Annotated in this window: 53 protein-coding genes and 1 tRNA gene (1 of these 54 only partly in view); 25 read left to right on the top strand and 29 right to left on the bottom strand. The window is 67.9% G+C overall.

The window, feature by feature from the left end; all coding sequences use genetic code 11:
* Positions 1-55 precede the first annotated feature (55 nt).
* Positions 56-1,243, top strand: a complete 1,188-nt coding sequence (locus RBB46_RS12160) for a glycosyltransferase family 4 protein (RefSeq protein WP_306029270.1) — start codon at positions 56-58, stop codon at positions 1,241-1,243.
* Positions 1,244-1,252: 9 nt separating this feature from the next.
* Here the strand turns inward: RBB46_RS12160 and RBB46_RS12155 are convergent, their stop codons facing one another.
* Positions 1,253-3,241 carry a methyl-accepting chemotaxis protein gene (locus RBB46_RS12155; protein ID WP_306029246.1) on the bottom strand — a complete coding sequence of 663 codons (1,989 nt, stop codon included), beginning with the start codon at positions 3,239-3,241 and terminating at the stop codon, positions 1,253-1,255.
* Between the two features lie 504 nt (positions 3,242-3,745).
* Here RBB46_RS12155 and infC point away from each other — a divergent pair.
* The 3 genes from infC to rplT all read left to right on the top strand — a co-directional run bounded on the left by infC (position 3,746) and on the right by rplT (position 5,232).
* Entirely contained in the window at positions 3,746-4,288 is a 543-nt protein-coding gene (gene infC, locus RBB46_RS12150; RefSeq protein ID WP_306029269.1) for a translation initiation factor IF-3, read from the top strand.
* A gap of 348 nt (positions 4,289-4,636) precedes the next feature.
* Positions 4,637-4,834, top strand: coding sequence for a 50S ribosomal protein L35 (gene rpmI / locus RBB46_RS12145; protein WP_029058693.1), 198 nt, complete (start codon positions 4,637-4,639; stop codon positions 4,832-4,834).
* A gap of 38 nt (positions 4,835-4,872) precedes the next feature.
* Positions 4,873-5,232, top strand: coding sequence for a 50S ribosomal protein L20 (rplT, locus tag RBB46_RS12140; protein ID WP_306029245.1), 360 nt, complete (start codon positions 4,873-4,875; stop codon positions 5,230-5,232).
* Positions 5,233-5,323: 91 nt separating this feature from the next.
* Here the strand turns inward: rplT and RBB46_RS12135 are convergent, their stop codons facing one another.
* Together RBB46_RS12135 and RBB46_RS12130 are read right to left on the bottom strand one after the other, a co-directional pair.
* A complete protein-coding gene (locus RBB46_RS12135; RefSeq protein WP_306029244.1) occupies positions 5,324-6,205 on the bottom strand; it encodes an NAD(P)-dependent oxidoreductase in 882 nt (293 codons plus the stop codon).
* Complete coding sequence (locus RBB46_RS12130) at positions 6,202-6,792, bottom strand: carboxymuconolactone decarboxylase family protein (protein ID WP_306029243.1); 591 nt, start codon at positions 6,790-6,792, stop codon at positions 6,202-6,204. The genes RBB46_RS12135 and RBB46_RS12130 overlap by 4 nt, the downstream gene beginning before the upstream one ends.
* 116 nt (positions 6,793-6,908) lie before the next feature.
* Between RBB46_RS12130 and RBB46_RS12125 the strand changes: the two genes are divergently transcribed.
* Both RBB46_RS12125 and RBB46_RS12120 read left to right on the top strand, forming a co-directional pair.
* Positions 6,909-7,811, top strand: a complete 903-nt coding sequence (locus tag RBB46_RS12125) for a LysR family transcriptional regulator (protein ID WP_306029242.1) — start codon at positions 6,909-6,911, stop codon at positions 7,809-7,811.
* A 129-nt stretch (positions 7,812-7,940) separates the two neighbouring features.
* Positions 7,941-8,999: an aromatic ring-hydroxylating dioxygenase subunit alpha gene (locus tag RBB46_RS12120; RefSeq protein WP_306029241.1), complete on the top strand. Its 1,059-nt coding sequence runs from the start codon at positions 7,941-7,943 to the stop codon at positions 8,997-8,999.
* Here the strand turns inward: RBB46_RS12120 and RBB46_RS12115 are convergent.
* Positions 8,968-9,912 (bottom strand): LysR family transcriptional regulator, encoded by a 945-nt coding sequence (locus RBB46_RS12115; RefSeq protein ID WP_306029240.1) that lies wholly within the window; start codon positions 9,910-9,912, stop codon positions 8,968-8,970. The two genes, RBB46_RS12120 and RBB46_RS12115, sit on opposite strands and share 32 nt — an antisense overlap.
* Positions 9,913-10,047: 135 nt before the next feature.
* Here RBB46_RS12115 and RBB46_RS12110 point away from each other — a divergent pair, with 135 nt between their 5' ends.
* Entirely contained in the window at positions 10,048-10,674 is a 627-nt protein-coding gene (locus RBB46_RS12110; protein WP_306029239.1) for a class I SAM-dependent methyltransferase, read from the top strand.
* 108 nt (positions 10,675-10,782) lie between these two features.
* Here RBB46_RS12110 and RBB46_RS12105 read toward each other — a convergent pair whose 3' ends face one another.
* The 3 genes from RBB46_RS12105 to RBB46_RS12095 are packed head-to-tail and all read right to left on the bottom strand — an operon-like array spanning position 10,783 to position 13,204.
* Positions 10,783-12,219 carry a HAMP domain-containing sensor histidine kinase gene (locus RBB46_RS12105; RefSeq protein WP_306029238.1) on the bottom strand — a complete coding sequence of 479 codons (1,437 nt, stop codon included), beginning with the start codon at positions 12,217-12,219 and terminating at the stop codon, positions 10,783-10,785.
* Positions 12,216-12,881, bottom strand: coding sequence for a response regulator transcription factor (locus RBB46_RS12100; RefSeq protein WP_306029237.1), 666 nt, complete (start codon positions 12,879-12,881; stop codon positions 12,216-12,218). The genes RBB46_RS12105 and RBB46_RS12100 overlap by 4 nt, the downstream gene beginning before the upstream one ends.
* Positions 12,881-13,204, bottom strand: coding sequence for a PepSY domain-containing protein (locus RBB46_RS12095; RefSeq protein WP_306029236.1), 324 nt, complete (start codon positions 13,202-13,204; stop codon positions 12,881-12,883). The genes RBB46_RS12100 and RBB46_RS12095 overlap by 1 nt, the downstream gene beginning before the upstream one ends.
* Before the next feature lie 136 nt (positions 13,205-13,340).
* On the opposite strand from RBB46_RS12095, the gene RBB46_RS12090 reads away from it, so the two are divergent.
* Both RBB46_RS12090 and RBB46_RS12085 read left to right on the top strand, forming a co-directional pair.
* On the top strand, positions 13,341-13,634 hold the full coding sequence (locus RBB46_RS12090; RefSeq protein WP_306029235.1) for a PepSY domain-containing protein: 294 nt from the start codon (positions 13,341-13,343) through the stop codon (positions 13,632-13,634).
* A 38-nt stretch (positions 13,635-13,672) separates the two neighbouring features.
* Complete coding sequence (locus RBB46_RS12085) at positions 13,673-14,230, top strand: cytochrome b/b6 domain-containing protein (protein WP_306029268.1); 558 nt, start codon at positions 13,673-13,675, stop codon at positions 14,228-14,230.
* A 15-nt stretch (positions 14,231-14,245) separates the two neighbouring features.
* Here RBB46_RS12085 and RBB46_RS12080 read toward each other — a convergent pair whose 3' ends face one another.
* The gene (locus tag RBB46_RS12080) at positions 14,246-14,857 is read right to left on the bottom strand and encodes a TetR/AcrR family transcriptional regulator (RefSeq protein ID WP_306029234.1); all 612 of its coding nucleotides are present in this window, start codon (positions 14,855-14,857) and stop codon (positions 14,246-14,248) included.
* An 88-nt stretch (positions 14,858-14,945) separates the two neighbouring features.
* Here RBB46_RS12080 and RBB46_RS12075 point away from each other — a divergent pair, with 88 nt between their 5' ends.
* Entirely contained in the window at positions 14,946-15,407 is a 462-nt protein-coding gene (locus RBB46_RS12075; RefSeq protein WP_306029233.1) for a cupin domain-containing protein, read from the top strand.
* A gap of 15 nt (positions 15,408-15,422) precedes the next feature.
* On the opposite strand, the gene RBB46_RS12070 is transcribed toward RBB46_RS12075, so the two are convergent.
* Positions 15,423-17,300 (bottom strand): SLC13 family permease, encoded by a 1,878-nt coding sequence (locus tag RBB46_RS12070; RefSeq protein ID WP_306029232.1) that lies wholly within the window; start codon positions 17,298-17,300, stop codon positions 15,423-15,425.
* Positions 17,301-17,459: 159 nt separating this feature from the next.
* Here RBB46_RS12070 and RBB46_RS12065 point away from each other — a divergent pair, with 159 nt between their 5' ends.
* Positions 17,460-18,458, top strand: coding sequence for a bifunctional 2-polyprenyl-6-hydroxyphenol methylase/3-demethylubiquinol 3-O-methyltransferase UbiG (locus tag RBB46_RS12065; RefSeq protein WP_306029231.1), 999 nt, complete (start codon positions 17,460-17,462; stop codon positions 18,456-18,458).
* Positions 18,459-18,831: 373 nt separating this feature from the next.
* Positions 18,832-20,667 carry an aminodeoxychorismate synthase component I gene (pabB, locus tag RBB46_RS12060; RefSeq protein ID WP_306029230.1) on the top strand — a complete coding sequence of 612 codons (1,836 nt, stop codon included), beginning with the start codon at positions 18,832-18,834 and terminating at the stop codon, positions 20,665-20,667.
* Here the strand turns inward: pabB and RBB46_RS12055 are convergent.
* From RBB46_RS12055 to hemP, 5 genes are all read right to left on the bottom strand, one after another.
* Positions 20,595-21,443, bottom strand: a complete 849-nt coding sequence (locus tag RBB46_RS12055; protein ID WP_336623159.1) for a nucleotidyltransferase family protein — start codon at positions 21,441-21,443, stop codon at positions 20,595-20,597. The genes pabB and RBB46_RS12055 overlap by 73 nt on opposite strands.
* Positions 21,444-22,191: 748 nt before the next feature.
* Positions 22,192-24,612, bottom strand: a complete 2,421-nt coding sequence (pheT, locus tag RBB46_RS12050; protein ID WP_306029229.1) for a phenylalanine--tRNA ligase subunit beta — start codon at positions 24,610-24,612, stop codon at positions 22,192-22,194.
* Positions 24,613-24,670: 58 nt separating this feature from the next.
* Positions 24,671-25,339 (bottom strand): phenylalanyl-tRNA synthetase subunit alpha, encoded by a 669-nt coding sequence (locus RBB46_RS12045; RefSeq protein ID WP_306029228.1) that lies wholly within the window; start codon positions 25,337-25,339, stop codon positions 24,671-24,673.
* A complete protein-coding gene (gene pheS / locus RBB46_RS12040) occupies positions 25,336-26,418 on the bottom strand; it encodes a phenylalanine--tRNA ligase subunit alpha (RefSeq protein WP_306029227.1) in 1,083 nt (360 codons plus the stop codon). Before pheS ends, RBB46_RS12045 begins: the two co-directional genes overlap by 4 nt.
* Positions 26,419-26,913: 495 nt before the next feature.
* The gene (gene hemP / locus RBB46_RS12035) at positions 26,914-27,135 is read right to left on the bottom strand and encodes a hemin uptake protein HemP (protein WP_306029226.1); all 222 of its coding nucleotides are present in this window, start codon (positions 27,133-27,135) and stop codon (positions 26,914-26,916) included.
* Between the two features lie 328 nt (positions 27,136-27,463).
* Between hemP and RBB46_RS12030 the strand changes: the two genes are divergently transcribed.
* From RBB46_RS12030 to argS, 4 genes are all read left to right on the top strand, one after another.
* Complete coding sequence (locus tag RBB46_RS12030) at positions 27,464-28,756, top strand: DUF2325 domain-containing protein (protein ID WP_306029225.1); 1,293 nt, start codon at positions 27,464-27,466, stop codon at positions 28,754-28,756.
* The gene (locus tag RBB46_RS12025; protein ID WP_306029224.1) at positions 28,756-29,070 is read left to right on the top strand and encodes an antibiotic biosynthesis monooxygenase; all 315 of its coding nucleotides are present in this window, start codon (positions 28,756-28,758) and stop codon (positions 29,068-29,070) included. Before RBB46_RS12030 ends, RBB46_RS12025 begins: the two co-directional genes overlap by 1 nt.
* 149 nt (positions 29,071-29,219) lie before the next feature.
* Positions 29,220-30,323, top strand: a complete 1,104-nt coding sequence (gene mtnA, locus RBB46_RS12020; protein WP_306029223.1) for an S-methyl-5-thioribose-1-phosphate isomerase — start codon at positions 29,220-29,222, stop codon at positions 30,321-30,323.
* Between the two features lie 90 nt (positions 30,324-30,413).
* On the top strand, positions 30,414-32,297 hold the full coding sequence (gene argS / locus RBB46_RS12015) for an arginine--tRNA ligase (protein ID WP_306029222.1): 1,884 nt from the start codon (positions 30,414-30,416) through the stop codon (positions 32,295-32,297).
* A 178-nt stretch (positions 32,298-32,475) separates the two neighbouring features.
* Here the strand turns inward: argS and RBB46_RS12010 are convergent, their stop codons facing one another.
* The 6 genes from RBB46_RS12010 to RBB46_RS11985 form a co-directional block, all read right to left on the bottom strand.
* Positions 32,476-32,817, bottom strand: a complete 342-nt coding sequence (locus RBB46_RS12010; protein WP_306029221.1) for a hypothetical protein — start codon at positions 32,815-32,817, stop codon at positions 32,476-32,478.
* Positions 32,818-32,952: 135 nt separating this feature from the next.
* Positions 32,953-33,140, bottom strand: a tRNA-Pro gene (locus RBB46_RS12005).
* A 20-nt stretch (positions 33,141-33,160) separates the two neighbouring features.
* Positions 33,161-33,919, bottom strand: coding sequence for a class I SAM-dependent methyltransferase (locus RBB46_RS12000; protein ID WP_306029220.1), 759 nt, complete (start codon positions 33,917-33,919; stop codon positions 33,161-33,163).
* Positions 33,916-35,082 carry a saccharopine dehydrogenase NADP-binding domain-containing protein gene (locus RBB46_RS11995; RefSeq protein WP_306029219.1) on the bottom strand — a complete coding sequence of 389 codons (1,167 nt, stop codon included), beginning with the start codon at positions 35,080-35,082 and terminating at the stop codon, positions 33,916-33,918. Before RBB46_RS11995 ends, RBB46_RS12000 begins: the two co-directional genes overlap by 4 nt.
* The gene (locus RBB46_RS11990; protein ID WP_306029218.1) at positions 35,076-36,098 is read right to left on the bottom strand and encodes a TIGR01459 family HAD-type hydrolase; all 1,023 of its coding nucleotides are present in this window, start codon (positions 36,096-36,098) and stop codon (positions 35,076-35,078) included. The genes RBB46_RS11995 and RBB46_RS11990 overlap by 7 nt, the downstream gene beginning before the upstream one ends.
* Entirely contained in the window at positions 36,095-37,585 is a 1,491-nt protein-coding gene (locus RBB46_RS11985; protein ID WP_306029217.1) for an aminotransferase class I/II-fold pyridoxal phosphate-dependent enzyme, read from the bottom strand. Before RBB46_RS11985 ends, RBB46_RS11990 begins: the two co-directional genes overlap by 4 nt.
* A 252-nt stretch (positions 37,586-37,837) precedes the next feature.
* On the opposite strand from RBB46_RS11985, the gene RBB46_RS11980 reads away from it, so the two are divergent.
* A complete protein-coding gene (locus RBB46_RS11980; RefSeq protein WP_306029216.1) occupies positions 37,838-38,893 on the top strand; it encodes a dipeptidase in 1,056 nt (351 codons plus the stop codon).
* 78 nt (positions 38,894-38,971) lie between these two features.
* Here the strand turns inward: RBB46_RS11980 and RBB46_RS11975 are convergent, their stop codons facing one another.
* Entirely contained in the window at positions 38,972-39,268 is a 297-nt protein-coding gene (locus RBB46_RS11975; protein ID WP_306029215.1) for a hypothetical protein, read from the bottom strand.
* Positions 39,269-39,424: 156 nt separating this feature from the next.
* On the opposite strand from RBB46_RS11975, the gene RBB46_RS11970 reads away from it, so the two are divergent.
* The 5 genes from RBB46_RS11970 (at position 39,425) to RBB46_RS11950 (ending at position 44,109) form a co-directional block, all read left to right on the top strand.
* Positions 39,425-40,264 carry a potassium channel family protein gene (locus RBB46_RS11970; protein WP_306029214.1) on the top strand — a complete coding sequence of 280 codons (840 nt, stop codon included), beginning with the start codon at positions 39,425-39,427 and terminating at the stop codon, positions 40,262-40,264.
* Between the two features lie 248 nt (positions 40,265-40,512).
* The gene (locus RBB46_RS11965) at positions 40,513-41,937 is read left to right on the top strand and encodes a cytochrome ubiquinol oxidase subunit I (protein WP_306029213.1); all 1,425 of its coding nucleotides are present in this window, start codon (positions 40,513-40,515) and stop codon (positions 41,935-41,937) included.
* A 4-nt stretch (positions 41,938-41,941) separates the two neighbouring features.
* Positions 41,942-42,949, top strand: coding sequence for a cytochrome d ubiquinol oxidase subunit II (gene cydB, locus RBB46_RS11960; RefSeq protein ID WP_306029212.1), 1,008 nt, complete (start codon positions 41,942-41,944; stop codon positions 42,947-42,949).
* Complete coding sequence (locus RBB46_RS11955) at positions 42,949-43,122, top strand: hypothetical protein (RefSeq protein WP_306029211.1); 174 nt, start codon at positions 42,949-42,951, stop codon at positions 43,120-43,122. The genes cydB and RBB46_RS11955 overlap by 1 nt, the downstream gene beginning before the upstream one ends.
* Before the next feature lie 114 nt (positions 43,123-43,236).
* The gene (locus RBB46_RS11950) at positions 43,237-44,109 is read left to right on the top strand and encodes a PHB depolymerase family esterase (protein WP_306029210.1); all 873 of its coding nucleotides are present in this window, start codon (positions 43,237-43,239) and stop codon (positions 44,107-44,109) included.
* Between the two features lie 22 nt (positions 44,110-44,131).
* On the opposite strand, the gene RBB46_RS11945 is transcribed toward RBB46_RS11950, so the two are convergent.
* The gene (locus RBB46_RS11945) at positions 44,132-45,460 is read right to left on the bottom strand and encodes an OpgC family protein (RefSeq protein WP_306029209.1); all 1,329 of its coding nucleotides are present in this window, start codon (positions 45,458-45,460) and stop codon (positions 44,132-44,134) included.
* Positions 45,461-45,584: 124 nt separating this feature from the next.
* A complete protein-coding gene (locus RBB46_RS11940; protein ID WP_306029208.1) occupies positions 45,585-46,967 on the bottom strand; it encodes a tetratricopeptide repeat protein in 1,383 nt (460 codons plus the stop codon).
* Between the two features lie 295 nt (positions 46,968-47,262).
* On the opposite strand from RBB46_RS11940, the gene RBB46_RS11935 reads away from it, so the two are divergent.
* Together RBB46_RS11935 and RBB46_RS11930 are read left to right on the top strand one after the other, a co-directional pair.
* Positions 47,263-48,435 (top strand): YeeE/YedE family protein, encoded by a 1,173-nt coding sequence (locus tag RBB46_RS11935; RefSeq protein ID WP_306029207.1) that lies wholly within the window; start codon positions 47,263-47,265, stop codon positions 48,433-48,435.
* A 131-nt stretch (positions 48,436-48,566) separates the two neighbouring features.
* A complete protein-coding gene (locus RBB46_RS11930) occupies positions 48,567-49,052 on the top strand; it encodes a DUF302 domain-containing protein (protein ID WP_306029206.1) in 486 nt (161 codons plus the stop codon).
* Positions 49,053-49,071: 19 nt separating this feature from the next.
* Here RBB46_RS11930 and RBB46_RS11925 read toward each other — a convergent pair whose 3' ends face one another.
* From RBB46_RS11925 to mdoH, 6 genes are all read right to left on the bottom strand, one after another.
* A complete protein-coding gene (locus tag RBB46_RS11925) occupies positions 49,072-49,260 on the bottom strand; it encodes a helix-turn-helix transcriptional regulator (protein ID WP_306029205.1) in 189 nt (62 codons plus the stop codon).
* A complete protein-coding gene (locus RBB46_RS11920) occupies positions 49,257-49,652 on the bottom strand; it encodes a hypothetical protein (protein ID WP_306029204.1) in 396 nt (131 codons plus the stop codon). Before RBB46_RS11920 ends, RBB46_RS11925 begins: the two co-directional genes overlap by 4 nt.
* A gap of 99 nt (positions 49,653-49,751) precedes the next feature.
* A complete protein-coding gene (locus RBB46_RS11915) occupies positions 49,752-51,380 on the bottom strand; it encodes a thiamine pyrophosphate-binding protein (RefSeq protein WP_306029203.1) in 1,629 nt (542 codons plus the stop codon).
* A complete protein-coding gene (locus RBB46_RS11910) occupies positions 51,377-52,681 on the bottom strand; it encodes a CaiB/BaiF CoA-transferase family protein (protein WP_306029202.1) in 1,305 nt (434 codons plus the stop codon). The genes RBB46_RS11915 and RBB46_RS11910 overlap by 4 nt, the downstream gene beginning before the upstream one ends.
* A gap of 43 nt (positions 52,682-52,724) precedes the next feature.
* Positions 52,725-53,219, bottom strand: coding sequence for a hypothetical protein (locus RBB46_RS11905; RefSeq protein WP_306029201.1), 495 nt, complete (start codon positions 53,217-53,219; stop codon positions 52,725-52,727).
* A gap of 182 nt (positions 53,220-53,401) precedes the next feature.
* Positions 53,402-55,300: a glucans biosynthesis glucosyltransferase MdoH gene (mdoH, locus tag RBB46_RS11900; RefSeq protein ID WP_306029200.1), complete on the bottom strand. Its 1,899-nt coding sequence runs from the start codon at positions 55,298-55,300 to the stop codon at positions 53,402-53,404.
* Between the two features lie 90 nt (positions 55,301-55,390).
* Between mdoH and RBB46_RS11895 the strand changes: the two genes are divergently transcribed.
* Positions 55,391-55,415, top strand: the 5' portion of a protein-coding gene (locus tag RBB46_RS11895; RefSeq protein WP_306029199.1) for a zinc-binding alcohol dehydrogenase. Its footprint extends 977 nt past the window's final position; the window shows 25 of its 1,002 coding nt (coding positions 1-25); the start codon lies at positions 55,391-55,393; its stop codon lies off the right edge, out of view.

Genomic DNA, 55,415 nt, shown 5'->3' with positions numbered 1-55,415 from the left:
ACAGGATGCAGGCTTTGAGAAGCCCGCCCCGGCTCCCGCAACCTTGCCCGACAGGATGCCTGTGACCCGCCGCACCGTTCTGCAAGTCATTCCCGAACTCGACACCGGCGGCGCCGAACGCACGGCCGTGGACGTCGCCCATGCGCTGGTCTCGGCCGGTCACCGCGCCATTGTCGCAAGCCAGGGCGGACGGCTCGTCGCGGAGCTGGTGGCCGGCGGCGCGGAACATGTCGCAATGCCCTTGAAGCGCAAGGCGCCGCTGGCGCTCTGGCGCAACGCGCAAGCGCTCCGGCAGCTCGTTCGCGCCGAGGGCGTCGACCTCGTCCATGCGCGTTCGCGGGCGCCCGCCTGGTCGGCGCTGCGCGCCGCGCGGGCGCAAGGCGTGCCCTTCGTCACCACCTATCATGGCATCTACAACCAGTCGAACGCGGCCAAGGCCCTCTACAATTCCGTGATGGCGCGCGGCGATGCCGTGATCGCCAATTCCCGTTACACCGCAAGGCTGATCGCCGAACGCCATCCCTTCGCGCAGGGGCACATCACCGTCATCCATCGCGGCTCGGATCTTGGTGCGCTCGATCCGGCCTCGGTTTCGCCCGAGCGCCGGCAGGCTCTGGCGAGCGCATGGGGTCTTGCGGGAGGCGAGCGGGTGATCCTCAACCTTGCCCGCCTGACCCACTGGAAAGGCCAGACGGTGCTGATCGAGGCGCTGGCCCGGCTTGCCGGGGACGACCGCCCGCCCCGGCACGCGCCGGGCTGGACCTGCATCCTTGCCGGCGACGCGCAGGGGCGCGAGGCCTATGTGGCGGAGCTCAAGCACCGGATCGCCGCCGCCGGCCTGACCGGCCATGTGCGGCTCGTGGGCCATTGCACGGATGTCGGCGCGGCGCTGGCGCTTGCCGATGTCGCCGTCGTCGCCTCGGTCGAACCGGAAGCCTTCGGCCGCGCCGCCGTCGAGGCGCAGGCCGCCGGCGTGCCGGTCGTTGCGACAAACCTCGGCGCCGTGCCAGAGACCGTGCTGGCGCCGCCCGATGTCGCGGAAGACGAACGCACGGGCTGGCGCGTGCCGGCCAGCGATGCCGGAGCGCTGGCCGCCGCGATTGCCGAGATGCTGGCCCTAGCGACCGACCGGCGCGAGGCGCTGGCCGGGCGGGCACGGGCCCATGTCACCGCGCATTTCTCCGTCGAGGCGATGTGCGCGGCAACCCTTGCGGTCTACGACCGGCTGCTTGCCGGTCGCTGACACGGCGGCTCAGGCCGCGCGGATATGTGCAAGAAACCGCTCGACCTCTTCACGCATGGCCGCCGACTGGCTCGACAGCCCCTGTGCCGCCTCGGTCACGGTGTCCGCCGCACTCCGGCTCTCCCGCGAGGCCGTGCTGACGCCGGCAATGCTTTGCGAAACCGACCGGCTTCCCTCGGCTGCCTCGACCACGTTGCGGGACACTTCCCGGGTCGTTGCACCCTGCTCTTCCATTGCCGCGGCAATCGCCGCGGTGGTTCCGTTCAGCTCGCTGATGATCTTGCCGATGCCGTCGATGGCGGAGACGGCGGTACGCGTCTCTGTCTGGATCTCTCCGACCAGCCTGGCAATGCCGTCGGTTGCCTTCGAGGTCTCGCTGGCCAGTGCCTTGACCTCGCCGGCAACCACGGCGAACCCCCGGCCCGCCTCCCCGGCCCTGGCCGACTCGATGGTCGCGTTGAGAGCCAGAAGGTTGGTCTGGGCGGCGATGTCGGAGATCATTGAGACGACCTCGCCGATGCGGTCCGCGACCCCGGACAGGGCCGTCATCTGATCCGTGGTCTGGACGATGTTGTCGGACGCCTGCTGTGTCGCGTTGGATGCGCGCAGCACCTGGGCGCTGATCTCCTCGATGGAGGCTGACATTTCCTCGGTCGCCGCCGCAACGGTGTGGACGTTCGACGCCGTTTGCTCGGATGCCGCCGCCACCGAAGCGGAGCGTGCATCGACGTCCTGCGAAGCGGAGGCCATGACCTGGGACGCATGGTCAAGCTGATGCGAAGCCTGCGAAATCGCCTGGACGATGCGGCCAACCGATCCGTCGAACTCCTCGGCCAGCCTTGCCATCATCGCGCGCTTCTCCGCTTCGGAGCGTTCTGCCTGCTCGGCCTGCTCCGCCTCCAACTCCCGGGTGCGAATCGCGTTGGCCCGGAAGACCTCGACGGCCCGCGCCATGGCGCCGATCTCGCGATGGGCCGCGGCGTCGGGAACCGATACGGACGTATCGCCGTCGGCCAGCGCCCGCATTGCCCCGGTGATGCCGAGCACCGGGCGGGTGATGCCTCGGCCGATCAGGTAGGCAAGCGCCAGGGCTGCCAGAAGCATCGCTGAAGCGGCGATGACGAAAACCGTTGCCACCGTTCCCCGCGTCCGGTCCAGGTCGGCCTCGGCGGCCTCCAGCCCGTCGACCGCCTTGCTGACGATCGTCTCTACATGAGGCGTCAGGTCGGCATAGATCCGGCTCAGCGCCTCCACCTCCTCCGCGATCCGCGCCTGATTGGCGGCATACGCCTTGAAGCCGGAGACATAGGCGTCCAACAGACCGGAAATCTCGGCGCGCGCGCCCGTATCCAGTTCCGTCTGCTGCATCAGGCCATCGAACTCTGCGCGGCGGGCATCGACCTCGCCGACATATTTGAGGTCGCCGCGCAGCATCAAGTCCTTCTCATGGCGCCGCATCATCAGCATCCTGACGGTCAGGGCGTCGAGATTGGCGGCCTTGAGGCGCGTTTCAACGGCATGTACCGCCGTGCGCAGCTCTCCCTGGAGACCGCTTTTCTCATCGAATCCCATCGTCCGATAGGCCTCGACGATGCGTCGGAACTGATCCCGGTGTGCTGTGACACCCGCCTGTGCCAGGCCGATCTGCGTGGCAACCGGCCTGGCAGCCGCCAGTTCAGACATGCGCGGAATGATCGAAAGCGCCTGCTTGACGGCGGCCTCGTATCGATCCGCTTCTTCCTGGTTCCGGCGGATCAGGAAATCCTTTTCGCGCCGACGCATCTGCAACGTCTCGTTGGCGAGCTGCCCGGCGAGCGTTTCCAGTCGGCGGTTGTCCTGCATGCGATCGACAGCCGCGTTGTTGCGCGCGTCGCCAAGAAAATGCGTCAGCGACAGCGCGATGACGGCAACAACGGCGATCGCTGCCAGAACACCGACACGCACAGCTACGGGAACGCCGTTCTTTTGACGGGGAAGGGCGAGAGACCAGAGGGACAAGATGCGCTCCTGAGGATATCGACGACCACGAAAAGGCGCAGCTTTTCACGATGGTCAAACCATCCCTCCCACAAGCATCTGTGCCGGAATACTCATAACGGCCGGTTAATCCCCTGTCATAATTTACCAGGGCACACCCCTCCTTATGTTACGGGCACGCAACTCCTGGTCTTGAGCACAGCAACTTCCGACCCTGCCGGCCTGCCTCGACATTCGACCAAGCCGGCCGACCAGTTGCGGCCGCAACCCGGCCGCGCAGCTGCGGCATCATCCACCTGCGCCCGAATCCGGTTGACTTCTCCTGCTTTTCACTGGATTTTCTTGGCAACGGCCTGATCGGTCGCCACATTGGTCCTCGGCGCCCGGCGTCCGGGGCATTTGTTGTTGCGCACCGGGTCAGCCCTCTTTTCCGGCAACCGAAAGGCAGCCGGAACCGGGGAGCAGGCCGTCGAACCGGAAGGTTCACCAAGCAGATTCGTTGAAACATTAGAGGAGTTAGCGACCATTCGCCGTCCATACCGCGCACCGCCGCCGACCAAGGAAGGCCCGCGCACAAACCAAGAGATCCGCGTTCGGGAAGTCCAGCTTATCGACCAGGATGGAGAGAATCTCGGCGTCACCCTTACGGAAGACGCAATGAGAATGGCCGAGGAAGCCGGCCTGGACCTTGTCGAGATTTCCCCGAACTCTTCGCCGCCTGTCTGCAAGATCCTCGATTTTGGCCGGTACAAGTACCAGAGCCAGAAGAAGGCGGCAGAGGCGCGCAAGAAGCAGAAGATCGTCGAGGTCAAGGAAATCAAGATGCGTCCGAACATCGACACCCATGATTATGAGGTGAAGATGCGGAACATGAAGCGTTTCTTCGACGAAGGCGACAAGGTGAAGGTCACCCTGCGGTTCCGTGGACGCGAAATGGCGCACCAGGACCTCGGCATCGCACTGCTCCACAAGGTGCGTGACGAGACGGCGGAATTCGCCAAGGTCGAGTCCCATCCCCGGCTCGAGGGCCGCCAGATGGTGATGGTGCTGGCGCCGATCGCGCGCTAGACGACCCAGCGGACGCTGCCCTGCCTTTGGCGGGGCCCGTGTTGAAGACAGGAACCCGGTCGTGTGGCCGGGTTCTTTTCGTTGTGCCCCCCAGCGCCGTGCGCAGTTGGAGGGGGCCGGTCGCAATCTCGCGCGATTTTTGCGCGCATTTGGGCCTGCCAGGGCCATTCCCGCCCTTGTGTTTTGCAGGGACCGCGCTTATAAGCCCGTGTCCCGAGCCGCCCGGCTTCGCGGGACCGGTCTGTTTTGGCGGACCTCCCGTGACGAACGGGCATGCCGTGGCGGCTCACAACGGCTTCCAACAACAGCCGGCGGCGTTACACCCGCCGGGTCAAGAAAGGATGCGAAATGCCCAAGCTGAAGACCAAGTCTGGAGCGAAAAAGCGCTTCAAGCTTACCGCGACCGGGAAGGTCAAGACCGCCCAGGCGGGCAAGCGTCACGGGATGATCAAGCGTTCGAACAAGTTCATCCGCAACGCGCGCGGCACCACCACGCTGTCCGAGCCCGATGCCCGTATCGTCAAGCAGTTCCTGCCCTACGGCTGAACCTGACGGCGTTCTGACTTTCCAAGGAGTTCAATTCCATGTCGCGTGTCAAAAGGGGCGTAACCGCCCACGCAAAGCACAAGAAGGTCCTCAAGGCCGCCAAGGGCTATTACGGTCGTCGCAAGAACACGATCCGCGTTGCCAAGCAGGCGGTCGAGAAGGCCGGACAGTACGCCTATCGTGACCGCAAGGTCCGCAAGCGCAATTTCCGCTCGCTCTGGATCCAGCGCATCAACGCCGCCGTGCGCGAGCACGGCCTGACCTACGGGCGCTTCATCGACGGCCTCAACAAGGCCGGCATCGAGATCGACCGCAAGGTCCTGTCCGACATCGCGATCCGCGAGCCGGATGCGTTCAAGGTCCTGACCGAGCAGGCCAAGGGCGCGCTGTCGGCATAAGACCGGCATCGACCCGACTGACATCAAGGGCGCGCCCGCCGGGCGCGCCCTTTTTCGTTGCATGGGTCAAGGCGGGAGAGACCTGCACGGCTCAGCCGGCCGGCACAGGATTTCTGTACAGCTTCACGACGCCGGTCAGGTTGTCACCGCCAAAGCCAGCGGCGTTGGCGGTCCCGAACACGGCCCCGCCGGCCGCGACCATCGGCAACCGGGCCCCGACGTCCCTGCCTGCCCGCAAGGCGAGCGCCAGGTCCTTGGCGATGAGATCGACGGGCGCTGCCGGCGCGAACGTACCTGCCAGCATTGCCCGGCCGCCCGAAACGATCGCCGGGCTCGCCACGGCCGTCGCCCCGATGATTTCAAGCGCAGTGGCGGTGTCCGCGCCCGACCTTGCGGCAAGGCCGAGAAGTTCGGCCAGTGTCGCGGTCTGGGCGGCAAGCAGCGCGTTGACCATCAGCTTGACCAGCGCACCGGCACCCGGCCCGCCGGCATGGAAGGCGGATCTGCCGAGGTCGAGAAACACCGCCCCCACCGTCTCCAGTACATCCACCCTGCCGCCCGCCATGAACACAAGCTCGCCCGCCTCCGCCTGCGGCCTCGATCCGGCCACCGGTGCGTCGAGAAAGGCAAGATCCCGCTCCTGCGCCAGGTCATGGAGCCGCAGCACATGCCGCAAGGAGACCGTCGAGCACTCGATGCCGACGCATCCTTTTTCCAGGCCCGCCAGCGCGCCCGTGTCAGGAGCAAGCCAGACCGCTTCCGAGGCCGCATCGTCATAAACCATCGTGATCACAAGCTCGCATCCCGCGGCAGCGGCGCGCGGGGTGGGCGCGGACACGGCCCCGCTCTCCACCAGGGCATCGGCTGGACCGGCCGAGCGGTTCCAGACCGTAACGGAATGCCCCGCCTTGAGGAGCCTTGCGGCCATGCGCGATCCCATCGCCCCGAGGCCGAGAACGGCGACCCGGCTCATGCGCCACCCGCCGGTGCTGCGACAGCGTCGCCAGCACTCCAGGAGAGCGCCGGATCCGCCATGAAATCCTCGTGCGGCGTTGCCGTGATATGGTTGACATAGTTGGAAATTGTCTTCGTCGCGATGATCGCGACAACCTCCAGAACCTGTGCCCGGGTAAAGCCGGCGGCCAGGAAATCCGCAAGCACTGCCGGGCCTGCATCGCCCCGCGTTTCGAGCAACTTTCGGGTGAACACGGCAAGGGCAGCTAGGTGCACGGTGACCGGTCGTCCGCCGGCGCGCAGGGCGTCCAGGTCCGCCGCCTCCATTCCGGCCTGCCGGGCAAGGAACGTGTGGCCCATGGTGCAATAGGCGCAGCCGTGAAAGACGCTCACAGCCAGAAAAGCTGCCTGGCGCTCGACCGGGGCAAGACTGGCGCGTTCCTGCACAAGACCGAACAGAGACTCGTAACCTGCCAGCGCCAGCGGGCTTTCCGCCAGGATGGCGTGAAGGTTGGGCACGAAACCCCAGTGCGCCTGTACCGCCCCGAGCAGGTCGCGGGCGCCCTCCGGCGCGCTGTCGAGTGTGTGAAGGGGAAATGCGTTCATCGATCCGTCCTTTTCACAGGGTGGCCACCATGGCCATCCCGTCGCTGAACGCTACCGATGCCGAAATCCGGGTAAAATGATTGATCCTCCAGGTCATTGATGTGAAAGATGCATGAATGGACACGCAAGACATTGCCCTCTTCGTCGAGATCGCCCGCCATGGCAGCTTTGCCGCCACCGCCCGGGCGCGAGGCACGGACCCGTCCTCGATCTCGCGCTCCGTTGCCGCGCTGGAAGCACAACTCGGCGTGCGGCTGTTCCAGCGCACGACACGCCGGTTGTCGCTGACCGAGGCGGGCGCGGCCTGTCTTGCCCGCGTCGCCCCGCTGATGGACGAACTGGAAGACGCCCTGGCGGCGACGCGCGACACCCGCGCCCGGCCGCGCGGCATCTTGCGGCTTTCGGCGTCGGTCGCGTTCGGGCAGCAGATCGTCGTTCCCCTGCTCGGCGGATTCCGTCGCGCCTTTCCGCTCGTCGGCGTGGAATGCCTCTTCACCGATGCCAATGTCGACCTTGTCGGCGAACGGGTGGATCTTGCGATCCGTCTGGCGCCCGCGGTCGAGGGCGACGTCATCGTCTCCAAGCTGATGGACACGCGCTATCTCGTCGTCGCCTCGCCGGCCTATCTTGCCGGTGCACCCGCCTTGCGCCAGCCTTCCGACCTAGCCTCCCATCGGGTGCTGCGCTTCCCGCTTCGCGACTATCGCAGCCGCTGGCTGTTTCGCGGCGCATCCGGGAACATTGTCGAGCAGCCAGTGGACGGGGACCTCGTACTCGCGCCGGCGGGCGCCATTCGCGACGCGGCCGTCAGCGGACTGGGCCCTGCCCTCCTGCCTGACTGGCTGGTGCGCGAGGACGTTGCCGGCGGGCGACTGGTCCGCTGCCTTGCCGACTGGGCCGTGACCGCCACACGCTTCGACACTGCCGCATGGCTGGTCTATCCGAGCCGCACCCATCTGCCGGCAAAAACCCGGGCGATGATCGGTTTCCTGCGCGAGGCTCACCCCGGCTCCGGGTGAGCCGTCGCGCTCTACAAACCGCAGCCCCGTTCGGGCCGCGACGAGTTGTGCCTTGCAAGCCGGAGGGCGCACGGGCTAAAGGGCACCATCAGCCCGGCGTCGCCTTGGCCGCATCAGGAGATCCGACAGATGAACAAGCTGGAAGCCGACCTGCTGCGGGGGCTCTGGTACGTGGCCTGCCCCGGGTCGGAGGTGAAGCCCGGCAAGATGCTCGGCAAGACGCTGCTCGGCGAGCCGGTGCTGATCGGCCGGGCAGCCAGCGGCAAGGTCTTCGCGCTGCGCGATATCTGCCCGCATCGCGGCATCCCGCTGCGCCATGGCTGGTTCGACGGCGAGACCGTGCAGTGTTGCTATCATGGCTGGAAGTTCGACACCGACGGCACCTGCGTCGACATCCCCTCCACCCATGCGACGCAGACCATCGACTATACGAAGATCTCCTGCGGCGCCTATTCGGCGCGCGAGCAGAACGGCCTGATCTGGATCTATTTCCCGGAAAACGGCGAGCGCCCCGAGGACGGACGCCAGCCCGAGCCTCCGATGATGCCGGACATCGATCCGCAAACCGGCCCGCGGCTGAAGATCATGCTGCCGTTCGTGTGCTCGGTCGACCATGCCGCGCTCGGCCTGATGGACCCCACGCATGCGGCCTTCGTGCACACCTCGTGGTGGTTCAAGAAGAACGCCAAGGTGCTGCGTTCCAAGGAAAAGCACTTCGCTCCTTCGGGGCTCGGATGGGCAATGGTGCGCCACAAGCTGCCGCCACAGAACATCGCCTACCGGGTGCTCGGCGATGACGTGACCACGGAGATCAGCTACGCGCTGCCGGGCCTGCGCATCGAGCACATCAAGGGCAGCAAGCACACGGTGGTCGGGCTGACCACGATCACGCCGATCGATCCCTCGCACACGGAAGTGCGGCAGATGTTCTGGGCCAGCATGGGCTGGGTCGCACCGCTGGCGCCGCTTGCCCGCCACCTGATGAAGGTGTTCCTCGACCAGGATCGCCGCGTCGTCATCCAGCAGCGCGAGGGCCTGGAGCACAACCCGAAGCTGATGCTGATCAACGACGCCGACACGCAGGGGCGCTGGTGGATGCAGCTCAAGGACGAGTGGCAGCGCTCGGGCGAGGAGAAGCGACCCTTCGTCAATCCGGTCAAGGAACGCGTGCTGCGCTGGATGAGCTAGGCTCGGGACCCGTCCCGTCATCACCCTCGCCCGCCAGCATTTCGGCGAGAAGGTCGAAGACGACCCGGATCCTGCGACTCTTGCGCAATTCCCGGTGGGTGACGAGCCAGACCGGGACCACGAATGGCGGAAACCCGGGAAGCAGACACTCGACATCGGGCGCCAGCGCGGCGATTTCCTCGACCATCGCCCCGACGCCGAGCCCCTGGCGCACGTATTCCCAGCCAACCACGCCATTCTGCGTGACAATGCGGAAATTGTCGGGGGTGAGAGCCAGGCCCTGCGCGTTGAGCGCGTTCATCAACCGGTCGGAACGCTCGAACCCGACAAAGGGCCAGGACGACAATTGCGCTGCCTCGCAAGGACGACCCAGGCGTTCGACGAGGGAGCGCGCGGCGTAAAGGCGGGCGCGCATGTCGGCGACCCGGCGCAGGATCAGTTCCGGCTCTTCCGGGCGGACGTGACGGATGGCGATATCGGCCTCCCGCCGTCGCAGGTCGCGCAGGCCGTTCGACGCAACCACCTCGACGGTGATGCCGGGCGCCGCCTGCCGCAACCGCTCGAGCATCGAGGGAAGCAGATAGGCGGCGAAGGCATCGCTCGCGGTGACCGAGACCTCCCCGGCGACCGCCTCGACACGGCCGGATGCGACCAGCGAGACACGGCCTGCCGCCTCCCCCATTTCCCTTGCATGCTCAAGCAGTTCAAGTCCCGATCGGGTGAGCGACAGGGACCGCCCGAGCCGCTCGAACAGGACAACACCCAACCGTTCCTCAAGGGCGGCGACCTGCCGGCCAAGGGTCGGCTGCGTCAGCCCGAGCGCCCGGGCGGCGGCGGAAAGGGACCCTTCCTCCGCCGTGACGAGAAAGGCCCGGACCTGGTTCCAGTCGAAGGTGACGCTGCGCCAATTCATGCAAATCTGTATATCGAGGCTGCATTTTTCTGCAATTTCTTTTGACCCGTCGACGCGCTAAGCGAGAGGCATCGCCGTTGCGGCCAATCCCGGATCCACCGGGACGCGATCACCGGCGAAGCGCAAGGACAGGCAATGACGAGTTCGGCACGTTTCTGGGACAAGGTCGCGCGTCGATACGCGGCAAGGCCGGTTGGCGATCCGGACGCCTATCACGCCACGCTCGAACGGGCGAAAGCCCACCTTCAGGCAGGGCAAAAGGTGCTGGAAGTGGGCTGCGGCACCGGAACCACGGCCCTGATCCTGGCACCCGCCACCGGCCACCTGACGGCGACCGATGGCTCGGGGGAGATGATTGCAATCGCAAGGGAAAAGCTCTCTGCGGGCGATCCTGGAAACGTCGTCTTCGAGCAGGCGGAGCTGACGCAGGCCGACCTCCCGGCCGGGTCGTTCGACGCAGTGCTTGCCTTCAACCTGCTGCATCTCGTCGAGGACCTGCCGGCGGCGCTGCAGGTGCTTCGCGGGCGGCTCGTTCCCGGGGGATTGCTGATTACCAAGACTGTCTGTCTCGGCGGCTGGCGGGCGCTGCTGCTGTGGCCGCTGATCGCCGCGATGCGCCTTTTCGGCAAGGCGCCGCATGTCACGTTCCTGAGACCTGCGGAGCTGGACAGGATGGTCGCGGAGACCGGCTTCGAGATCATCGAAACCGGCTTCTATCCGGTGCGCTCGGCCTCGCGTTTCATCGTCGCACGCAGGGCTTGAGGGCGGCGGAGAACGTTTCCAGCGCGTGCAATTGCGACAATCCCGAACAAGTTTCGACAATTTTCTGCGTCAGATTGATCAAAACTTGTATGGCAATTGCACGAGTTTTCATCCGGCACCGGCACACGGCAGGTGCAGCCGCACCTCGAGGCCGGATGCCTCCCCCTCGTCACTGTTGCCGATCGACAGCCGCCCGCCCCAGGCCTCGGCGATGTCGGTGACGATGGCAAGGCCGAGACCGGCGCCGCTGCCTGTCCCCGGGCCGGGGCGCCCGCTTTCCGCACGTGTCCCCGCCGCGCCGCTTCCGACAAGATCCAGCCGGCCGCCACGCGCGACAAGCTCCGCGATCCGCTCCCGCGCCATGCCGGGACCGTCGTCGCGCAGGACCAGCGCCGCCATGCCGGCGCCCGGTTCCGCCTCCAGCGTGAAAGCGACCCGCGAGCGCGCATGGCGGGCTGCGTTCTCGGCGAGATTGCCGAGCGCCTCGGCAAGATCGTCCGGGTCGATGCGCAGGCTGGCAAGCGGGGGAATGTCAATCCGCCAGTCGAGACGACTGCCCGCCGGCGTGCGGGCAACGACAGCGACGACGCTGCGGGCGACATCGGCGGGGCGCGCACCGACAGAAAGGTCGGCAGCCGCCCGGCCGGAGGCGATGCGGGCGCGCACAAGCTCGCGCTCGACATGGCGCCGCATGGCGGTGGCGACGGTCTCGATCTCGCCGGCGATCTCGCTCTCGCCGTGCGTCCGCAACCGCTCGACATCGCCGGCCAGGACCTGAAGCGGCGTGCGCAACCCGTGGGCAAGGTCGCCGGCCCGCGCCCGGGCGCTCGCCACCTGTGCCTCGCGTGCCGCGATCAGCCCGTCGAACTCGCCGGCCAGCGGCCGGATCTCGTCCGGGAAGGCATCTCCGAGGCGGCGGCGGTCACCCGAGCGGATCGCCGCAAGCCCGTCGCGCACCGCCTTCAACGGGCTCAGGCCGACGCTCACCTGGGCGAAGGCGGCGGCAAGCAGGAACAGCGCCAGAACCGCCAGATAGGGCACGAGGTCGAAGGCGAAGGCCCGAACGGCCGCGTCGATCTCGGCCCGGTCGAGTGCCACCGCCACCCGGGCCGTGCCGCCGCCGAGCCGCTCCGGCAGGGAGATGCGGCGCTCCAGCGCGAGAAGACGGGCCCCGTCCGGCGCCTCTGCCGCATGCCTGTGCAACTCGCCGTCGGCGGGATCATCGGGGGGAAGGGCGAGATCGCCATCCCACAGCGAACGGGAGCGCAGCACGAGACCTTCCTGCTCCACCCGCCAGTAGAGACCGGACAGCGGCAGGGCGAAACGCGGGTCGCCCGGCGGGCGGGCAACGTCAAGCGCGCCGCCACCTGGCCGATCGAGCCCGGCGATCAGCTGATCGAGATGGACGGAAAGTTCCTGATCGATGCGCCGCTCCACATGACGCTCGAACAGCAGCACGAGACCGGCGGCTGAGAGCGCCAGCGCCAGCAGGATCGAGACGGCGCCGGCCAGCAGCAGGCGCAGGCGCAGCGAGCCGTGCCTCACGGCGCCGCATCCTCGACAAGATAGCCGAAGCCGCGACGGGTCTCGACGGCACCGGGGCCGAGCTTCTTGCGCAGCCTGGCGATCACGGCTTCCAGCGCGTTGGGGTCGCGGGCATCGTCGTCGCCGTAAAGATGCTCGAGCAGTTCCGTCGCCGGCACGACGCGGCCCTTGTGGTGCATCAGATAGGCGACAAGCCGATATTCCAGCGGCGACAGCGACAGCGGCGCACCGTCGCGAGAGACGCGCATCTGGCGGGTGTCGAGCAGCAGGGGGCCGGCCGCGATCGCCGCGCTGGCAACCCCGACGGAACGGCGGATGAGGGCACGGCAACGGGCGAGCAGTTCCTCCATGCGGAACGGCTTGGGAAGATAGTCGTCGGCGCCCGCATCGATGCCCTCGACACGCTCGGACCAGGAGCCCCGCGCGGTGAGGATCAGCACCGGCATGGCGCGACCGCCGGCACGCCAGCGTTTCAGCACCGACAGCCCGTCCAGCACGGGCAGGCCGAGATCGAGCACCACGAGGTCGAAATCCTGGGTGTCGCCGGAGAACCAGGCCTCCTCGCCGTCCCGCGCAACCTCGACCAGATAGCCGGCCCCCTCGAGCGTTGCCGTCACGTCGCGGCGGATGCGCGCGTCGTCCTCCACGACCAGCACGCGCATCAGTCGTCCTCGATCTCGACGACGCGGCCGCTGGCGGCGTCAACCATCACCTCCAACAAGCGGCCGGAGGTCGTCACCATCTTGAACTCGTAGAAGTAGCGCCCGTCCTCGCGTTCCAGCTCGACCTCCAGAACGCGGCCGCCGATCCGACTCTCGATGCCCGGAAGGATCTCCGCGAGCGGCAGCGCCCGCCCCTCGCGCACGGCACGCATGGCCTTCTCATGATCGCTGCCGGCGAAAGCGGAGGCGCCGGCAAGGGATGCGCCCAGCAGAAGGGCGAGCAACAGGGCGACGGGCCGGCGGCGGGCGGGAGCTTGTGTCATCACAGGAGATCTATAGCGCGCCGAAACTGACAATTCACTGACTTCGCGCAAAGGCCTGACGTCAGGGTCGATGGCGCATTGTCATTTCCGTCACCGGTGGCACGGGCCGCACGGCAGACCAAAAGGAGACAGACACATGCGCAAGCCCACCCTTCTTTCCGTTCTCGTCCTGATCCTCGCCGGCACGGCCGGTGCCGCTCTCGCCGGCAATGACGGCCGCCAGCGCTTCAACATCGACGCGCCGCGCGACCAGTGGATGAGCGTCGCCCAGATCGCCGAGAAATACGAGGCGCAGGGCTTCAAGGTTCGTCAGGTCGAGCTCGACGACGGCGTCTACGAAATCTACGCCGTCAATGCCCAGGGCCTGCGTCTCGAGGCCTATGTTCACCCGGTCACCGGCGAGATCCTCGCCCACGACAACGACGACTGATGACCTCGCATGAGGGCACGGCCCTGCCGGGCGGCGAGATGTCGCCCGGCGGCCAGACAAGCGAGCCCGGCCCCGCCACCGTCCGGGTCTGGGATCCGCTCGTCCGCCTCTTCCACTGGTCGCTGGTCGCCGGCTTCACCACCGCCTATGTCACGGCGGACGAGATCCAGCGCATCCACGAGCTTGCCGGTTACACGATCGCCGGCCTCCTCGTCCTCCGCATCCTCTGGGGCTTCGTCGGCACGCCGCATGCCCGCTTTTCCGACTTCGTCCGCCCGCCCGGCGAGGTGGCCTCGTTTCTTCTCGACAGCCTCCGCCTGAAGGCCCGACGCTTCATCGGCCACAATCCGGCGGGCGGCGCCATGGTGCTGGCCCTGATCGCGACGCTCGCCGGCGCCTGCGTCACGGGCTACATGATGACGACCGACGCCTTCTGGGGCATCGGCTGGGTCGAGGACCTGCACGAGGTGCTCGCCAACGGCACCCTGGCGCTCGTTTTCCTGCATCTTGCAGGCGTCCTGCTGGCGAGCTTCGAGCACAGGGAAAACCTCGTCCGCGCGATGGTCACCGGCCGCAAACGCGCCGGCGGGACCTGATCTCCGGGGCGGCGGTCAACGCGCCGCCCGGTTTTCGACACCCATGAACCTGTCCAGCACCGCTCCGGCGAGTTCCGCCACCGTCTCGCGCGCCTCCTGCGGACCCGCGCGGGCAATGTCGGAGAGCGCGATCAGCGCCTCGGCGCCGGTTGCCACCGAAAGCGCGCCAATCATCCTGTCGAACCGTTGCGCCGGCATCAGCGGGCGCACGTCCTCGAGCGCCCGTTGCAGCATCGCCACCCGCCGCGCCCCGCGCCGGACCCGGTCACCGCCACCCTCGGCGAGCCAGCAATCGAGATTGCGCGCCAGGAACTGGCGGAAGGCGGCTTCATGCGCCACCGCAAGGTCGAAGAAGTAGAGCGAGACGGCCATCGCCCGCTCGCGCGGACCCTCGGCGCCGGCAACGACCTCCTCATAGGAGCGCACCTCGACGGCAAGCCCCGCCTCGGCCACCAGCACCGCCGGATCGGAGAAGTAACGATAGGCCGTCGCCTTGGAGATGCCGGCTTCGGCCGCCGCAGCGGTGACATTGACCGGTTCGCCACGCTCGATAAGCACGCGCGCGCCGGCCAGGATCGCCTCGCGGGTGCGGTTCTTCTGCAGGACACGTTCACGGGTCGGCGGCATGCGCAGATTTCCTTATAAGACTATTGTCTCATCAAGAGACTCGTGTATCATATAATCGTCACCCAGTTCCCACAAGCGGAGAAAAGCCGTGACCGACCGTCGCGCAAGAACCTACGAAACCCTCGGTATCTTGATGAAGTTCCACGCCTTTCCCGGCGATACGCAGGACAAGTTCTGTCTGGTGGAGGCAGTCGTGCCGCCGGGCCTCGGCGCGCCGCCCAACCATCATGCCGGCGAGACGGAAGCCTTCTACATGCTGGAGGGCGAGATCGAGTTCATGGTCGACGGCCAGACACGGCTGGCGCGGCGCGGCGACCATGTCGCCATTCCCGACGGGGCCGTGCATGCCTTCACCGCCAGGGGAGACGCACCGGCCCGGGTGCTGATCCTCAACGCGCCGGGGCACATGCACGAGCGCTTCTTCACCGAACTCGGGCAACCTGTCGCGGAAGGCACCTCGGTGCCGGCACCGATGGACGGTCCGCCGGACGTTGCCCGGGTGATGCGGGTTGCCGGCGAAACCGGCATGACCATCCTGCCGCCAGCCTGAACCGGCACGCGTTGATCAGAGCGGCCAGACGAGCAACAGCAGCGGCAGAGCCACCACGGTGACGACCACCTCCAGCGGCAGGCCGAGGCGCCAGTAGTCGCCGAAGCCGAAGCCGCCGGGACCAAGGATGAGCGTGTTGTTCTGGTGGCCGATCGGGGTCAGGAAGGCACAGGAGGCACCGATCGCCACCGCCATCAGGAAGGCGTCGGCGCCGACCCCGAGCGCGGCGGCGATGCCGATGGCGATGGGGCACATCACCGCCGCCGTCGCCGCATTGTTCATCACGTCCGACAGGAACATGGTGACCAGCATGACCATCGCCAGCGCGACGACGGGATGACCCTGGGCCACCGTGCCGACAAGGAAGGAGGCGAGGAGCTCGGCCGTGCCGGTCGCCTCCATCGCTCCGGCGACCGGAATGAGCGCTGCAAGCAGCACGACGACCGGCCAGTCGATCGCCGTGTAGACGGAGCGCAGCGGCACCGTCTTCAGCACCATCGAGGCCAGCACGCCGGCGGAGAACGAGACGGCGGCCGGCAGCAGGCCGAGCGCCGCGACAAGGATCGACAGGCCGAGAATCACCGCCGAAATGAAAGCCCTGCGCTTGTTCGGAATGCGCAGCTCGCGTTCGGCCAGCGGAACGCAGCCCATGTCGGAGGCGAAATCGGAAAGCGCGTCCGTGGGCCCCTGCATCAGGAGCAGGTCGCCGGACTGCAGCGTCATCGTCCTCAGCCGCGCGGTCGAACGCCGGCCGTTGCGCGACACGCCGAGCAGATTGAGCCCGTAGCGGGTCCTGAGCGACAGGTCCCGGGCCGAGCGCCCGACGATCAGCGCGCCGGGGCGCACGACGAGCTCGCGCAGCACGATCTCCTCGCTCTCGCTGTTCTGGCGGGCTTCCGGGCGGTTGTCCTTGCTCTCGCCGTCCGCGCCTTCGGCAGCGCTGTCCGTGTCCGCCTCCGCGACCTCGCTCTCGCCCTCCGCCCCGGCCGCCTTCGGCTCCGGCCTGACCTGCTCCTCCAGCTTGAGATCAAGCTTCGACAGCGCGTCGGCGATGCCGTCCATGTCCGCTTCCAGCACGAGGATGTCGCCCGAACGAATGCGGCGCGCGCCATGAGGGGCGCTGACTCGCACCTCGTTGCGCACCAGGCCGACGACCTGGGCGACATCCGGATCGAGCTTCATCTCGATCTCGTGCAAGGTCATGCCGACGGCCTTGCCGCCCTCCTTGACGCGCGCTTCGGTAAAATAGGCGCCGGTCTCGAAATCCTCGCCCGCCGCCGCCCGGGTCACCGGAACCAGGCGCCAGCCCGCGAAGACGACGAAGACGAGCCCGGCCAGCGCCACGCCAAGGCCGACGGGGGCGAAGTCGAACATGGCGAAGCCTTCGGCACCGGTCTGGGCGCGAAACCCGGAGACGATGAGGTTGGGCGGTGTGCCGATCAGCGTTGTCATGCCGCCCAAAATGGTGCCGAAGGCGAGCGGCATGAGCACCCGGCCGGGCGTCATCTCCAGTCTGCGGGAAAGCTGCAGGGCAACGGGCATCAGGAGCGCCATCGCCCCGACATTGTTCATGAAACCGGACAGGGCCGCGCCAAGCCCGGTGAGTGCCGCCAGCGACACGGTACGCCCGGCATTGGCGGGCAGAACCGTGCGGGCCAGCACGTCGACGGCGCCGGAGGACTGCAGCCCGCGGCTGAGCACGAGCACGCAGGCGACGGTGATCACCGCCGGATGGCCGAAGCCGGCAAACGCCTCCTCGCCCGGCACCAGGCCGGCGACGACGCAGGCAATCAGCGCGGCCAGCGCGACCACGTCATGGCGCAGGCGGCCGGACAGGAACAGGCCCATCGTCGCGGCGAGAATGGCAAGGATCGCGATCTGGTCGCCGCTCATGGAGAACTCCCGGTTACGTCATCACCTGTCTACAGGCTTGACCCGCCAGTTGGAACGGCGCCGACGCAGGAATGGTTCCCTGCGGTGTTTACTTCCCGGAGAAACTTACTAGGGTCCCTCCGGGCTGATATTGTGAAAAAACGGGAAACTGGGGGCGACATGGCAGATAATCCGGATGTGGGGCTGACGCTCGACGGCGAGCAGGCCTGCAGCATTTGCCATGGACACGAGCGAAAGGTCGTGTCGCGCATCGGCCGCGGCTTCGAAAAGCTCACCACGGTGATCTGCACCGGCTGCGGTCTTCTGCAAAGCCACCCGATGCCGACCGCGGCGGAGCTGGAGCGCTTCTATGCGGTCGATTACCGCAAGAAATACAAGTCCACCTACGAGCCGAAGCTGAAACATGTCTATCGCTATGCGCCGGGGGCGTATCAGCGGGTGGCGCAGCTCGCAGCACTGGCCGGCCCCGAACAGCGCCGTTTCCTGGACATCGGCTCGGGCAGCGGCGAGATCCTCTACATGGCGCGCAGGATGGGGTTCGAGGTCACCGGCATCGAACCGAACACCGGCTATGCGCAATACACCCGGACAAAGCTCGACCTGCCGGTGCAGAACTGCAATTACGAGCAGGCCGAGCTGCCGAAGGACCACTTCGACATCCTCAACCTGAACCATGTGCTGGAGCACCTGCCGGACCCCCTCGCCTCGCTGCGCTTCCTCAACGGCCTGCTGCGGCCGGGCGGTATATTGTGCGTGGCGGTGCCGGACATCGCCCATACCAGCCACGCGCCCTGGACCCGGTTCCACTACGCCCATGTGCACAATTTCAACCATGACACGCTGAAGGCCATGGTGCTGAAATCGGGCTTCGAGCTGTTGCCCGAAAGCACCGGCAGCACGACGCTGATCGTCCGCAAGACCGGCGCGGCGTTCTGCGACATGCCGCGACCGATGGAAGAAAACTATCGCCGGCTTTGGTCCAGCCTGACGGCATCGACCTCCGTTGCCGGCCATGTGGCGAGCCGGCGCGGGATCGGACGGTTCGTGGGCAAGCTCTACCGCTACCCCAAGGAATATATCCTGGCGAAGACCCACGGCTCGCCGCGCGCCATTCTCGACCATGTCTTCAAGCGGATGGACGCGGCCCGCAGGCCGTAGCGACGGCAAGGACGCATATGCACCGCGCCCCGTCGCGCCGGCGCCTTTGCAACGCAGGCCAACTGCACTAGGACGTGAACTCATAATTCTGGCGAGAAACGGTATGAGGGAACGGGACTGGATACCAGGAGCAAACCCGCAGGAAACCGACCGGTTTTCAAGGGGGTGCGACGCCGTTGCCAGCCCGTTCTCTCATACCCGGAGGGCGCCCGTCCGGCTTCGACCCGCGGCGTCAGACCGCTTGACCGGGGTCCCGCCCCGGCCATCGCGGCCTTTCTGGCGGATCATTGCCGGACCGGACGCCGTTTCCGGCACAATTATGAGTCCACGTCCTAAGAGACGACCCGAGGGGCAGGGCTTGCAGGTTCATCCAATGGACGAGACATCGAAGACCGCCGGAACAGGGCTTGTCCTCGTCGACGCGATCGCCGGCGAGGCGCTGGTCTTTCCGCCGCCGCGCGAAGTGCTCGCCTGCCGCGATGTCGGCGAGGTGGAGGAGACATTGCGGCGGGCCGAGAAAGCCGCCCGCGCAGGCGCCCATGTCGCCGGCTTTCTTGCCTATGAGGCCGGGTTCGCCTTCGAGGAGAAACTCCTCCCCCTTGCCCCTTCCGATCCCGCCCTGCCGCTGGTCTGGCTGGGCCTGCACGCGGCGCCCGCGCGGCTGCCGATGGCGGACGCGCTCGCCCGGCTCCTGGAGGAGGAAAGCGGCGACGCGGACCGTGAGGAGACCTGCGCCGAGATCGACGGTTTCGACATGTCGCGGGCGGACTATGACGCGGCCTTCGCCGCCGTGCGCGACCATCTGGCCAAGGGCGACATCTACCAGGCCAACCTGACGATGCGGGCGCAGGGGCGCTGGCGCGGCAGCCTCGCCCGCCTGTTCGCCCGGCTGATCGCCGCCCAGCCGGTCGGCCACGCCGCCTTCCTGCGGCTCGACGGCACTACGCTCCTGTCGCTGTCGCCGGAGCTGTTTCTCGAGCGACGCGGCTCCCGCCTCCTGACCCGGCCGATGAAGGGCACGGCGCGGCGCGGCGCGAGCGCTGCCGAGGACCGGGCGATCGCCGCCGAACTTGCCCGCGATCCGAAATCCCGGGCCGAGAACGTGATGATCGTCGACCTGATGCGCAACGACCTGTCGCGCATTGCCGAAACCGGCAGCGTCCAGGTTCCGCGCCTGTTCGAGGTCGAACCCTACGCGACGCTGTTCCAGATGACCTCGAGCGTGGAGGCGCGGGTACCGGCGGAAACCGGCTTTGCCGAGTGCATGCGCCAGCTGTTTCCCTGCGGCTCGATCACCGGCGCACCGAAACTGTCGGCGATGCAGATCATCCACCGGCTGGAAAGGGGCCCGCGCGGCGCCTATACGGGTGCCATCGGGCACCTGGAGCCCTCCGGCGACTTCCGTTTCAACGTGGCGATCCGCACCATGGTCGCGCAGGACGACGGGCGGTTCGAGATGGGCGCCGGCTCAGGTCTTGTCTTCGATTCCGCCGCCAGTCCCGAATATGACGAATGCCGGCTGAAGCTCGCCTTCCTGGAGCGGCCGGCGCCCGGTTTCTCCCTGTTCGAGACGATGGCCTGGCATCCGGGCGAGAGCGAGGGGCTTGCCGGCTACCTGCTGCTTGAACGCCACCTGGAGCGCATGGCGACGAGCGCCGCGCGGCTCGGCTTCGCCTTCGACAGGAGCGCGGCGGAGCGGCTGCTCGCCCGGCACGCGGAAGGCTTTGCCGCGGCGCGCCGGGTGAAACTGACGCTCGATCCGCACGGCGGCCTGCACCTCGAGGCGCGCGAGATGCCGCCGGCGCCGTTGCGCTGGAAGGTGGCGCTTGCCGATGTCGCGGTCGATGCCGGCGACCCCCTGCTTGCCCACAAGACGACGCGGCGAGCGCTATATGACGACACGCGCGCGCGTCTTGCCGGCGAGAACGGCTGCGACGAGGTGCTGTTCGTCAACCGGGACGGGTACCTGACGGAAGGGAGCTTCACCAACCTCTTCATCGCCCGGAACGGGCGGCTGCTGACGCCCGCGCTCAGGCACGGCCTGTTGCCCGGCACGCTGCGCGCCGCACTGATCGACAGCGGACGTGCCTACGAGGCGGATCTCAGGGTGGAAGACCTGGAAGGCGCCGGACGCATCTACCTCGGCAACTCGCTGCGCGGGCTGGTCGAAAGCGTCATCCAGTCGCGCTTGCGCGAGGCCGCCGAATGAGGCGCGGCCGCTTCGCCTGAGGGGGTGGCCATGCCTGACCCCCGCACCTTCGGCGCCACCGGCCCGGGCGTGGCATCGCCTGCCGCCGCCGGCCAGGGCGTGGCATCGCCTGCGGCCGCCGGCCAGGGCACGATCTCGATCTCCGGCCAGGCGGCCTTCATCCTGACCGCCTTTTCCATGTAGGTGGCGGCGTTGTCGAGCACCGGATTGGGCACCAGCCGCATGGCGAAGATGTCGGCAAGGCCGAAGGGCGCGGCGATCGACAGGCGCCCGTCCGCCTCCAACCGAACCGCGACCGCGTGGGTACGGGCAGCGTAGTTGAGCAGGGCCGCATCGGTGCAGGGCAGGCGCGGATAGGCGGTGCCGTGCTTTTCCCGGAACCAGAGATGGACGCGGGCCTGGTTGCGAATCTCCAGCGGCGCCGGCAGGCCCGCGAACAGCGGCCGGGCGCGGGTGATGACCCGATCCTCCGCCTCGTAGCTGGTGTCGCCGTCGAAATAGATGAGATCGAGATCCTTGATGCCGTATCCGGCCGGGCGGCGGGTCAACGCGTTCCAGACCGTCTGGTAGATCGCGCCGCTGGCCAGCCGCCAGTCGGGCAGCGTCAGGCGGCGCGCGGTCTTCAGAACCTGCATCACCACCGGGTCCATGCGCAGGATCAGTTCCAGCACGCGCCGCCGGTCGTCCTCGCCGGTCAGGGCCGGATCGCCAAGCGTCGTGCGCCCGAAGGCAAGACCGGGGCCCCGGTCAACCGCCGCAGCCTGCGCCGCCGTCATCTGATCCCCTCGTCACTCGCGCCGCCTCGCGCAACGCACACCCCCTGCCCGACAGGATGCGGGCTCATCGCGCGCGGTGCAAGCCTCCCGAGCGAGACGCCGGAAGCCGAACCGCAACCGGCTCCGACGCTTCGCTCATTGACGGCAACGCGTCTCCGCCGGTTGCTCAACCCACGCCCTACGGCGTAACAGACACAATCGAGGCTCCAATCGCCGCTGGATGACAGTTCAGTGGCAGGTCAAGAGGATCAAGATTTTTGGAAATCTTCAGGAACTCTCTTCTGTGGGCCATGGTTGCGTTTGCCTTGGCTATCTATGCCGGTTATCTGCACCTCCAAATTTGGGACACGAGAGGCGTGAACGGATTTTTGACCGCCTACAATGGCCTCCTAAGGGATGCGGCTGAAATCTCCTGCGTCCAGAAAAACTCGGTCATTGAAATATCCAAAAGAAATAAGTGGAGAATTGATAACAACATTCATGAATGGCGTCTGGATTCCGGTCAATCACAAGAATACATTGATGAATTAGAAAACGACCCCTATTCCATGCGTATATACATAAATCCAGAAATGCCGTTTTCCAAAGAACCTGGGGTCGTTTTTCGATTCAATTCCAGAGGGTGCTTGGAAAGTAGAAGGTAAATTAAACAGGCAGCACAAAAAGACGCAGGAAAGCTCTCCCGCGCCCTTTTGTTCGCTTTTTCCAGGGCTCCGCGTGCCCGGTCGTTTCGGTTGGCGGCGCGGCGTCAGCCGCGCAAGGTACCGCCGGTCGCCTTTTCCACCGCGGCGCGGATCCTGGCGCCGACCGCGTCGATCTCCTCCTCGGTCAGCGTGCGCTGGCGCGGCTGCAGGGTGACATCGATGGCCATCGACTTGGCGCCTTCCGCAACGCCGGCGCCGCGATAGACGTCGAACAGCGTCACGTCGACGATCAGCGCCTTGTCGGCGCCCCGCGCTGCCTTGATCAGCCGGTCGGCGGTCACCGCCTCGTCGACGACGAAGGCGAAGTCGCGGCGCACCGGCATCAGGTCGGAGGCCTCGAAGGCGCCCTTGGAGCGCCCCGCCTTGGCCTTGGGCTGCGGCACGGCGTCCAGATAGACCTCGAAGACGGCGAGCCGGCCATCGAGATCGAGAGCCCTGGCAACGCGCGGATGCAGCTCGCCGAAGCGGGCAAGCACCGTCTTGGGCCCAAGACGCAATTCGCCCGACCGGCCCGGATGCAGCCACGACGGGGCTTCGGCGAAGACCATCAGCTTGTCGACCGGCGCGCCGATGGCGGCCAGCGCGGCTTCCGCATCGGCGCGGGCGTCGAAGACGTCCACCTGCGGCGCATTGCCCGACCAGTGGCGGTCCGACCCGGTCATGCCCGCGGTGCCGCGGCGCACGCCGGCGGCAACCATCGACTGGCCCTGCGGCGTGTCGTCGGCGAAGACCTGGCCGACTTCGAACAGCGCCACATCGGCATAGCCGCGATCGGCATTGCGCTGGGCGGCGGCCGCCAGACCCGGCACCAGGCTCGGGCGCATGTCGGACATGTCGGCAGAGATCGGGTTGGCCAGTTCCAGAAGGCGCGTACCGCCGCCGAAGGCTTCCGCCTGGGCGCGCGAGATGAAGGACCAGGTGACCGCTTCCTTCATGCCGCGAACGGCAAGCGCGCGGCGCGCCTGCGAGCGGCGCGTCTGGCCCGGCGTCAGCACGCGGCCCGAAACGCTTTCAAGGCGCGGCAGAGGCGTCGAGACGACCTTGTCGAGGCCGACGATGCGCACGACCTCCTCGACCAGATCGGCCTTGCCGTGCACGTCCGGGCGCCAGGAAGGCGGCGCAACCTTGACCGTGCCGCCACTGCCGGTGACCCAGAAGCCGAGCCGCGTCAGCACGCCCTTGATCTCGGCGTCCGAGACGGAAAGACCGGTCAGCCGCTTCACCTCGGAGAAGGGGAAATCGATGCTGCGGTCGGTCTCCGGGACCTTGCCGGCCACCGAAATCTCGCTCGGCGTGCCGCCGCACATGTCCATGACCAGCCCGGTGGCGAGTTCGACGCCGGGCACGCAGAAGGCCGGATCGACGCCGCGCTCGAACCGGTAGCGGGCATCGGTGCTGATGCCGAGCTTGCGACCGGTGCGGGCGATGTTGGTGTCGTCCCACAGGGCGGATTCGATCAGCACGTCGGTGGTTTCCTCCGTGCAGCCGGAAAGCTCGCCGCCCATGATGCCGGCCAGGGATTCCAGTCCGTTCTCGTCGGAAATGACGCAGATCGTCTCGTCGACCTTGTAGGTCCTGCCATCAAGCGCCAGCAGCTCCTCGCCCTCGCGGCCGCGGCGCACGACGAGATCGCCCTTGACCTTGGCGGCATCGAAGACGTGCAAGGGACGGCCGCGATCGAAGGTGACGTAGTTGGTGATGTCGACGAGCGCGTTGATCGGGCGCAGGCCGATCGCCTTCAGCCGCTTCTGCATCCAGTCCGGCGACGGGCCGTTCCTGACGCCGCGCACCAGGCGCAGGGCGAAGGCCGGGCAGAGCGGCGGCGTGTCGCCGAACTCGAGCCGCACCGTGACCGGGCAAGGCCCTTCGCCGGCAATCTGCGCCGGACGGTTCTCCTTGAGCTTGCCGAGGCCGACGGCGGCAAGGTCGCGGGCGATACCGGCAACACCCGTGCAGTCGGGGCGATTCGGTGTCAGGCCGATCTCGATGACCGGATCGTCGAGCCCGGCCCATTGCGCATAGGATGCGCCGACCGGCGCGTCGGGGCCAAGGTCGATGATGCCGTCATGCGAATCGGAGAGCTCCAGCTCGCGCTCGGAGCACATCATGCCGAAGCTTTCGACATCCCGGATCTTGCCGACCGACAGCGTCACGTCGATGCCGGGGACATAGTCGCCCGGCCGGGCCAGAACGCCGACCAGGCCGGCGCGGGCATTGGGCGCCCCGCAGACGATCTGCAACGGCGCCTCGCCGTTGCCGGCATCGACGGTGAGCACCTTCAGCCGGTCGGCATTGGGGTGCTGCCTGGCGTCGACGACCCTGGCGATGGTGAAGGGTTTCAGCCGGTCGGCCGGGCTGGCGACATCCTCGACCTCGAGGCCGACGCGGGTCAGCGTCTCGACGATCTCGTCGAGGCTCGCGTCGGTCTCCAGGTGTTCCTTCAGCCAGGAGAGGGTGAACTTCATGGTCTTGGTCTCTTCGTGTCTTGCAGCCACGGGCGCCGGCCGGCGCGGGCGCGAGCGATCAGTTCGTCGGGGTGAAGCGGTCGAGATCGGGGACGATGGAGGCATCGCCGTAGCTCGTGGCGAAGCGCACGCCGATCTGGTACAGCCGGTCCGTCCAGCGGCGGATCTGCGCGTCGTCGAGCAGGCGGCCGCCGGCAATCGCGTGCGAGGCCTCGACCTCGATCTGGTCGCGCAACAGGCCGAGCTCCAGCATCGTCGCGTCCTCGGCCCGATACTTGTCGAGCCAGCCGAGCGTCATCGTCGCGGCCATCACCAGCACGGCGGCGGCGGAGGTGACCGACGACCACTTGGCAATGCCGGTGATGCGCCGTTCGCTGACCACCAGCAACATTGTCGCGATCGACAGGAAGGCAACGATGGCGACCGCGGTCAGGAAGCTCTCGTAATTGCTCTCGGCATTCACTTCCTGGCTGGCGCGCAGGGTGGTGATCCGGTCGCGCAGGTAGAGAACCGCGTCGGCCTGCGGGCCGAGTGCATCGCGAAAGTAGGCATCGCAATAGCGCAGCCGGCCGCGCTCGATGGTCTTGTCGGCGCAGACCTCGACGAAGGAGGCCGGCGTGCCCGTGCCTTGCGCGGCGGCCGGCAGGGCCGAGGCTGCGGGCGCGAGAAGAAGCGCGAGCAGCACGAGCAGGCGGCCGGCACGCGAAAGTGTCAGGACAGCGCTCATCGCGACAGGCCTCCGAACAGGGTCGGCAGGTCGAGCGGGCGAAAGCCGTAATGCTCGATCCAGCGGATATCGGCGTCGAAGAAGGCACGCAGGTCCGGCATGCCGTATTTCAACATGGCGATGCGGTCGATGCCCATGCCCCAGGCGAAGCCCTGGTAGACATCCGGATCGAGGCCGCAATTGCGGATGACATTGGGATGGACCATGCCGCAGCCGAGAATTTCCAGCCAGTCGTTGCCCTCGCCGATCTTCACCTCGTTACCGGAGCGGTCGCAGCCGATATCGACCTCCATCGACGGCTCGGTGAAAGGGAAGAAGGAAGGACGGAAGCGCATCTTGATCTCGTCGACCTCGAAGAACGCCTTGCAGAACTCCTCCAGGATCCATTTCAGGTGGCCGATATGGCTGCCCTTGTCGATGACCAGGCCCTCGACCTGGTGGAACATCGGCGTGTGGGTCTGGTCGCTGTCGCAGCGATAGGTGCGCCCGGGCGTGATGACGCGGATCGGCGGCTCCTGCGACATCATCGTGCGGACCTGGACCGGCGAGGTGTGGGTGCGCAGCAGCATCCGCTCGCCGTCCTCCTTCGGATGCAGGAAAAACGTGTCGTGCATCTCGCGCGCGGGATGGTCCGGCGGGAAATTGAGCTGAGTGAAGTTGAGATGGTCGGTCTCGATGTCCGGGCCTTCGGCGATGGAAAAGCCCATGTCGGCGAAGATCGCGGTAAGCTCGTCGACGACCTGGCTCACCGGATGGATGCGCCCGGCTTCCGCCGGTGCGGCGCGCAGCGGCAGGGTGACGTCGACGCGCTCGGACTGCAGGCGGGCGTCGAGAGCGGCTTCCTGCAGGATGTCGCGGCGGGCGGCGAGCGCGTCGGTGACGCGGGTCTTGAGGCCGTTGATCGCCGGCCCCATCTCGCGGCGTTCCTCGGGCGAGAGAGCGCCCAGCGTCTTCAGCTTCTCGGAGACCGAGCCCTTCTTGCCAAGGGCGGCGACGCGCACCTCCTCCAGCTCGGCTTCGGAGGACGCGGCGGCGACGGCCGCGAGAATCGCAGTTTCAAGGGATTGCAGTTCGGACATGGCACCGTCGGACTTGGCGGCGCGCGGCCGGCTTGCCGGCGCGGCACGTTGACAGGGAGTTGAGGTCTTTTAGCAGACTTTCAGCCGGTTTCCAGCGGCAGCGCTCAGGCTTGCGCGGAACCGGCGGGGGCGGGAGAGCGCCCGGGGTCAGGTGCGTCTAAATCGTCCGCAGGCGGGGCCCTGCGCCAGGGCGCGGGCCGGCGGGAGGACGCATGCGGCCGGGCGCGGCACGGCGATTGTTCCGCCCTGCGCGATGCGCGGCGCGCGCCTCATTTCCCGGAAGTGGACGAGGGAGATCCTCACGTCTGTTCCTGCCTGTTGCCGACAACGGGATCAAGTCCTGCCAGATCGACCGGCCAAAGGCAAGCGGCAGCGCCGCCGCGCGCGCGGACCGAGGGTGGAGAAGCGGCCCGCGCCCGCGCCGCGAGGGGCGCGGGCCGTTTCCTGCCGGCGCGGGGAAGAGGCTTCGGTCAGGCACGCGGGACCAGGTCGGACCTATTTGGTCAGGAGCAGTTTCTCGAAACGGGTGATCGACAAGCGATAGACCATGTCCTTGTGGCGGATATGCACCTCGCGGGCCCCCTGGAAGAGGACGGAGCTGTCCAGCTCCAGCGGCGCGGCCTGCTGCTGCGCGGCCTTGGGCAGGGTCAGGGTGCGCTGCGTGGTGCGCGGCCGCCGGTAGAGCGTGGCATGGGCGTGGTTGGGCGTCTGTGTCATGATCGTCTTGCTCCTTCGATCGCGTGACGGGCGAGCGCGTGGCCGGCCGGCGCGCCGTCCCGCGCCTCCGGCCTGTGATCCGGACGAGGCGCGACGGCGCGTGGTTTGGAACCGCTCTAAACTTGCGAACCGTTCGCAAGATTATTCTTGACTCAAATACTCATGTTTTATAGCAAAGGCAATGTCCGTTTCGCCTCTCGCTGTGCCCGGGGAGAGCGCTACGGAGATCCAAGCGCCAGCAAGCCACCCGTCAACTCCCTCGACGGTCAGCAAGCCACGCTCTTGCAAGGACGATCATTTCCAACTCTTCGGGAAGGCCCTCGGCCCCATGTGTGCCAGACATCAGGACTTGCGGCAGGCAATCCAGGACGCGGTCGCAGCCGAGGCGGCGGCGACCCGCGACACAGGCGCGGCCGGGCCCTGCGCCGCCAGGCGGCGCATCGCGCTGTGGGACCAGGGCGACAGCGTGCACTGCTCGATCGTGGGCACCTGCGCCAGCGTCGACGACCTGCGCCGGGTGGCGCGCAAGACCGGCATCGAGGTGGCTCCCGACACGCCCGACTATGACGTGCACGGCCATTTCGTGCGCCTTTCGACCACCGATTGCGCCTTTTCCCGCGCCTTCCAGAAACTGCTCGACAGCCGCTTCGAGGGTGCCCTGCGCCGGGTCGGGCGGGCGCGCGACGCCGCCGCGCTCGACGCCCTGTGGAGCGAGATGTGCGAACGCGGCCAGGTGGCGCCGGCCTATTGGGCCTTCATGACACATGCGCATGTTCCCGCGAGCCTGAGGGCCAGGATCTTCGGCGAAGTGCATATGTGGTCGCATCTGGCGGGCGCCTCCTTCCGGCGCAAGAACGAGGAAGCGACGGCGCTGCGCGACCAGCTCCAGGAGACCGACGAGCGCGCCAGGCGGGTCGAGGCCGGCCTGCGCGCGGCCCTCCTCGCCCGCGACAAGGAGATCGCGGACTTGCGCGAGGCGGTGGCGCGGCTGCGCGCCGACCGCCTTCAGGACGCGGCCGAGACATCGGAGACGGCAACCGTCGACGGCGAGGCGCTGCGGCGGCGGCTCGACAAGACCGGACGGGCGCTGCAATCGGCAAGGGTGCGCGCCCGCATGGCCGAAGCGCGGCTGCGCGAGATCGAGAACGGGCCCGGACGCCGGGGCCAGGCGGGCACGGCCGCAACCGAGGCGGCACCCACGCCGCGATCGCCGGTCGCCAGTCCCGTGCGTATCGAAACAGGCCCGCTGCCGCCGGCGGCGGGCGAGCGCCCCCGGGCCATTCTCTATGTTGGCGGCATGCACGGCCACCGCGACCGGCTGCGTGGCATCGCCGAGGCCTTCAACGCCACCTTCCTGCATCACGACGGCGGCGTGGAGGATGCCCCGCAGCGCCTCGACCACCTGCTGCCGTCGGTCGACTGCGTCTTCTGCCCTGTGAACTGCGTCAGCCATGATGCCTGCCTCCGGGCCAAGAAGATCTGCCAGAAGCTCAACAAGCCCTTCGTGCCCTTGCGCAGCACCGGCCAGACCGCCTTCCGCAAGGCGTTGCAGACCCTTGTGGGAGCGGATGTCCGGGACCAGATGGCAAGGGACGACACCACCCCGGGGGAGACTGCCTGATGTACATCGCCATGAACCGGTTTCGCGTGAAGCTCGGCAACGAGGACGCTTTCGAGGAGGTCTGGCGCAACCGCGAGCGGCGGCTGTCCGAGATGGACGGTTTCGTCGAGTTCCAGCTGTTGAAAGGCCCGGAGCGCGAGGATCATACGCTCTACGCCTCGCACACGGTCTGGCGCGACAAGGACACGTTCCTCGCCTGGACCAAGAGCCAGGCCTTTCGCGACGCCCACAAGAATGCCGGCGGCAACAAGCCGCTCTACCTTGGCCCGCCGGAGTTCGAAGGCTTCGAGGCGGTGATCAGCGAGACCGCCTGAGCGGCATCCGGGCGGTGGCATCCGGGCAGCGGAACGACAACCCTGGCCTTTCCGACTGCACGCGAAAGTTGCGCGGGCGGACGTTCCGTCCACGCCGCCATCCGTGATAGGGTCCGCATCTCCCGAAGACGAGACACGGATCCGAGCCCATGAAGATCGACGGCACGCCCTATCGCTCCATCTGGCCGGTTGCCACCGGCGAGGCGGTGCGCATCATCGACCAGACCCGCCTGCCGCACGAATTCCTGACGGTGGATCTCGTCTCGCTGGAGGATGCGGCGACCGCGATCCGCGACATGTGGGTGCGCGGCGCGCCGCTGATCGGGGCGACCGCCGCCTACGGCATGGGGCTGGCGCTGCATCGCGACGCGTCGGACGCGGCCCTGGAGAAGGCCTATGCGACGCTGATCGCGACCCGGCCGACGGCGGTCAACCTGCGCTGGGCGCTCGATGCCCTGCGCAATCGCCTGATGCCGCTCGCCCCGGGCGAACGGGCCGCCGCGGCCTGGCAGCAGGCCGGCGAGATCTGCGAGGAGGACGTCGCCGTCAACCACGCCATCGGCGGGCACGCACTGACCATCATCCGCAAGATCGCCGCCCGCAAGCCGGCCGGCGAGCCGGTCAACATCCTCACTCATTGCAATGCCGGATGGCTTGCCACCGTCGACTGGGGCACGGCAACCTCGCCCATGTACCAGGCGCATGATGCGGGCGTGCCCGTGCATGTGTTCGTCGACGAGACCCGCCCGCGCAACCAGGGCGCCGGGCTGACCGCCTGGGAACTGGGCCGGCACGGGGTGCCGCACACGCTCGTCGTCGACAATGCCGGCGGCCACCTGATGCAGCACGGCCTGGTCGACATGGTGATCGTGGGGACCGACCGCACCACCGCCACCGGCGATGTCTGCAACAAGATCGGCACCTATCTGAAGGCCCTCGCCGCTCATGACAATGGCGTGCCCTTCTATGTCGCCCTGCCCTCCTCGACCATCGACTGGACCGTGAGCGACGGCCTCAGGGAAATCCCCATCGAGGAACGCTCGGGCCGCGAAGTGACGCATCTGCAAGGCCGCACGGAGGACGGACGGATCGAGACCATTCTGATCACCCCGGAGACGACGCCGGCCGCCAATCCGGCCTTCGACGTCACCCCGGCGCGGCTTGTGACCGGGCTGATCACCGAACGCGGCATCTGCGCGGCGAGCGCCGACGGGCTGGCCGGCCTCTTCCCCGAGCGCGCGGCGGCCGCCTGAAGTTCGGAGGGGCGCGGTTGCGGCGCCCTTGATTAAACATCCGATAGTTGCAACTCTCGGCTTCGTATCCACCCTTGGCGGAGCCGGGCCATGCGAAGCGACACGACACCGGAAGCCGGACCCGAGGCGCCCGTTCCCGGGCACGCTTTGCCCGCACGCCTTCTTCCCGGCGACCTGAGCGCACGGATCGAGACCCTGCTCGACCGGGTCGCGCCCGGCATCGACCGCCAGACGGATTTCCGCCGGAGCCCCCAAGGCGCCGCCGACGGGTCGGTGATCTTTCGCGGCCGGCTCGACAAGGCGACAGGCAGGGCGGTGCTTGCCGAGGTCGAGGCAGATCCGCTGGTGGAGAGCGCAAGGCTTTCCGGCAACCGGCTGACGCTGCGCTTTGCCGCCGCCGTGTTCGACGCCTTGCTGGCCGGCTTGCGGGCCGATCCCGCCGACCCGCTGCGCCTTTCCGCGACGGCCAAGGGCATGCGGATCTCCGTCGATTTTCTCGACCCCAACGCCAACAAGGCCCTGCATGTGGGGCATTTGCGCAACGCAGCGCTCGGCCACGCGCTCGCCAGCCTGTGGCAGGCCCGCGGCGCAAGCGTTGTCCGGCAAAGCGTCGTCTGCGACATCGGTCGCAACATCGCCGAGGCGATGGCCGGGCTGATCGCGGCCGGTGCGGAGGAGCTGCTGGCGCGCCCGACACGGCTCGACCGCGACCTCGGCGGGCTCTACGGCGCCTATGTCGCCGCACAGGCCGGACAGACCAGACAGGCCGAACAGGCCGACCCGGGCCGTGGTCAGGATCATCGCCAAGGCCAGGGCGAGGGAGAGGTGGCGCTCGCCGACCAGCCGATCGCCCGCGAACTGACGGTGAACGGCGATGCCGCCGACGATGTCCTGGCGCGGTGGAGGGGGCAAGACCCCGCGACACTCGCCTTGTGGCGGCGGATGATCGAACGGGTTCTGGGTGACCAGGCGAAAACACTGAGCCGGCTTGGCATCGGCTTCGACCGGACCTTGCTGGAATCCGCCGCGGTGCCCGGATGCGCGCGGCTGGGCACGGAGATCCTGAGCGCCGGGCTCGGCAGCGCCGACGCGGCCGGCATCGTCCTTGAGACCGGGCGCGAGGACTATCCGCGCTGCCCCCTGACCCGCAGCGACGGCTTCGCCACCGAACACCTGCGTGCCCTCGTCCTGTGGCGGGACGAGGCGCTGGCGGCGGGTGCGAAACCGGACGAGATGCCCGACCGCTTGATCCATGTGATGGGCGAGGAATGGCTGGTCTCCTCGGAAATCCGCATCGAAACCCTGCGCCGGCTTGGCGCGGGCACGCTGTTCGACCACTATCGGATGGTGGCGCACCAGCTGGTTCGCGTCGCCGGCTCCGACATGAAATCAAGCGCCGGCAACGCGATCCTGATCGACGACCTGATCGACGCGCTCGAGCGCGCCATGCCCGCCGACCTTGCCGTCCTGTCTCCGGCGAGCCGGCGAATGGCACTCGTGGCGGCCGCGCTTCTCCCCTTTCTCCTTGCCGAGACCGGCACGACGCTCGACATCGACCTGGCCGCACTCGCCGACGGGGCAGCGAACCCAGGATGGGCAGTGGCGCGTCTTGCCGCCAGTGGCAGCGGGGGTGCTGCCGGAGGAAACACGACGACGCCCGAGGCACGCTTCGCGCTCTTGCAAGGCGAACGGCTGCGCCGGGTCGTGCTGCAGGCGTGCGAGCGCGACGATCCGGTGGCGGTGGCGCGGTTCCTTCAGCGGCTTGCCGAGCCGGGGGAGGAGACGGGAAACCGGGATCGGACGGGGGAGGAGATGGCGCGGGGCGTTCTCGCCCGGCTGACGGCCGCGGGGCTCGCGGTCCTGGGGATCGGCGGTGGTGACGGGGAACCCGGCCGCGCCGGACAGGACCGCGCGCAGCAGCCGGTTTCAGGTGCCAGTGTCAGGCAGGGGCCTCAAGATACGGGGCGGCACTGACCCGCGCGACGAGGCGACCGCGGAAGCGGCCCAAAGGCCTGCCTCCCGCGGCGCCGTGTTCTACAGGGCATCATTTCCAGGGCATCTTTCCAGGGCATCATGTGCACGTCCGTAATCCGAAAGCGTTCCGGTGCGGCGGGTCCGGGCGGCAGGGCCACCGTCTTCCGCCTGCCTGCGATCAGCGGGCTGGAACGGCTTCGAACCTGGCGAGTGCGCCGGCGACGACTGGTGCCGCGCTGGCGATTGGCGCCGCATCACGCGCCAGTGGATGCGCCGCTGGTACCGACAGATCATCAAGATCTGCAGCTGGTACGCTCAGTGGCACGCCAAGCGGTGGAGCACCGGCTGGCACGCCCTTGCCCGCTGGAACAGCGGGTGGAGCAGCCAGTTTTGGCATCGCGGCTGGCAAGCCAGACGCTGGCACGGATCGCTGCGCCATTGGAGCAGCGGTTTCGGAGAGACGCGAGCTCGTCAGTGCGAGCGCGGCCTTGATCTCGCGAATGGCCATCACTTTGTCCATGATTTTCACCTCCTTTCCTTTCCATGGCTGGAAATCTCCGGGTCTCGACCGGCAATGGCCGGGAAACCCCACGGGCCGGCCGCGCATGACGGCCGGCCCGCATAGTCCTGGTTCCGGCGGCAATGCCGGAAAAAATGGCGCACCCGACGGGACTCGAACCCGCACCTACCAACTCCCAAAGCTGGTGCTCTTAAGCCGCATTTAGTCCGCCGTTCCGGGATCCGGGTCGGGGTGGAATGACGATGCCCTGGTGAAATCATTCCCCAGTCGCCAGGCCTTCCAGGCGTTCCGCTGCAGCATTTCACCGGTTAAGCTACGGATGCATTCGTGAACCTTTTCTGTTTCACAACAAAGGTTTGCGGGCGACGAACACGACATTCTCGCGCCCGTCGAGCGCGATGTAGTCGGGCGTCCCGGCCCGGTTGAAGAACTGCGCCTCCTCGACCTCGAGGCCGGCCTCGCGCGCCGAGCGCGACAGCACGGCGGGATCGAGCAGGTGCAGGAAATCCGGCAGTTCGGCGATTGTCGGGTCGTCCGAACGGGCATGCAGGTCATGGCATTCGCCGGGCCAGTCGAGACCGGCCGCGACATTGGCCTCGTAAGCGGGAATGAAACCGCGAATATTGGCCGAATAGGGCGACCCCGACATGGACAGGAACCGGCCACCCGGCGCCAGCCAGCGAAAGATGCTGGCGAACCCGGCGTCGATCTCCTCACCCTTGAGGAAATTGAGCAGGTTGGACGCATGGACGAGGGCAAGGCTGCCATCATCGAAATCGAGCCCGGCCGGAAATGCGCCGGGAGCAAGCCGAAGCCGGTCGCTCGTGCCCGGCGGCGCGTTGCGCGCCGTCTCCTCCAGGTGGAGGGGATCGATGTCGTTGGCGATCACCGTGGCGCCGGCCGCCAGCGCCGCATGGGCGGCGACCCCGAAGGCGCAGCCGAGATCGAGAACCGGAAGCCTCGCCTCGCCGGCAAGCTGCGCGAAGCGGGCGTTGATCTCGTTCAGACGCGTCGTCGTGCGGCCGCGCCGATTGGCGGTGACCAGGCTTTCGCCCACGGCTCCGGACGGCAGGTCCTTGCGGCTTTCGGCGGCGGAATTCATGCCCGCGCTCCCTCGACCGGCACGCCATGGCGGGCCGCATAGGCGGTGTAGCGGGCCTGCAGGTCGCCGACCCAGTCGTCGACTTCGTCGACATGCATGCGGGCGCAATCATAGCCGAACGCCTCGCGCAGGACCGCCATTTCCGGCTCGCCATAGACGATGGTCCCGTCCGGACGGATCTCGGTGATGCCTTCCACCGTCTGACCTTCGAGATTGACGCGGATGGCATCGTCCCGGTCCAGACCCTCCGGCAGCGCCAGCTCCACCCGGCCGCGCCCCACGCGGGCCGGGTAGCCGCCGGGCAGCGCGTTCGGCCCCGGCACATGCATCAGCCGGTCGCCATCGGCGCGGGCCAGCGCGCTGACCACCGCCGCGACGCCGGAGGCGGCGACGATCTGGCCGGTAATGCCGCGCACCCGGCGAAACTCCCCGGTGACGCTGGCGAACAGCGCCGTATGGTCGAGCTCATCGGTCACTTCGCGGTCCCCGTCCATCACCCGCAGCCAGTAGGGCGCGGTGCCGGGAGATCCGTGGGAGGAGATCGCGTTGCAAGCGACATGATGGGCGACGAAGACGAGATCAAGATCAGTGCGCTCGCGGCCGAGCTGGCGGGCGGCGGCCCGGGTCAGGGTCGGCACGATGTTGGCGATGTTGCCCCCACCCACCAGCGGCGCGAGACCGACGGTGGCAAGCGCCGGATTGACCGCGTCGGGGAAGGAGGCGTTGACGACCGGCACGGAGCTGCCGGCGGCGCGCATCGCCCGCATAAGAGCGCGCGCGGTGGCCAGGTGATTGGGCAGCCAGGGGCCGATCTTCGCCTGCTCGAGACGCTTGTGGCACTCACCGGGAAGCTGCGAGATGCGCCAGAAGGTCTGCACACTGGTGGCGTTGACGACAATGTCGGGATCGACCTGCGCGATCAGCGCCGCGCAGCGGTCGGTCTGGGTCACGTCGCAGGGGACGGCGACGACATCCGGCTGGTGGCCGAGACAGAGCGCCGAGGTGATGGTCAGGTTGGCCCGCTCGTTGAGCCGGGCGGCGTTGCGCGCGGCGACGACGATGCGAAAGCGATCGTCCATGCGCGCCAGCAGGTCGCAGACCTGCCCGCCGATGACGCCGGCGCCGAAGACGAGAACGGTCGCACGCGGATGCTGGTCTACCATTTGAGCGCCTCCATGACATGGTCGGGCCTGATGCCCGTTTCCTCGATAAGGCCGGCAAGCCCGCCGGCGCAGAGCGCGCCTCCCGGGCCCGGATGCAGGGTGGCGGCATGCGAGCCTTCCTTGCTGACCAGTAGTGTCCGGGCGCCCAGCGCGGCGGCGCCCGCAATGTCGGTCGTCAGCGTGTCGCCGATCATCAGCGCCTCGCCGGCGGGAACCCGCCCGGCAAGCGCCAGGCCCGCGTCGAACACCGCCCGCCCCGGCTTGCCGAAGACACTGACCGTCCCGGCCGGGTCTTGGCCGGGCACCCGGTAGGCATCGGCGAGTATTCCGATGCCGGCATACAGGCGGCCGGCGAGGCGCACCCGCCGGTCGGCATTGGTGAGGATCATCGGCAGCCGCCGGCCGGCGGCATGGCGCAGGATTTCAAGGGTTGGCGTATCGGGACGCTCCTGCCCGAGGGGCACAGCCCCGTCGAGCTCGCCGAGAATGCCGACGCCCAGGACGAGGTCGGCCGCATCCGGGTCATCCGTCTCCGCCAGCCCTGCCGCCGCCGCCCAGTGCCCGCCCGGCTGATGACCGAGCACCAGCGCGCGAAGCTGGGGACTGCCCTGCAGCCGGCGCGGTTCGCTCAAGGCCCGCACGTGGTGGAAGGCCAGCTCGCCGCCGGTGACGATGGCATCGAAGTGCGTCTCGCCGATGCCCTGGACCGCAAGCATCGCGGCAAGCTCACCCGAGCGGCGCGAGGTGTTGGAGACGAGCACGACCGGAACCCCGAGGGCGCGGGCGGTCGCAACAGCCTCAAGCGCCCGGGGAAAGGCTCTCGTCCCGTCCGTCAGGACACCCCAGACATCGACCAGAAGTGCGCGTGGCGCACGGCCGGCAGCGGGCTCGCCCTGTCCGTGAGCAAAGAGCCCGCGCAGCCCCGCGACACGTCGTGGCAGCACGTCAGGCCATAGCAAGCCGGTCGGCGCCGGTGACGGAACGGAGGTCGGACGCTGCAGGCCGGCGCCGGTCATGACACGGCTCCCGCATGCGCGGCGCCATCGCCCGGTACCCTCTCGCGGCGCTGCGCGGGGCGTGCCACCCTCGCCGGGCGGGCCGGGGTCAGCAGACGCAGCAGGGCCGGCTCGATGCGCTCGGCGAAAGCCTCCGCGATCTCCTCCCGCCCCCTGGCGAAACCTTCGTCGAAGGCGCGTTCCTGCGCATCGCCCCAGCCGGCGGGCGGATCGATCTCGAAGCCGCGCGAGGCCGCATATGTGTGCCTGGTGCCGAGCGAGGCGACATTGGCGCGCAGCTTGAGCCCGTCGAAGCCGTGCGACAGGGCGGGCGCGAAGGCGACGCCGGCCTCGCGCAGGAAGAAGGACGTGAGGTCGGCCCCGTCGACCAGCTCGGCGCCGTCGGGCCCCGCATGCCCCTCAAGGCCCGGAAACTCGATCAGCAACGAATGGCCGGCAGTGACCGGATGGCCGATCTCGACCACCGGAGCGGTGCTCCCCGTCGCCCGGCGCAAACGCGCATCGAGGCTGCCGACAAGTTCCTCCACAAGGGCGATGCGGTCGCGGCATTCCGCGACATTGCGGTGGATGAAGCGTGCCGGCGCCTGCAGCGCGCCGAGCGCGGCCGCCTTGCCGACATGCGGCAGGCTGGCGGAGGAGGAGGTGATGAAGTCCTTCAGCGCCGCGATCATCCAGGCCGGCCCGCAGCCCCAGCCGATGCGCAGGTTGGCAAGGCAATGCAGCTTGCTGGCGCCGGCGACCGTCAGGCAGCGGGACCCGGCCCGCGTTGCCGCCAGCCGCGCCCGGTGCGCCGCCGGATCATGCTCGGACCCGGCGAAGAGCGCATCCTCGAGCGCGATCATGCCATGGGTCAGCAGCACGTCGGCGATGGCCTCGAGCTCGGGTCGGGAATAGACCGCGCCTGTCATGGTCGGGTTGAACAGCAGCAGGACCGGTGGCAGCTCGGCCCGGTGCCCGGCGAGGAACCGCGCCAGCGCCTCGGCGCTCAGCTTGTAGTCGCGCGAGCGCTCGCCGGGCACGACATGCAGGGTGCGCCGGAGATAGGCGCACCAGCCGGCGAGCGGATGGTAGAAGCCCGGAGCCGTGACGACTTCCGCCCCCTCCCGGGTCGCCAGCGCAAGGGCCGCGACGATCAGCCGGGTCGAGCCGGCATCGAGAACGACTTCGCCGGCAAAGCTTTCGGGAACCCCGTTGCGGACGAATTCATCGCGGATCGCTGTTTCCAGATCGGGAAAGGATCGCAGGAACATGTAGTTCTCGATCGGACTGCCATGCGCGTCCGCGATCGCGCCCAGCGCCGCACGTACCGCGCCGTGCCAGGGACGGCGCACCCCCTCGCCATGAGCAAAGGAGACCACGCCGGCATCGAACATGCCCGGAGAGCAGGGAAAACCTGCCTCGTCCACCCCCATCAGGGCTTGGCGGGCACGTTGCAGTTTTCGATAGGTTTCACCCTGAGGAGGGTCGGCCAGTCGCTCGACGAACATGCCATCACCCAATGCGCTGTAAAATTTATATACTGCAACTGTTCTCACAATCTCATCATGAACCTTAGGGAATTGCAACCTCAAAGTGCATTTTTAATTATTATGCAATTAATAATAATTATGGGCATGAAGACACGCGCGCCCCCTTCATGGGCCGTCACACCGGCTCTTGCCAGCCGCGAAGGCGGCGGCGACACTCCGGCCACGCCAACGTGTGCAGGCCCGCGGGCCCGAACGACAAGGATCTCCCGAATGGTGGCTGCTCCCGTCCCCGTCTTCGACGGACATAACGACACCTTGCTGAAGCTGGAACTGGGTGCCGGGACACCGCGCGAACGCTCCTTTTTCGAGCACGCCTCGCGCGACCATATCGACCTGCCCCGGGCGCGGGCCGGCGGTTTTGCCGGCGGGCTCTTCGCCATGTATGTGCCCTCACGCCTCGGCGAGGGGGTGAACCTGCGCTACGACCCGCAGGATCCGGCCAATTTCGCAGAAGTCCAACAGCCCGCCGCCCTCGCCTTCACGCTGCGCATGGCCGCAAGGGCGTTCAGGCTGGAACGCGACTCCGGCGGCGATATCACCATCTGCCGCAACGCGGATGCCATCCGCGCGGCGATGGCAGCAGGGTCGCTGGCCATGGTGCTGCATATCGAGGGGGCGGAGGCGATCGACCCGGACTTCATCGCCCTGGACGTGCTGCACGCCGCCGGCCTGCGCTCGCTCGGCCCGGTGTGGAGCCGCTCCAACGTCTTCGGCCACGGCGCGCCGATGGCCTGCCCGGCCTCACCCGACAGCGGGCCCGGACTGACCGACGCGGGCAAGGAGCTGGTGCGCGCCTGCAACCGGCTGAAGATCATGATCGACCTGTCGCACCTCACCGAGAAAGGCTTCTGGGACGTCGCGGCCCTGAGCGACCGGCCGCTGGTCGCCTCGCATTCCAACGCCCATGCGGTCTGCCCGTCGGCGCGCAACCTCACGGACAGGCAGCTCGACGCCATCGCCGAAAGCGGCGGCCTTGCAGGCCTGAATTTCCATGTCGCGTTCCTGCGGCCCGACGGTGGCCATCGCGCCGACACGCCGCTCGAGGTCATGGTGCGGCACATGGACCACATGATCGCGCGGCTGGGCGAGGACGGGGTGGCGCTGGGGTCGGATTTCGACGGCTGCCTGGTGCCGCGAGCGATCGCGGACGTCGCCGGGCTGCCGGTGTTGCTGCAGGCTTTTCGCGATGCCGGCTACGGCGAGGAACTGATCCGGAAGATCGCCTGGAGGAACTGGCTGTCGGTGCTGGACAGGACCTGGGCCTGAGTGTCGCAAGTCACCGGGGACGCGGACCCGGCCGTGCCGGAGTCCGGCGAACGCGACAGCCCGGCGAACGCGACCGGATTACTGGTGAAAGGGCAGGCTCGGCGTTTCCGCCTCGATCCGCTCCTCCAGGTATTGCGCGATGCTGGTGGCGACCGCATGCAGCCGGCGCAGCTCCGCCTCGCGCCGGGTCGTGGCCAGCACCTCGCTCGGGCTGCCGCTCCGGGCGCCGTTGCCGAAGCGCCCGGTGCCGCGCACGATGAAGCGATAGGCGGCGCCGTCCGGCGATTTCGGCGTGTGCAGGATGTCGCCGACATGCTGCTCTGCGAAACGCAGGCTGTCATTGAGCGTCGGCAGCGAAGTGACAAAACGGGCCATGACGAACTCTCCCACCCGGTCGCCGCCCCATTTCGCGGCGCCCGAAACTAAAATGGTTAACGAAAAGTTTGCGCCGATTCGCGAAAGAGTCAAAAGCCGATGTTTTTCCCGGGGCTGCGCCGGTCCCCGGCCAGCCTTTCCATGAGGACAATTGACGTGGCCGTACACCTGCGGTCTCATCGCACGATGACCGCAAAGACCTCTCACGCCGAAGATGACAACTCCACCTATCGGCGCCTGCAGGCTCGGGTCCGCCGGCTTTATTTCGGCACCGACGCGATCGCGCGACGTTGGCGACTGGCGCTGATCGCCTTCGATCTGGTGACGATCACCTATTTCATCGCCTCCTCGATGTTGGAGGCGGACAGGATCGATCACCGCCTCGACTATCTCATCGGGACGGTGCTGGCCGCCGACTATGTGCTACGCCTGATCGCGGCCGCGCGGCCCTGGCGGGCGGCAATCGAATTCACCGCGCTGGCCGACCTGATCGTCATCGCCTCGCTCTTCGCCAGCGCCTTCGTCGAGAGCCTCGCCTTCCTCAGGGTGGTGCGCATGTTGCGGCTGATGCGCTCCTACCACCTGCTGCGCGAGATGCGGGAGTTCTCCTCGTTCTTTCGCGCAAACGAGGAGATCATACAGTCGACGGTCAACCTGATCGTTTTCGTCTTCGTCATCACCGCCATGGTCTACGTCACCGAAGGCCACCGCAATCCGGGCATCAACACCTATCTCGACGCGCTTTATTTCACCGTGACGACGCTGACCACGACCGGCTTCGGCGACATCACCATGACCGACGAGTACGGCCGTTTCCTCACCGTCCTGATCATGATCTTCGGGGTCGGGCTGTTCCTGCGTCTGGTGCAGACGATCTTCCGGCCGCAGAAGGTCATCCACAAATGCCCCGATTGCGGGCTGAGCAGGCACGATCCGGACGCGGTCCACTGCAAGCATTGCGGATTGACGCTGAACATCCCCACCGAAGGGGCGTGAGGGGCCCCGGGCGGCCCGCGTCGTCCGTCCGGCGGAGATGACGCCGGCCTGTCCTGACTGCGGGGTTGCGGCCGGGGCGTGCAGGCTTCAATCTGTCGCATGGGCATAACCGCCTGCCGACACAGTATTCCCGTCAAGCGCGTGCAAGGGTGCACGCGGCGCGCACAAGCCGGCGGATGCCGGTGTGCATGCGTGGCGCCGGACAGCGTCCGCAAGGCGACCGCTAGCGAGAGGATGGAGACGGCAGCATGGAGTTTTCCGCACTAGACCTGGCCCGGTTCCAGTTCGCCTTCACGATCTCGTTCCACATCATCTTCCCGTCCTTCACGATCGGGCTCGCCAGCTACCTGATGGTGCTGGAGGGACTGTGGCTGGCGACCAAGCGGGACGTCTACCTGACGCTGTTCAAGTACTGGCTGAAGATCTTCGCCGTCGCCTTCGGCATGGGCGTCGTCTCGGGCATCGTCATGACCTACCAGTTCGGCACCAACTGGTCGGTGTTTTCCGACAAGACCGGGCCTGTGCTGGGCCCGCTGATGGGCTACGAGGTGCTGTCCGCGTTCTTCCTGGAGGCCGGGTTCCTCGGCATCATGCTGTTCGGCCTGACGCGGGTCGGGCCCCGGCTGCATTTCCTTGCCACCGTCATGGTCGCCTTCGGCACGGCGCTGTCCGGTTTCTGGATCCTGTCGGTCAACAGCTGGATGCAGACGCCGGCCGGCTACGCCATCAACGAGGCCGGCCAGTTCATTCCCGAGAACTGGTTCGAGATCGTCTTCAATCCGTCCTTCCCCTACCGGCTGGTGCACATGATGCTGGCCGCCTACCTGACCACCGCCTTCGTCGTCGGCGCGGTCGGCGCCTGGCACCTGCTGAAGGGCAGACGCAGCCGGGCAGGGGGCAACGAGGCGGCGCGCGTGATGCTGTCGATGGCAATGTGGATGGCGGCGATCGTCACCCCAGTGCAGATCTTCGCCGGAGACCAGCACGGCCTCAATACGCTGGAGCACCAGCCAGCCAAGATCGCCGCGATGGAGGGGCATTTCGAGGGCGAGGAAGGCGCGCCGCTGATCCTGTTCGGCATGCCGGACATGGAGGCGGCGGAAACCCGCTACAAGGTCGCCATCCCCAAGCTCGGCAGCCTGATTCTCACCCATTCCCTCGACGGCCGGGTGCCGGGCCTGAAGGACTTCCCGCGCGAGGACTGGCCGAACGCCGCCATCGTCTTCTGGTCGTTCCGGGTGATGGTCGGCATCGGCTTCGCCATGCTCGGGATCGGCCTGTGGAGCCTCTATCTGAGGGCGCGCGGGCGGCTTGCCGACACGCCGATCTTCCACAGGGCGGTGCTTGCCATGGGGCCGGCCGGGTTCATCGCGGTGCTCGCCGGCTGGATCACGACGGAGGTCGGCCGCCAGCCCTTTACGGTCTACGGACTGCTGCGCACGGCTGACAGCATGTCGCCGGTCGACGCGCCGGCGGTGGCGACCTCGCTGGTCGTCTTCATCGTGGTCTATTTCATCGTCTTCGGCATCGGCACCGGCTACCTGCTGAAATCGATGGCCAAGACCCCGGGCGCGGGCAGCGACGGCCCCGAAAACGGCACACCCTCGCGCGCCGCCGGCGTGACCCCCGCGCCGGCCTATGCCAACCCTCCCAGAACCGAACCGGCGGAGTAGAGAGATGGACATCGACCTTCCCCTCGTCTGGGCGCTGCTCATCGCCACCTCGGTGTTCCTCTATGTGGTGCTCGACGGCTTCGACCTCGGCATCGGCATCCTGTTTCCCACCGCCCGCTCCTCGACCGAGCGCGACGTGATGATGAACTCCATCGCACCTGTGTGGGACGGCAACGAGACCTGGCTGGTGCTTGGCGGCGGCGGACTCTACGCGGTGTTCCCGCTCGCCTACGCGGTGCTGATGCCGGCGCTCTACGCGCCGATCATGGCGATGCTCTTCGGCCTCGTCTTCCGGGGTGTCGTCTTCGAGTTCCGCTTCAAGGCCCCGCCCGAGCGGCGCTGGGTCTGGGACATCTCCTTCTTCCTCGGCTCGCTGACGGCGGCATTGGCGCAAGGGTTGGCGCTCGGCGCCATCGTCCAGGGCATCGAGGTGGAAGGGCGCGCCTATGCCGGCGGCTGGCTCGACTGGCTGACGCCGTTCTCGGTGATGACCGCCATCGCCGTGGTCATCGGCTATGCATTGCTCGGCGCGACCTGGCTGATCTGGAAATGCGAGGGGCCGATGCAGGCGCATTTCCGCGCCAAGGCACGCCTTCTCGGCGGGTTGATGCTGGCGATGATCTGCATCGTCAGCCTGTGGACGCCGGCACTCGACCCGCAGATCGCGGCGCGCTGGTTTACCTTCCCGCAGATCCTCTACACGGCGCCGGTGCCGCTGATGGTGCTGGGCCTTGCCGTGCTACTGTTCACCAGCCTCGCCTCGACGCGCGACGCGACGCCGTTCCTGGCAAGCCTCGGCCTGTTCCTCGTCACCTTCGCCGGGCTCGGGATCAGCCTTTACCCCAACATCGTGCCGCCGGCGATCACCATCTGGGATGCGGCCGCGCCCGACAGTTCACTGCTCTTCCTGCTGGTCGGCGCGGCGGTGCTGATCCCGATGATCCTGGCCTATAGCGGCTATGCCTACTGGGTGTTCCGCGGCAAGGTGCGGCCCGACGAGGGCTATCACTGATGGCGCAGGTGACGGCCAGCGGAAGACGACGGGGCACGCGGGAGGATGGCGACCGGAAGGGCGGCAACCGCAGCGGCCTTGCCAGGAAGCTGGCCTGGTTCGCCGTCCTGTGGCTTGCCGGCGTGACGGTGCTGACGGTTGTCGCCGGGGCGATACGCTGGGCGATCCTGTAGGGACGCCCGGCGCTTTCACCAAAGCGTGAGCGGCCGGCGGCATCTCCGCCCTTGCCCCTGCGGCCGGCATGGCCATCCTTGTGGCAGGTGCTTGCCAGCCCGTCAGGAGCGCAGATGATCCCCCGCCATCGACACCTGCCCGTTGTCGCCGTTGCCATCCTCCTTGCCGATGCCTTTCTGTCGATGCTCTCTCCGCCGGCCAGCGCCGCCGGTATCAGTGCCGATGCCGCCTGCGGCGTCGAGATCCCCTGCCGCATCAAGGACGGGGAATACCGGATCCGTTTTCCAGGGGACTGGGACGGAAAGACGCCGCTTGGCGCCATCGTCTTCCTGCATGGATGGCGCGGATCGGCCGAAGCGGAGATGCGCAACCAGGCATGGGCGCGGCTGGCCGACCGGCTCGGTGTTGCCTTCGTCGCGCCGCAAGGCGAGGGCGGAACCTGGTCCTATCCGGGCGCGCCCCGGCAGCTGCGCGACGAGTTCGACTTCTTCGAGGCGCTGGTCGACGACCTGACAAAGCGGTTTCCCCTGCGCCGCAACCGGCTGATGGCAACCGGCTTTTCCATGGGCGGCTCGATGGTGTGGAACATCGCCTGTCGCCGCGGAGACCTTTTTGCCGGCTACGCCCCCATCGCCGGCGCCTTCTGGGACCCGGTGCCGGAAACCTGCCCCTCGGACGTGCCGGCGCTCTTTCATGTCCATGGAACGGCAGATCGCACCGTGCCGCTGGAGGGTCGCCCGATCGGCGACAAGTGGCGGCAGTCGGATGTCGCCGAGAGCCTCGCCGTGTGGCAGGACAAGGCCGGCCTGCCGCACGCGTTTCCCGAAACCGCGCCGCCGGAGGGGCTCGCCTGCCAGCGGCAGGAGGAGACGGCCGGCACGGGCGTTCTGGAAATCTGCCTGCACAAGGGCGGACACGCCGTGCGCGCGGAATGGGTGGAGCGGGCCTGGCGGGCGCTGGGGGCGCGGCTGGGCTGGGACAGCTGAGCCGCGCGAAGGGGGAGACGGCCTATTCGGCCGGCTCGTCCTGGCGGACCCGTTCTTTGCCCGCGCCACCTGCCTCACGCGCGTGTCCCGGACGGGCGGCCAAGGCCCGTTCCGGTCCGCGACCGGTTTCGGAGTGCATGTCAGAGGCCGAGGCCTGTGCCGGCTTGTGCATCTGGGCCGCGCGCGGCCGGCGCCAGGGCTCCTTCTTGAACCATGAGACCAGATAGGCGACGGCGATCAGACCGGCGAAGCCGCCGAGATTGGCAAGCAGTTCCATCAAGGGATCGCCGCGTCCCCAGGCCATGTCGCGCAGGATGCCTATCGCCTGGGCAAGAACGAGACTTGCCAGGAAGACCGCCAGCGACTGCTGGCCGACCCGCTGCACGACGCGCACGAAGCGCCCCCAGAGATTGTCGACGACAAGATAGCGCCCGCCCGCGCCAACCGCGATCCAGGCGAGATAGGCAAGCGCCAGGAAATGCACGTAGCGCAGCAACCCGAACGTTGTCTTGTCCCACAGCGGCATGACCGCGTCGCGAGCGGCATAAAGTTCCGGGACGGCATCGTAGGCGACATGCCAGGCAAAGGGCACGGAGGCGAGAACGATGAAGGCGGCGGCGGCGATCAGCATGCGGTTGACCGGCGGCGCCGGCAGCCAGCCGCGCATCAGCGCAAAGCCGGTGAAGAAGACAAGTTGCCAGGCGAAGGGGTTGAAGAACCAAACCCGGTCGGACCAGGGCTCGGCCGGCAGGTCGAGAAACCCGAAGCCGGCGGCAAGCCAGAGAGCCGCCATCAGGCCGAAGACCGCAGCTTTCGACACGCGCGAAACCACCATCATCACCGGCAGCAGCAGCAGGATGACGATGTACATGGGCAGGATGTCGAAATAGTTGGGCACATAGGTGAGCGTCAGCAGGCCGGGCAGGTTCTCCCCGGCGCGCTCGAAGAAATGCCAGAGATTGAGCGAGGCGACATAGTCCTCGGTGAGGCCGCAGCAGGCCTCCAGATAGCCGCTGCGCTGGATGGCGACGAGACCGGCGGCGATCACCAGGAACTGGCAGACATGGGCGAAATAGACCTGCCAGACGCGATGGCCGACACGGGCGACGCCCATCGCCCAGCCGTGCTGGTCGAAGACCTTGCCGAAGGCGATGGCGGAGGCCATGCCCGAGCAGAAGACGAACATCTCGGTGGCGTCGGAAAAGCCGAACCGGGCCGGGATCCACAGGGTCCAGGTGTTGTTCGGCAGATGCGCGATAAAGATGATGAACATGCCGATGCCGCGAAAGAAGTCGAGCCGCGGATCGCGCGGCCTCGGCACGGCGGCAGCCGGTTTTGCATGAACGTTCACGATCCGCCAGTCTCCTGTTCGTTTCCGGTTTCCTAGTTCCGGAGCTTGCGCCCATTCACCCGCCGATCATGGCCCAATTCGGGCACGGGGACGCGCATCCACCGGGATCTCGCCGGCACGCCGCTCAGGCGGGAACAGCGCGCAAGGCCTCGTCCTGCATGATACGGGCCGCCGCACGCATGCGCGCTGCCCGCTCCAGCCTGACCTCCGCGAAGCGGTCGAGGCCGCCGCGCAGCGCCAGCCGCTCGCGCAGCACCCGCTCCGCATCGCCGGCGAGGCCGGCGCGCAGCGCCGCCTCCACGGTCAGCCGCTCGAAGACATCCCGCTGGGCATGGCTGCCACCGACCGACTGCATCGCGGGACGCGCCTTGTCGAGGTCGTGGAAGGCGGAGAAGAAATTGCCGCGCCCGTAGGCGTCCAGACCACGGGCCGCCGGCAGGCCGGCACTGCCTGCCACGCGGCCCATGTCGGTTTCCTCCTCCGCATGGGCGCCCAGCGCGGCGAGCAGGTGGTCGGCCGCCTCGCGCCGGTCGCCCCCCCCAAGCGCCATCAGGTAGTGCAAGTCGGCGAAGATGTTGCAACGATCGTCGACGCGCCCCTCCGACAGCCGGGCCAGTTCCTCCCAGCGGCCGCCGACATTGGCGCCCTCGATCTCGAGCCGCACGAGCAGCGAGGCGGCATTGGAGATGTCTCGATAATCGTCGGTGCGTTCGGCGCGGATTTCCTCGTCGTAGAGATCGAGCACGCGGGCGATGTCGCCCTTGTCGAGATACATCAGCGCCAGGTGCCACCAGACATGGAAGCGGAAATTGTTGCAGTGGGCGAAGGCGGCGGTGTTGGCCTCCAGCCACTGCCGTCCGGCATCGGCGCGCGCCGTCATGTCGTAGACATGGGCAACCGCATGCAGGCCCCAGGCGTCGTCGGGCGCATGCTCGACGGCCTGTCGGCCGAGCCGCTCGGCCATTTCGTACTCGCCGGCTTCCTCCAGGGCGAAGGCGCGGCAACCGAGGAAATAGCCGTATGCGGGGTGGTCCGCGCCAACCGCATGGGCAACGCTTTCCAGGGAGCGATGCATGCCGGCGGCGTCTCCAAGCACGAAGCGGATCGCATGAACGAGCTTCATCAGCAGCGGATCGGCGGGATGCGCCGTCAGGGCCGCGTCGAGGCGGTCGGCGGCGCGCGAGGGGTATCCGGAAAGCCAGTCGGCAAGCGCGTCGACTACCGCCGCTTCCCGCGCGCTCGCTCCGACGGCCTTGCGCGCGCCGTCGGCGCTTTTCCAGTCCGCCCGCGCCACGTCGACCAGTTCGCGCCGGCCGAGCAGCATGCAGAACAGCCCGTGGGCGGCGTGGCCCATGGCGAAATGAGGATCGAGCCGGAGCGTTTCGGCGATCAGGTCGGGGGTACGTGTGCCATGCGAGAGAAACGCATGCACCGTGCCCGTCCAGGGCGCCAGCGCGGACGCCTGCCCCAGTGTCAGCGGATAGCCGTAGCTGTCGAGGATCGTCATCGGTACCGTCCTGCCGGCGGCCAGCGGCCGCGTGGTCGTCAACTCCGCGCCATCACCGCGCCATTACCGCGTCGGGCCCGGCACGGGATCGTCCGCCCTGTTCCTGCAAAGTGTTCCGCTGCCAAAGTTGACAAGCAACACACAATAACTTGTGAGAGCCGTGTCCGTTCCCTTCGCCGTGAAAGGATCCATGTTCCAACAATGGCAAAATCCCGGGAGCGGAGTTGCACGGGCACGGGTCGCGGTGAAAACGAATGCCTTTCGGCACGTTCCCGAAAGCGTTAAACGGTTGAGCATGACAGCCCTCGTCCAAAGCCTTTCAAAGACCCTTTCCACCGCCAACCGCACGGTACTGGCGCTGGCGCTCGCCGCGCTGATCGCCGTTGCGCTGGCCGCAGGCAATGCCGGCGGCATGCGGCTCGGCCTTGCCGTCCTGATCGGCGGCTTCGCCGGCATCGCGCTCTATCACGCCAGCTTCGGCTTCACCGCCGCCTGGCGGCGCATCGTCACCGAGAAGCGCGGCGGGGGCCTCAGGGCCCAGTTCCTGCTGATCCTGCTGACCTCGGCGGTCTCGTTTCCGCTGATCGCCTGGGGCGCCTCCTTCGGCATGCCGACGGGCGGCTTCGTCTTCCCCTTCGGCGTGGCGGCGGCGATCGGCGCCTTCGCATTCGGCCTTGGCATGCAGCTCGGCGGCGGCTGCGCCTCCGGCACGCTGTTCACCGCCGGTGGCGGCTCGACGCGAATGATGGTGACGCTCGCCGCCTTCGTTACCGGATCGGTCGCCGCGACCCCGCACATGCATCTGTGGGGACAGTTGCCGACGCTGCCGGCCCTGTCCCTCGTTTCCGAGTTCGGCCCGCTCGGCGCCTATGCCGCGACCGCCGCCGTGCTCGGCCTCATTGCCCTGTGGAGCGTGCGCGTCGAGACCCGCGCCCATGGCAGCCTCGCCGAGCCGAAGCCGACAATCTCGGTGCTCGCGGGTCCCTGGTCGCTGGTCTTCGGCGCGGTCGCCATCGCGCTGGTTGGCATCGCCACCTTCATCGTGCTCGGCCGGCCCTGGGGCATCACTTCGGGTTTTGCGCTTTGGGGCGCCAAGATCTGGCAGTTCCTCGGCGTGCCGGTCACCGACTGGCCCTACTGGCAATGGCAGAAGGGCGCGCTGGAAGCCTCGGTCTTCGCCGACGCCACCTCGGTGATGAATTTCGGCATCCTGCTGGGCGCCATGGCAGCGGCCGCAATCGCCGGCAAATACGCGCCCGTGTGGTCGCTGTCGCGCCGGGACCTTGCGACCGCGATCATCGGCGGGCTGCTGATGGGTTACGGCGCGCGGCTCGCCTATGGCTGCAACATCGGCGCCTATCTCGGCGGCATCGTCTCCGGCTCCATGCACGGATGGCTGTGGCTGGTCTTCGGCTTCATCGGCAGCCTGGTCGGCACGCGGTTGCGCCTCAAGCTCGGCATGGGCTGAAGCGGGCGCCGGGGCTAGCGGGTCCGCCTTCAGCAAATCGTGACCGCCACTCAAGCGAGCGTGTAGCGCCCTGACCAGCGAAGGCTGTCAGGATCGGGCAATCACCGCCCGTCGCCGCCGGAGGCCCCGTCATGCGCCCTGCCCTTGCCTTTCCCGCCCTTCTTGCCGTTCTCGCCTTCTTGCTGCTGCCCGCAAAAGCGGAAATCGCACCGCGTCCGGGCTGGGTCGTGATCGAGACCGGCCACGGCTTCGCCGAGCTGGTCGAGCGGGTGAAAAGGTCCGTTGCCGTGGAGAAGATGGGCCTCGTCACCCAGGCCAGCGCCTCCGACGGCGCCGCCATGCAAGGCATCGCCATTCCCGGCAACCGGGTCCTTGGCGTTTATCGCAACGACTATGCACGGCGGATGCTGGAAGCGAACATCGCCGCCGGCATCGAGGCGCCGATCCGCTTCTATGTCACGGAGAACGGCGACGGCAGCGCGACGCTTTCGTGGAAGACGCCGGGCCATGTCTTTGCCCCCTACATGGACGAAGGCGGCACGGCGCTCAGCGAGCTCGCGGCCGAGCTCGACGCGGTCTTCGCACGGATCGGCGAGCGGGCGGTACGGGCCGAGTGAGCCGCCCGGCGCCGCTTCTTCACGGCTGAAAGACATCCTCGATGGCGACGCCGAACAGGTGGGCGATGCGGAAGGCAAGCGGCAGGCTCGGGTCGTAGCGGCCCCGCTCCAGCGCGTTGACCGTCTGGCGCGAGACCTCCAGCCGCTCTGCGAGATCCGCCTGCGACCAACTCCGTTCGGCGCGCAGCTCCTGGATGCGGTTGTTCATCGGTAACGCCACTGCGCCACGAAGGTGCCCAGCGCCCAAAAGCTGCACATCAGCGGCAGCACGATGAAGAGCGACAGTTTCGGAAAGCCGATATTTTCAAGAAAGCCGTAACTGAAGGTGACCAGCGCCGTCGCGGCGAAGGACAGCGACAGGGCCTCGAGCTGCACGGTGCGCTGCATTTCGTCCATGCCGCGAATGAGCCGGACGATGCAGACACACAGCGCGATCACCGGAATGACCGGGCTGAGCGAGACGGCAAGCTCGGCCGCCCGCCCCTCGACGCCGTGGGCAAGCATGCGCAGCGACACAACGAGCGTGACCACATAGGCGGCGAAGGCGAGCAGGCAGGGCCGCGCGCGGCGAAGAAGGAGAGAAGCGGTTTGCGTGTCCATGGCGGGCCTCCTGTAAAGCATGCTTTACATTTGCCGTCACGACCCGGCGATGTCAAGCACGCTTTACATGTCGCGTTTCAGGGAGGCGCCGCACATTCCTCAGAACTTGCCGTCATAGGCGCGCCGGCCGATGCGACAGGCCAGCAGCGTGTAGGTGCCTCGGGCGAGCGCCGCGCGGGCCTCGCGGGCGAGCGTTTCCGTGTCGTCCACCCAGACGCCGTGACCGCCCATGGCCCTGGCCAGGGCCGGGAAATCCGTGCCGCCGAAATCGACGCCGACATTGGCGCGCTGGCCGGCGCGCTGCTTCAGCTCGATCAGCGCAAGGCTTTCGTCGACCAGCACGCAGACAATGACCGGCAGGCCGAGATCGCGCAGCGTCGCCAGCTCGCCGAGCCCCATTTCAAGCCCCGCATCGCCGACGAAAACGACCACCGGGCGCCGCGGCTCGGCCAGTGCATGGCCGATGCCCAGCGGCAGGGCGCAGGCCATGGTGCACAGCGCCGAGGACTGCAGCATCGCGCGCGGAAAATCCGCCCCCCAGACCTGCGAAACCAGAATGCGGTGGGCGCCGCTGTCGGCGGTGGCGACCGTTCCCGGCGGCAGGGCGGCGCGCAGTGCATGGAAGACGCTTGCCGGCCCCCAGCCGGAGGGTTCCGGCGCGAATTGCGCGGCAAGGGCGGCGCGTGCGGCCGCGATCTCGCCGCCTGGCCATGTGGCGCGCGGCGCGATCCCGCGCCCCAGGGCGGCAAGCGCCGGCGCAACGCCGCAGGGCAGCCGATGGCGGACAGCGTGCATGCCGTGCCGGCGCGGGGCGGCGGCGATTTCCACGACGGGAGCATCGGCCGACCAGGGATCCCGCCAGTTGACGCGCATCTCGATCGGGTCGTAGCCGAGGAGCAGGACGCAGTCGGAGGCCGCGAGCAGCGGCAACAGATGGGCATCGGCGCGCGGCGACAGCCCCGCCCCGCCCAGCGCCAGCGCATCGGCCTCGTCCAGCAGCCCCTTGGCCTTGTAGGTGGTGATGAGCGGCACGTTGAAGTGCCGGCAGAAGTCGGCGACCGCGGCGCCGGCATCCTCGTTGACCGCGTCGACGCCGGCAATGGCGATGGGCCGTTCCGCTCCCGCCAACAGGGCACTCGCCGCCTCCAGCGCCGGTCCGGCAGGCGCCAGATCGCGCGGATCGCCAAAGGGGGGCAACGGGTGCAGGGCCTCGTCCGTTTCCCCTTCCGCGACACCGATGGGCACGTCGACATGCACCGGACCCGGCTGCCCCTCCATCGCGGTGAGGATTGCCTTGTCCATCATGGCGGACAGTGTGCCCCGGCTGGCGCGGAAACTCGCCTTGACGATGGGCCGCAGCAGTTGCTGGTGGTCGAAGACCTGATGCGTGTATGTCTCCGCCTCGGCCGCATCGACGCAGCCGGTCAGGAAGATCAGCGGCACCCGGTCCTGCCAGGCGTTGGCGACCGCGTTGACCGCATTGGCAACGCCGGGACCGAGCGTTGCAAGCAGCACACCCGGCGCGTTGCGGCCGGCGCGCGCCTCGGCATGCCAGGCGCCCTCGGCCATGAAGCCGCCGGCATTCTCGTGCTTGACCAGATGGAAGGCAATGCCGGCCGCATCGAGCGCGCCCATCAGCGCCAGCACCTCGCCGCCGGGAATGCCGAAGGCGTGGCGGCAGCCTGCCTGGCCAAGCTTCGCCGCGATCAGGTCCGCGCCGCTGGTCATGCCTCGTCGTCTCCTGCTTCGTTTCCGGTGGCAATCGCGCCGCCGCGCGCCAGCTCCCCGATATCCCCCTCGCCAAGGCCGAGCCAGCCGGACAGGACGGAGGCGGCATCGGCGCCAAGGCGCGGCGGCGCATGGCGATAGGTCACCGGTGTTCTTGAGAGTTTCAGCGGATTGCCGATCAGGGAGACCTCGCCTGTGGCGGAACTCTCGTGCGCCATGGAAATGCGCATGTCGCGATGGCGGACCTGCGGATCGTCAAACACCTCACCGACATCGTTGATCGGGCCGCAGGGCACGCCGGCCGCTTCCAGCGCGGCGATCCAGTCGGCCTTGTCGCGCGAAGCCGTCAGCCGCTCGATTTCCGGTTCCAGCGCGGCGCGGTTCCGGACCCGGTCGGCATTGCGGGCAAAACGCGGGTCGCGGGCAAGCGCCGGTTCGCCTGCCACCTCGCAGAAGCGGGCGAATTGCGCGTCGTTGCCGACGGCGAGGATGAAGGCGCCGTCGCGGGCCGGATAGGCGTTGTAGGGGACGATGGCCGGATGGGCGTTGCCGCGACGCGGCGGCACGTTGCCATCGGTGAGATAGGCGGCCCCCTGGTTGATCAGCCAGGCGACCTGCGTGTCGAGCAGGGCCACGTCGATATGCTGGCCCTGGCCGGTCGCGCTGCGGTGATGGAGTGCCGCCAGGATCGCGTTCGAGGCATACATGCCGCACATGACGTCTGCGATGCCGACGCCGGCCTTGGTCGGCTCGCCGCCTTCCGCGTCGGGACGACCGGTCAGCGACATCAGTCCGCCCATGCCCTGGATGAGGAAGTCGTAGCCGGCGCGGCCAGCATAGGGTCCGTCCTGGCCAAAGCCGGAGATCGAGCAGTAGATCAGGCCGGGATTGTCGGCGGCAAGCGCCGCGTAGCCGAGCCCCTTGCCGGCCAGATCGCCGACCTTGAAATTCTCCACCAGCACGTCGGCCCGGCGCGCCAGCCGGCGAATGAGCGCGACGCCCGCCTCGCTGGCCAGGTCGACGGCGAGCGAACGCTTGTTGCGATTGGAGGAAAGATAGTAGGCGCTTTCGCGCGTTTCTCTCCCCTGCGCGTCGCGCAGAAAGGGCGGGCCCCAGCCGCGCGTGTCATCGCCCGTTCCCGGACGCTCGATCTTGACCACGTCGGCGCCGAGGTCGCCGAGCAGCTGGGTGGCGGTGGGGCCTGCCAGGATGCGCGACAGGTCGAGGACCCTGAGGCCGGAGAGCGGACCGCCCCCGCCGGTTGTAGCGGAAGCGGCGGGATCGGAATCAGGCAGCGTCATGTTCTCTCGCGTTCACGGGTGGCGTCTCGCCGGGCGGGTCCGCTCACGAAGACATGCGCAGCCGCACGACCAGACCGGTGACCAGACCGAAGAGCAGATGGCCGACAAGCGAGGCCCAGGTCAACTGGATGAAGCCGAGGAAGGGCGGCAGTCCCGCGATCAGATGCGCCATGATGTAGAGCGCGAAGACCCACAGGCCGGTTCCGAACCCAAGCGCCACGATGGGCCAGGGCAGGAAGGGCAGGAAGCGGTCGGCAATCGGCTTGGCGATGAAGAGATAACCGAGCGGATAGAAGACCACGCCGACGACGAGATGGACGATCTCGGCCAGCGTGAAATTGCTGAAGCCGAAGACCGACTGGACGAGGGCGGCCGGCTGCAGCGGACCACCGACCCAGTAGGGCGTGATGAAACGCGCCCAGATCTCCCAGGTGCCGTCGGCGAGAACGCCGGCGATCAGCGCGGTGACGAGCGTGGCGAGCGTGAGCGGGGGAAAGACACTGGCGGTTCCCTCCCGTGCGGCGAGCGAGCGTTGCATGACATGTCTCCCTGATCCCGGCCATTTGGGTATGTCACCGCGGCCCCTGCCGCGCCGGTGCACCCAAGGTGAGCCGGCAGGCCGATCCGTTCAAGTCAACGACACGCGAGAAGGACATCGCCCGGGATCACGCCGGCGCGACAGTGGCGTGATCCCGGGCGGCAATGGGGGAAGGCTCGGCCTCACGCCTCCGCCTTGGCCATCTCGCCGGCAAACAGCGGCGCGGGACGGCCGAAGCTGACGCCGAGCGAGGCATGCGCCGGGAGGCGCAGCGGCAACAGACAGTCGGGCGGCGCGGCTTCCTCCGGCAGGCGCCAGAGCCGCGAGGCAAGCGCCAGGCGCCCCGCCGCCGCGCCCGAGGTCAGCCGTGCGAAGGGGATCGCCAGCGCCGGGCCGAGGATCACCGGCAGCAGCGGCCAGACGAGGCCCGGCGCGAAGGCGGCCGCCCAAGCGAAGCCGGCAAGGCCGAACAGCGTCTGAGGCCAGAGCTTGGCCGCGCAAAGGCCGAGCGGCAGGGTGCGGTTGTCGCGGATCTGGGCGCCCCAGCCGATTGCCTTGCCGAAAGGCAGGCCGGCGATGAAGAGCGACACGGCAACGGCGATGACCGGCGCCATCAGGGCGGCGAAGACGAGCTCGACGAACCAGCTCGCGGCGATGCGCGGCACGCCGCCAAAGGCACGGCGCAGCTTCGGATCGGCGAGAATGTCGAGAAAGGTGGCGATTTTCGGCGCGAAGATCATTGTCAGCACGATGACGAAGAGCGTGAAGCCGGAAACCTCCTCGAAGCGGATCAGCTCGGCACCGCCCAGCGCGACGATGACCGCGCCGGTGGCCATGAAGGTCAGCCAGGCGGGGGCGGAGGCGAACATCAGGATCGCCAGCACCAGCTGGATGCGGCTCACCGGTTTCAACCCGGCAAGGCCCAAGAGCTTCAGATACTGGAGATTGCCCTGGCACCAGCGCAGTTCGCGGCGGATGAACTCCAGCAGGTTGGGCGGGTTCTCCTCGAAGCTCTCCGTCTCCACCGGCAGCACCCGCACCTCGTGGCCGGCGCGGCGCATCAGCACCGCCTCGACCTGGTCGTGGCTGAGCACCCAGCCCGACAGCGGTCCCCTGCCCGGCAGGACGGGAAGCTCGCAATGCTCGGCAAAGGGCTTCACCCGCCAGATGGCGTTGTGGCCCCAATAGGGACCGCAATCGCCCTGCCACCAGGCACTTCCCAGCGTGTAGGAGCGCATGCCGAGGCGCATGCCGAACTGGAAGATGCGGGCGAAGGCGCTGACCGTCGGGCTGCCGACGACGAGCGTCTGGAGAATGCCGAGGCGCGGATTGGCATCCATCCTGGCGACGAGGTCGAGCATGGTGCGCGCCGACATGAAGCTGTCGGCGTCGAGCACGATGGCATAGTCATGCGCGCTGCCCCAGCGGCCGAGGAAATCGCGGATGTTGCCGGCCTTGAAGCCGGGATTGTCGGTGCGGCGGCGGTAGATGACCGGCAGCCGGCCGGCCCAGCGTTCGGCAAGGGCGGCGAAGACACGCGCCTCGCGCGCGGCGATGTCCTCGTCATTGGTGTCGCTGAGCACATAGAGGGCGAAGCCCGAGGCGCGGCCGGCGCGGTCGAGATCGGCGGCCATCGCATCGAGGCGCAGGGACACCTCGTCGACATCCTCGTTGCGGATGCAGGAGAGGATCGCGGTGGAGGCGGGGCTGGCGGCGTGCGGATCGCCAGGCGAGAGCGGACAGACGGCGGCCACGGGATCGCGCGACAGGCGCATCAGGGCCAGGCCGATGACCGCATTCCAGAAGCCGATCGCCGTCCAGGGCAGTGTGAGCAGGAAGCAGGCGATCATCAGCGCCTCCGCCCAGCTGATGCCATTGCTCGAAAAGCTCGCGCCCAACAGCGCGGTCAGCGCGGCGACGGTGCCGACCACCAATACGGAAAACGCAACGCGGCGCAGCGCCACGCGGCGCGCATCGACGGGTTCGGTTTCCATGCGCGCGCGCCGATCGCCACCCGCCTCGGCAACGCCCCAACGTGCTGTGTCCGGATTGAGAGGGGACGGCAATTTCCTGTAGAACATGAAACAGAACCTCGTAGACAGATGGTCGGCGATAGCGGATGCCCGGCCCGTTCTGTTGCGCTATACGTCGCGCCGGACTAAGGAGGATTTGTGACGCAGCGCAACATCCCGAAAA

It is taken from the genome of Stappia sp. MMSF_3263 (assembly GCF_030733745.1).
GTDB lineage: Bacteria > Pseudomonadota > Alphaproteobacteria > Rhizobiales > Stappiaceae > Stappia.
This window is presented reverse-complemented; position numbering and strand designations above follow the sequence as displayed.

Excerpts from the sequence above, each read along its gene's own strand:
- RBB46_RS12160 (WP_306029270.1), top strand. The coding sequence starts at position 56 with ATGCCTGTGACCCGCCGCACCGTTCTGCAAGTCATTCCCGAACTCGAC.
- rpmI (WP_029058693.1), top strand. The coding sequence starts at position 4,637 with ATGCCCAAGCTGAAGACCAAGTCTGGAGCGAAAAAGCGCTTCAAGCTT.
- rplT (WP_306029245.1), top strand. The coding sequence starts at position 4,873 with ATGTCGCGTGTCAAAAGGGGCGTAACCGCCCACGCAAAGCACAAGAAG.
- RBB46_RS12135 (WP_306029244.1), bottom strand. The coding sequence starts at position 6,205 with ATGAGCCGGGTCGCCGTTCTCGGCCTCGGGGCGATGGGATCGCGCATG.
- RBB46_RS12130 (WP_306029243.1), bottom strand. The coding sequence starts at position 6,792 with ATGAACGCATTTCCCCTTCACACACTCGACAGCGCGCCGGAGGGCGCC.
- RBB46_RS12125 (WP_306029242.1), top strand. The coding sequence starts at position 6,909 with ATGGACACGCAAGACATTGCCCTCTTCGTCGAGATCGCCCGCCATGGC.
- RBB46_RS12120 (WP_306029241.1), top strand. The coding sequence starts at position 7,941 with ATGAACAAGCTGGAAGCCGACCTGCTGCGGGGGCTCTGGTACGTGGCC.
- RBB46_RS12115 (WP_306029240.1), bottom strand. The coding sequence starts at position 9,912 with ATGAATTGGCGCAGCGTCACCTTCGACTGGAACCAGGTCCGGGCCTTT.
- RBB46_RS12110 (WP_306029239.1), top strand. The coding sequence starts at position 10,048 with ATGACGAGTTCGGCACGTTTCTGGGACAAGGTCGCGCGTCGATACGCG.
- RBB46_RS12100 (WP_306029237.1), bottom strand. The coding sequence starts at position 12,881 with ATGCGCGTGCTGGTCGTGGAGGACGACGCGCGCATCCGCCGCGACGTG.
- RBB46_RS12095 (WP_306029236.1), bottom strand. The coding sequence starts at position 13,204 with ATGACACAAGCTCCCGCCCGCCGCCGGCCCGTCGCCCTGTTGCTCGCC.
- RBB46_RS12090 (WP_306029235.1), top strand. The coding sequence starts at position 13,341 with ATGCGCAAGCCCACCCTTCTTTCCGTTCTCGTCCTGATCCTCGCCGGC.
- RBB46_RS12085 (WP_306029268.1), top strand. The coding sequence starts at position 13,673 with ATGTCGCCCGGCGGCCAGACAAGCGAGCCCGGCCCCGCCACCGTCCGG.
- RBB46_RS12080 (WP_306029234.1), bottom strand. The coding sequence starts at position 14,857 with ATGCCGCCGACCCGTGAACGTGTCCTGCAGAAGAACCGCACCCGCGAG.
- RBB46_RS12070 (WP_306029232.1), bottom strand. The coding sequence starts at position 17,300 with ATGAGCGGCGACCAGATCGCGATCCTTGCCATTCTCGCCGCGACGATG.
- RBB46_RS12065 (WP_306029231.1), top strand. The coding sequence starts at position 17,460 with ATGGCAGATAATCCGGATGTGGGGCTGACGCTCGACGGCGAGCAGGCC.
- pabB (WP_306029230.1), top strand. The coding sequence starts at position 18,832 with ATGGACGAGACATCGAAGACCGCCGGAACAGGGCTTGTCCTCGTCGAC.
- RBB46_RS12055 (WP_336623159.1), bottom strand. The coding sequence starts at position 21,443 with ATGACGGCGGCGCAGGCTGCGGCGGTTGACCGGGGCCCCGGTCTTGCC.
- pheT (WP_306029229.1), bottom strand. The coding sequence starts at position 24,612 with ATGAAGTTCACCCTCTCCTGGCTGAAGGAACACCTGGAGACCGACGCG.
- RBB46_RS12045 (WP_306029228.1), bottom strand. The coding sequence starts at position 25,339 with ATGAGCGCTGTCCTGACACTTTCGCGTGCCGGCCGCCTGCTCGTGCTG.
- pheS (WP_306029227.1), bottom strand. The coding sequence starts at position 26,418 with ATGTCCGAACTGCAATCCCTTGAAACTGCGATTCTCGCGGCCGTCGCC.
- hemP (WP_306029226.1), bottom strand. The coding sequence starts at position 27,135 with ATGACACAGACGCCCAACCACGCCCATGCCACGCTCTACCGGCGGCCG.
- RBB46_RS12030 (WP_306029225.1), top strand. The coding sequence starts at position 27,464 with ATGTGTGCCAGACATCAGGACTTGCGGCAGGCAATCCAGGACGCGGTC.
- RBB46_RS12025 (WP_306029224.1), top strand. The coding sequence starts at position 28,756 with ATGTACATCGCCATGAACCGGTTTCGCGTGAAGCTCGGCAACGAGGAC.
- mtnA (WP_306029223.1), top strand. The coding sequence starts at position 29,220 with ATGAAGATCGACGGCACGCCCTATCGCTCCATCTGGCCGGTTGCCACC.
- argS (WP_306029222.1), top strand. The coding sequence starts at position 30,414 with ATGCGAAGCGACACGACACCGGAAGCCGGACCCGAGGCGCCCGTTCCC.
- RBB46_RS12010 (WP_306029221.1), bottom strand. The coding sequence starts at position 32,817 with ATGGACAAAGTGATGGCCATTCGCGAGATCAAGGCCGCGCTCGCACTG.
- RBB46_RS12000 (WP_306029220.1), bottom strand. The coding sequence starts at position 33,919 with ATGAATTCCGCCGCCGAAAGCCGCAAGGACCTGCCGTCCGGAGCCGTG.
- RBB46_RS11995 (WP_306029219.1), bottom strand. The coding sequence starts at position 35,082 with ATGGTAGACCAGCATCCGCGTGCGACCGTTCTCGTCTTCGGCGCCGGC.
- RBB46_RS11990 (WP_306029218.1), bottom strand. The coding sequence starts at position 36,098 with ATGACCGGCGCCGGCCTGCAGCGTCCGACCTCCGTTCCGTCACCGGCG.
- RBB46_RS11985 (WP_306029217.1), bottom strand. The coding sequence starts at position 37,585 with ATGTTCGTCGAGCGACTGGCCGACCCTCCTCAGGGTGAAACCTATCGA.
- RBB46_RS11980 (WP_306029216.1), top strand. The coding sequence starts at position 37,838 with ATGGTGGCTGCTCCCGTCCCCGTCTTCGACGGACATAACGACACCTTG.
- RBB46_RS11975 (WP_306029215.1), bottom strand. The coding sequence starts at position 39,268 with ATGGCCCGTTTTGTCACTTCGCTGCCGACGCTCAATGACAGCCTGCGT.
- RBB46_RS11965 (WP_306029213.1), top strand. The coding sequence starts at position 40,513 with ATGGAGTTTTCCGCACTAGACCTGGCCCGGTTCCAGTTCGCCTTCACG.
- cydB (WP_306029212.1), top strand. The coding sequence starts at position 41,942 with ATGGACATCGACCTTCCCCTCGTCTGGGCGCTGCTCATCGCCACCTCG.
- RBB46_RS11955 (WP_306029211.1), top strand. The coding sequence starts at position 42,949 with ATGGCGCAGGTGACGGCCAGCGGAAGACGACGGGGCACGCGGGAGGAT.
- RBB46_RS11950 (WP_306029210.1), top strand. The coding sequence starts at position 43,237 with ATGATCCCCCGCCATCGACACCTGCCCGTTGTCGCCGTTGCCATCCTC.
- RBB46_RS11940 (WP_306029208.1), bottom strand. The coding sequence starts at position 46,967 with ATGACGATCCTCGACAGCTACGGCTATCCGCTGACACTGGGGCAGGCG.
- RBB46_RS11935 (WP_306029207.1), top strand. The coding sequence starts at position 47,263 with ATGACAGCCCTCGTCCAAAGCCTTTCAAAGACCCTTTCCACCGCCAAC.
- RBB46_RS11930 (WP_306029206.1), top strand. The coding sequence starts at position 48,567 with ATGCGCCCTGCCCTTGCCTTTCCCGCCCTTCTTGCCGTTCTCGCCTTC.
- RBB46_RS11925 (WP_306029205.1), bottom strand. The coding sequence starts at position 49,260 with ATGAACAACCGCATCCAGGAGCTGCGCGCCGAACGGAGTTGGTCGCAG.
- RBB46_RS11920 (WP_306029204.1), bottom strand. The coding sequence starts at position 49,652 with ATGGACACGCAAACCGCTTCTCTCCTTCTTCGCCGCGCGCGGCCCTGC.
- RBB46_RS11915 (WP_306029203.1), bottom strand. The coding sequence starts at position 51,380 with ATGACCAGCGGCGCGGACCTGATCGCGGCGAAGCTTGGCCAGGCAGGC.
- RBB46_RS11910 (WP_306029202.1), bottom strand. The coding sequence starts at position 52,681 with ATGACGCTGCCTGATTCCGATCCCGCCGCTTCCGCTACAACCGGCGGG.
- RBB46_RS11905 (WP_306029201.1), bottom strand. The coding sequence starts at position 53,219 with ATGCAACGCTCGCTCGCCGCACGGGAGGGAACCGCCAGTGTCTTTCCC.
- mdoH (WP_306029200.1), bottom strand. The coding sequence starts at position 55,300 with ATGTTCTACAGGAAATTGCCGTCCCCTCTCAATCCGGACACAGCACGT.